General features: G+C 43.6%; 63 protein-coding genes. 37 read left to right on the top strand and 26 right to left on the bottom strand.

The genetic code is table 11. From position 1 onward, the window contains the following. Positions 1-402: 402 nt before the first annotated feature. Complete coding sequence (locus tag SJY39_RS08630; protein WP_390241778.1) at positions 403-1,227, bottom strand: hypothetical protein; 825 nt, start codon at positions 1,225-1,227, stop codon at positions 403-405. Between the two features lie 419 nt (positions 1,228-1,646). Next, entirely contained in the window at positions 1,647-2,270 is a 624-nt protein-coding gene (locus tag SJY39_RS08625; RefSeq protein ID WP_390241776.1) for a helix-turn-helix transcriptional regulator, read from the bottom strand. A gap of 173 nt (positions 2,271-2,443) precedes the next feature. On the opposite strand from SJY39_RS08625, the gene SJY39_RS08620 reads away from it, so the two are divergent. The 17 genes from SJY39_RS08620 to traN all read left to right on the top strand — a co-directional run bounded on the left by SJY39_RS08620 (position 2,444) and on the right by traN (position 16,572). Beyond that, positions 2,444-2,644, top strand: coding sequence for a TraY domain-containing protein (locus tag SJY39_RS08620; protein WP_390241774.1), 201 nt, complete (start codon positions 2,444-2,446; stop codon positions 2,642-2,644). A gap of 342 nt (positions 2,645-2,986) precedes the next feature. Then, on the top strand, positions 2,987-3,346 hold the full coding sequence (locus tag SJY39_RS08615) for a hypothetical protein (protein WP_390241772.1): 360 nt from the start codon (positions 2,987-2,989) through the stop codon (positions 3,344-3,346). A gap of 320 nt (positions 3,347-3,666) precedes the next feature. Beyond that, positions 3,667-3,954, top strand: a complete 288-nt coding sequence (locus SJY39_RS08610; RefSeq protein ID WP_390241770.1) for a type IV conjugative transfer system pilin TraA — start codon at positions 3,667-3,669, stop codon at positions 3,952-3,954. A gap of 39 nt (positions 3,955-3,993) precedes the next feature. Then, positions 3,994-4,302: a type IV conjugative transfer system protein TraL gene (traL, locus tag SJY39_RS08605; protein WP_390241768.1), complete on the top strand. Its 309-nt coding sequence runs from the start codon at positions 3,994-3,996 to the stop codon at positions 4,300-4,302. Beyond that, positions 4,302-4,862, top strand: a complete 561-nt coding sequence (traE, locus tag SJY39_RS08600) for a type IV conjugative transfer system protein TraE (protein ID WP_372263905.1) — start codon at positions 4,302-4,304, stop codon at positions 4,860-4,862. The genes traL and traE overlap by 1 nt, the downstream gene beginning before the upstream one ends. Then, complete coding sequence (gene traK / locus SJY39_RS08595; protein WP_390241765.1) at positions 4,859-5,584, top strand: type-F conjugative transfer system secretin TraK; 726 nt, start codon at positions 4,859-4,861, stop codon at positions 5,582-5,584. Before traE ends, traK begins: the two co-directional genes overlap by 4 nt. Then, a complete protein-coding gene (locus SJY39_RS08590) occupies positions 5,581-6,984 on the top strand; it encodes a TrbI/VirB10 family protein (protein WP_390241763.1) in 1,404 nt (467 codons plus the stop codon). Before traK ends, SJY39_RS08590 begins: the two co-directional genes overlap by 4 nt. A gap of 6 nt (positions 6,985-6,990) precedes the next feature. Further along, positions 6,991-7,371 carry a type IV conjugative transfer system lipoprotein TraV gene (traV, locus tag SJY39_RS08585; protein WP_390241761.1) on the top strand — a complete coding sequence of 127 codons (381 nt, stop codon included), beginning with the start codon at positions 6,991-6,993 and terminating at the stop codon, positions 7,369-7,371. A 4-nt stretch (positions 7,372-7,375) separates the two neighbouring features. Further along, positions 7,376-9,919 carry a type IV secretion system protein TraC gene (traC, locus tag SJY39_RS08580; protein WP_390241759.1) on the top strand — a complete coding sequence of 848 codons (2,544 nt, stop codon included), beginning with the start codon at positions 7,376-7,378 and terminating at the stop codon, positions 9,917-9,919. Then, entirely contained in the window at positions 9,916-10,278 is a 363-nt protein-coding gene (locus SJY39_RS08575; RefSeq protein ID WP_372263898.1) for a TrbI F-type domain-containing protein, read from the top strand. Before traC ends, SJY39_RS08575 begins: the two co-directional genes overlap by 4 nt. Before the next feature lie 22 nt (positions 10,279-10,300). Further along, entirely contained in the window at positions 10,301-10,561 is a 261-nt protein-coding gene (locus SJY39_RS08570; protein ID WP_390241757.1) for a hypothetical protein, read from the top strand. Positions 10,562-10,563: 2 nt separating this feature from the next. After that, a complete protein-coding gene (traW, locus tag SJY39_RS08565; RefSeq protein WP_372263896.1) occupies positions 10,564-11,262 on the top strand; it encodes a type-F conjugative transfer system protein TraW in 699 nt (232 codons plus the stop codon). An 11-nt stretch (positions 11,263-11,273) separates the two neighbouring features. After that, the gene (gene traU, locus SJY39_RS08560) at positions 11,274-12,275 is read left to right on the top strand and encodes a conjugal transfer pilus assembly protein TraU (RefSeq protein ID WP_372263895.1); all 1,002 of its coding nucleotides are present in this window, start codon (positions 11,274-11,276) and stop codon (positions 12,273-12,275) included. A 10-nt stretch (positions 12,276-12,285) separates the two neighbouring features. Next, positions 12,286-12,873: a hypothetical protein gene (locus SJY39_RS08555; RefSeq protein ID WP_390241754.1), complete on the top strand. Its 588-nt coding sequence runs from the start codon at positions 12,286-12,288 to the stop codon at positions 12,871-12,873. 504 nt (positions 12,874-13,377) lie between these two features. Continuing rightward, positions 13,378-13,953: a hypothetical protein gene (locus SJY39_RS08550; RefSeq protein WP_372263891.1), complete on the top strand. Its 576-nt coding sequence runs from the start codon at positions 13,378-13,380 to the stop codon at positions 13,951-13,953. Between the two features lie 136 nt (positions 13,954-14,089). After that, positions 14,090-14,776: a type-F conjugative transfer system pilin assembly protein TrbC gene (gene trbC, locus SJY39_RS08545; RefSeq protein ID WP_390241752.1), complete on the top strand. Its 687-nt coding sequence runs from the start codon at positions 14,090-14,092 to the stop codon at positions 14,774-14,776. Then, positions 14,773-16,572 carry a type-F conjugative transfer system mating-pair stabilization protein TraN gene (traN, locus tag SJY39_RS08540; RefSeq protein ID WP_372263889.1) on the top strand — a complete coding sequence of 600 codons (1,800 nt, stop codon included), beginning with the start codon at positions 14,773-14,775 and terminating at the stop codon, positions 16,570-16,572. The genes trbC and traN overlap by 4 nt, the downstream gene beginning before the upstream one ends. 1 nt (position 16,573) lies before the next feature. Here traN and SJY39_RS08535 read toward each other — a convergent pair whose 3' ends face one another. Beyond that, positions 16,574-17,242: a DUF6710 family protein gene (locus tag SJY39_RS08535; protein WP_390241750.1), complete on the bottom strand. Its 669-nt coding sequence runs from the start codon at positions 17,240-17,242 to the stop codon at positions 16,574-16,576. A gap of 22 nt (positions 17,243-17,264) precedes the next feature. On the opposite strand from SJY39_RS08535, the gene SJY39_RS08530 reads away from it, so the two are divergent. The 12 genes from SJY39_RS08530 (at position 17,265) to traI (ending at position 35,155) form a co-directional block, all read left to right on the top strand. After that, positions 17,265-17,591, top strand: coding sequence for a hypothetical protein (locus SJY39_RS08530; RefSeq protein WP_372263888.1), 327 nt, complete (start codon positions 17,265-17,267; stop codon positions 17,589-17,591). Between the two features lie 392 nt (positions 17,592-17,983). Further along, positions 17,984-18,772: a type-F conjugative transfer system pilin assembly protein TraF gene (gene traF / locus SJY39_RS08525; protein ID WP_372263925.1), complete on the top strand. Its 789-nt coding sequence runs from the start codon at positions 17,984-17,986 to the stop codon at positions 18,770-18,772. An 81-nt stretch (positions 18,773-18,853) separates the two neighbouring features. Beyond that, positions 18,854-19,291, top strand: coding sequence for a conjugal transfer protein TraF (traF, locus tag SJY39_RS08520; RefSeq protein ID WP_390241747.1), 438 nt, complete (start codon positions 18,854-18,856; stop codon positions 19,289-19,291). Continuing rightward, positions 19,288-20,661 (top strand): conjugal transfer protein TraH, encoded by a 1,374-nt coding sequence (locus SJY39_RS08515; protein ID WP_372263886.1) that lies wholly within the window; start codon positions 19,288-19,290, stop codon positions 20,659-20,661. The genes traF (SJY39_RS08520) and SJY39_RS08515 overlap by 4 nt, the downstream gene beginning before the upstream one ends. A gap of 12 nt (positions 20,662-20,673) precedes the next feature. Beyond that, positions 20,674-23,370, top strand: coding sequence for a conjugal transfer protein TraG N-terminal domain-containing protein (locus SJY39_RS08510; RefSeq protein ID WP_390241745.1), 2,697 nt, complete (start codon positions 20,674-20,676; stop codon positions 23,368-23,370). Between the two features lie 92 nt (positions 23,371-23,462). Continuing rightward, positions 23,463-23,909 (top strand): hypothetical protein, encoded by a 447-nt coding sequence (locus SJY39_RS08505; protein ID WP_390241743.1) that lies wholly within the window; start codon positions 23,463-23,465, stop codon positions 23,907-23,909. A gap of 121 nt (positions 23,910-24,030) precedes the next feature. After that, positions 24,031-24,798, top strand: coding sequence for a hypothetical protein (locus tag SJY39_RS08500; RefSeq protein ID WP_390241741.1), 768 nt, complete (start codon positions 24,031-24,033; stop codon positions 24,796-24,798). A 13-nt stretch (positions 24,799-24,811) separates the two neighbouring features. Continuing rightward, a complete protein-coding gene (locus tag SJY39_RS08495; protein ID WP_390241739.1) occupies positions 24,812-25,141 on the top strand; it encodes a hypothetical protein in 330 nt (109 codons plus the stop codon). 173 nt (positions 25,142-25,314) lie between these two features. After that, positions 25,315-27,354, top strand: coding sequence for a type IV conjugative transfer system coupling protein TraD (gene traD / locus SJY39_RS08490; protein ID WP_390241737.1), 2,040 nt, complete (start codon positions 25,315-25,317; stop codon positions 27,352-27,354). Between the two features lie 21 nt (positions 27,355-27,375). Continuing rightward, on the top strand, positions 27,376-28,878 hold the full coding sequence (locus SJY39_RS08485; RefSeq protein WP_390241736.1) for a hypothetical protein: 1,503 nt from the start codon (positions 27,376-27,378) through the stop codon (positions 28,876-28,878). Positions 28,879-29,109: 231 nt separating this feature from the next. Then, positions 29,110-29,259: a Hok/Gef family protein gene (locus SJY39_RS08480; RefSeq protein ID WP_390241735.1), complete on the top strand. Its 150-nt coding sequence runs from the start codon at positions 29,110-29,112 to the stop codon at positions 29,257-29,259. A 121-nt stretch (positions 29,260-29,380) separates the two neighbouring features. Then, the gene (traI, locus tag SJY39_RS08475; protein ID WP_372263882.1) at positions 29,381-35,155 is read left to right on the top strand and encodes a conjugative transfer relaxase/helicase TraI; all 5,775 of its coding nucleotides are present in this window, start codon (positions 29,381-29,383) and stop codon (positions 35,153-35,155) included. 27 nt (positions 35,156-35,182) lie between these two features. On the opposite strand, the gene SJY39_RS08470 is transcribed toward traI, so the two are convergent. From SJY39_RS08470 to SJY39_RS08435, 8 genes are all read right to left on the bottom strand, one after another. After that, positions 35,183-35,542: a hypothetical protein gene (locus SJY39_RS08470; RefSeq protein ID WP_372263880.1), complete on the bottom strand. Its 360-nt coding sequence runs from the start codon at positions 35,540-35,542 to the stop codon at positions 35,183-35,185. A gap of 558 nt (positions 35,543-36,100) precedes the next feature. Further along, positions 36,101-36,544 (bottom strand): lytic transglycosylase domain-containing protein, encoded by a 444-nt coding sequence (locus SJY39_RS08465; RefSeq protein ID WP_390241732.1) that lies wholly within the window; start codon positions 36,542-36,544, stop codon positions 36,101-36,103. A gap of 57 nt (positions 36,545-36,601) precedes the next feature. Beyond that, on the bottom strand, positions 36,602-36,937 hold the full coding sequence (locus SJY39_RS08460) for a type I restriction endonuclease subunit M (RefSeq protein WP_372263879.1): 336 nt from the start codon (positions 36,935-36,937) through the stop codon (positions 36,602-36,604). Positions 36,938-37,017: 80 nt separating this feature from the next. After that, positions 37,018-37,404 carry a hypothetical protein gene (locus SJY39_RS08455; RefSeq protein ID WP_372263878.1) on the bottom strand — a complete coding sequence of 129 codons (387 nt, stop codon included), beginning with the start codon at positions 37,402-37,404 and terminating at the stop codon, positions 37,018-37,020. Positions 37,405-37,407: 3 nt separating this feature from the next. Then, on the bottom strand, positions 37,408-37,788 hold the full coding sequence (locus SJY39_RS08450) for a hypothetical protein (protein WP_390241729.1): 381 nt from the start codon (positions 37,786-37,788) through the stop codon (positions 37,408-37,410). A 529-nt stretch (positions 37,789-38,317) separates the two neighbouring features. Then, positions 38,318-38,584 carry a hypothetical protein gene (locus tag SJY39_RS08445; RefSeq protein WP_372263875.1) on the bottom strand — a complete coding sequence of 89 codons (267 nt, stop codon included), beginning with the start codon at positions 38,582-38,584 and terminating at the stop codon, positions 38,318-38,320. A 398-nt stretch (positions 38,585-38,982) separates the two neighbouring features. Further along, positions 38,983-39,258 (bottom strand): hypothetical protein, encoded by a 276-nt coding sequence (locus tag SJY39_RS08440; protein WP_372263874.1) that lies wholly within the window; start codon positions 39,256-39,258, stop codon positions 38,983-38,985. Between the two features lie 161 nt (positions 39,259-39,419). After that, positions 39,420-41,246 carry a ParB/RepB/Spo0J family partition protein gene (locus SJY39_RS08435; protein WP_390241727.1) on the bottom strand — a complete coding sequence of 609 codons (1,827 nt, stop codon included), beginning with the start codon at positions 41,244-41,246 and terminating at the stop codon, positions 39,420-39,422. 577 nt (positions 41,247-41,823) lie between these two features. Here SJY39_RS08435 and SJY39_RS08430 point away from each other — a divergent pair. After that, on the top strand, positions 41,824-42,426 hold the full coding sequence (locus SJY39_RS08430; protein WP_372263872.1) for a DUF2913 family protein: 603 nt from the start codon (positions 41,824-41,826) through the stop codon (positions 42,424-42,426). 35 nt (positions 42,427-42,461) lie between these two features. On the opposite strand, the gene radC is transcribed toward SJY39_RS08430, so the two are convergent. Then, positions 42,462-42,947, bottom strand: a complete 486-nt coding sequence (gene radC / locus SJY39_RS08425) for a DNA repair protein RadC (protein WP_372263871.1) — start codon at positions 42,945-42,947, stop codon at positions 42,462-42,464. 1,109 nt (positions 42,948-44,056) lie between these two features. Between radC and ltrA the strand changes: the two genes are divergently transcribed. The 4 genes from ltrA (at position 44,057) to SJY39_RS08405 (ending at position 47,699) form a co-directional block, all read left to right on the top strand. After that, on the top strand, positions 44,057-45,529 hold the full coding sequence (gene ltrA / locus SJY39_RS08420; RefSeq protein WP_108168127.1) for a group II intron reverse transcriptase/maturase: 1,473 nt from the start codon (positions 44,057-44,059) through the stop codon (positions 45,527-45,529). A 248-nt stretch (positions 45,530-45,777) separates the two neighbouring features. Then, positions 45,778-45,990 carry a hypothetical protein gene (locus tag SJY39_RS08415; protein ID WP_390241724.1) on the top strand — a complete coding sequence of 71 codons (213 nt, stop codon included), beginning with the start codon at positions 45,778-45,780 and terminating at the stop codon, positions 45,988-45,990. A gap of 48 nt (positions 45,991-46,038) precedes the next feature. Next, a complete protein-coding gene (locus SJY39_RS08410; protein WP_390241722.1) occupies positions 46,039-47,004 on the top strand; it encodes a hypothetical protein in 966 nt (321 codons plus the stop codon). Positions 47,005-47,132: 128 nt separating this feature from the next. Then, the gene (locus tag SJY39_RS08405; RefSeq protein ID WP_372155772.1) at positions 47,133-47,699 is read left to right on the top strand and encodes a hypothetical protein; all 567 of its coding nucleotides are present in this window, start codon (positions 47,133-47,135) and stop codon (positions 47,697-47,699) included. Positions 47,700-47,836: 137 nt separating this feature from the next. Here SJY39_RS08405 and SJY39_RS08400 read toward each other — a convergent pair whose 3' ends face one another. Then, positions 47,837-48,235, bottom strand: coding sequence for a hypothetical protein (locus tag SJY39_RS08400; RefSeq protein WP_390241720.1), 399 nt, complete (start codon positions 48,233-48,235; stop codon positions 47,837-47,839). 194 nt (positions 48,236-48,429) lie between these two features. Between SJY39_RS08400 and SJY39_RS08395 the strand changes: the two genes are divergently transcribed. Beyond that, the gene (locus tag SJY39_RS08395; RefSeq protein ID WP_390241718.1) at positions 48,430-49,323 is read left to right on the top strand and encodes a hypothetical protein; all 894 of its coding nucleotides are present in this window, start codon (positions 48,430-48,432) and stop codon (positions 49,321-49,323) included. Between the two features lie 345 nt (positions 49,324-49,668). Here SJY39_RS08395 and SJY39_RS08390 read toward each other — a convergent pair whose 3' ends face one another. The 13 genes from SJY39_RS08390 to SJY39_RS08330 form a co-directional block, all read right to left on the bottom strand. Next, positions 49,669-51,033 (bottom strand): DNA sulfur modification protein DndB, encoded by a 1,365-nt coding sequence (locus tag SJY39_RS08390; RefSeq protein WP_372263865.1) that lies wholly within the window; start codon positions 51,031-51,033, stop codon positions 49,669-49,671. 37 nt (positions 51,034-51,070) lie between these two features. Beyond that, complete coding sequence (locus tag SJY39_RS08385; RefSeq protein ID WP_372263864.1) at positions 51,071-51,367, bottom strand: hypothetical protein; 297 nt, start codon at positions 51,365-51,367, stop codon at positions 51,071-51,073. Positions 51,368-51,378: 11 nt separating this feature from the next. Continuing rightward, positions 51,379-51,831: a hypothetical protein gene (locus tag SJY39_RS08380; protein ID WP_372263863.1), complete on the bottom strand. Its 453-nt coding sequence runs from the start codon at positions 51,829-51,831 to the stop codon at positions 51,379-51,381. A gap of 14 nt (positions 51,832-51,845) precedes the next feature. After that, positions 51,846-52,322, bottom strand: a complete 477-nt coding sequence (locus tag SJY39_RS08375) for a hypothetical protein (protein ID WP_372263862.1) — start codon at positions 52,320-52,322, stop codon at positions 51,846-51,848. 567 nt (positions 52,323-52,889) lie between these two features. Next, a complete protein-coding gene (locus SJY39_RS08370; RefSeq protein ID WP_132715137.1) occupies positions 52,890-53,330 on the bottom strand; it encodes a hypothetical protein in 441 nt (146 codons plus the stop codon). Continuing rightward, complete coding sequence (locus SJY39_RS08365; protein WP_017108533.1) at positions 53,320-54,102, bottom strand: ParA family protein; 783 nt, start codon at positions 54,100-54,102, stop codon at positions 53,320-53,322. Before SJY39_RS08365 ends, SJY39_RS08370 begins: the two co-directional genes overlap by 11 nt. Before the next feature lie 214 nt (positions 54,103-54,316). Next, positions 54,317-54,595 carry a hypothetical protein gene (locus SJY39_RS08360; RefSeq protein WP_372263923.1) on the bottom strand — a complete coding sequence of 93 codons (279 nt, stop codon included), beginning with the start codon at positions 54,593-54,595 and terminating at the stop codon, positions 54,317-54,319. 342 nt (positions 54,596-54,937) lie between these two features. Continuing rightward, positions 54,938-55,129, bottom strand: a complete 192-nt coding sequence (locus SJY39_RS08355) for a hypothetical protein (RefSeq protein WP_372263922.1) — start codon at positions 55,127-55,129, stop codon at positions 54,938-54,940. 11 nt (positions 55,130-55,140) lie between these two features. After that, positions 55,141-55,551, bottom strand: coding sequence for a hypothetical protein (locus tag SJY39_RS08350; RefSeq protein WP_372263921.1), 411 nt, complete (start codon positions 55,549-55,551; stop codon positions 55,141-55,143). A gap of 160 nt (positions 55,552-55,711) precedes the next feature. Then, a complete protein-coding gene (locus SJY39_RS08345) occupies positions 55,712-55,903 on the bottom strand; it encodes a hypothetical protein (protein ID WP_371997793.1) in 192 nt (63 codons plus the stop codon). Between the two features lie 174 nt (positions 55,904-56,077). Next, positions 56,078-56,242 carry a hypothetical protein gene (locus tag SJY39_RS08340; RefSeq protein WP_165974232.1) on the bottom strand — a complete coding sequence of 55 codons (165 nt, stop codon included), beginning with the start codon at positions 56,240-56,242 and terminating at the stop codon, positions 56,078-56,080. 11 nt (positions 56,243-56,253) lie between these two features. Beyond that, positions 56,254-56,460 carry a hypothetical protein gene (locus SJY39_RS08335; protein ID WP_132980971.1) on the bottom strand — a complete coding sequence of 69 codons (207 nt, stop codon included), beginning with the start codon at positions 56,458-56,460 and terminating at the stop codon, positions 56,254-56,256. Between the two features lie 22 nt (positions 56,461-56,482). Further along, positions 56,483-56,758, bottom strand: coding sequence for a hypothetical protein (locus tag SJY39_RS08330; RefSeq protein ID WP_372263920.1), 276 nt, complete (start codon positions 56,756-56,758; stop codon positions 56,483-56,485). A 263-nt stretch (positions 56,759-57,021) separates the two neighbouring features. Here SJY39_RS08330 and SJY39_RS08325 point away from each other — a divergent pair, with 263 nt between their 5' ends. Both SJY39_RS08325 and SJY39_RS08320 read left to right on the top strand, forming a co-directional pair. After that, complete coding sequence (locus SJY39_RS08325) at positions 57,022-57,288, top strand: type II toxin-antitoxin system RelB/DinJ family antitoxin (protein ID WP_102530561.1); 267 nt, start codon at positions 57,022-57,024, stop codon at positions 57,286-57,288. Then, positions 57,275-57,556 carry a type II toxin-antitoxin system YafQ family toxin gene (locus SJY39_RS08320; RefSeq protein ID WP_102558891.1) on the top strand — a complete coding sequence of 94 codons (282 nt, stop codon included), beginning with the start codon at positions 57,275-57,277 and terminating at the stop codon, positions 57,554-57,556. The genes SJY39_RS08325 and SJY39_RS08320 overlap by 14 nt, the downstream gene beginning before the upstream one ends. Positions 57,557-57,671: the final 115 nt, after the last annotated feature.

The raw sequence follows: 57,671 nt of genomic DNA, 5'->3' as shown, positions 1-57,671 counted from the left end.
AGCTTTAAGTTGGATCGATCAATTTGACGTGGGTGATAAGCTGACGTCGCTTCGCTTTGTCGGCTTCATACTGACTCTACATGCAAGCATATAGCAGCCAGTATGAACCTTAATTTCTAATATTCATTTATATATTAATTTATATATTTATATAACTACGAAGTACTCATAAGCGCAGTAGTGTTTACACCCGCATTTTTGGCCTATCTTCTATCAGTAACTTATTGCACTACCTTTTACAAAAGAACGAAATTTATCGACTAAACCCACTTTTCCTTGGTTAAGAACAACAGAATAGGACTGTAAAATCGTAGATTGTCATTGATTTTGCTGTTAATTTGATGGATATCTATAGAGCAGACGTGAGTAAGCCTCCGCCGTTAAGCGGATACATTCAGTTGTTTAATGAGGGGAAAGCTGTACGGCTTTTGGGGGAGCCGTAAATAAGCTTGAAACAAAAGAAGCTGTTTTGTTGAGTTTCGTCGCATTAAAGATTTCTTGGATACCAGAAGCAATGGTTCGAAAGTTCAGCCATTCAAAGCGTAAACCTTTTTGCTCCATACGTTTACGGGAAGCAATAATAAGCTCAGAAATATTACCGAAACTCACAACCTTTAAGTCTTTAAAGAACGTTGCAGAGAATTGCTTATAAGAGGCGGCACTTCTCACTGTACCTTCTTCGGCATCCACACACACATTAATACGTTCAGTTGCAAGGTAAGAAGCTCTTTGTAAATACCGAATAACTTTAGCAAAGGATTTAGGAGAAATGAACTCACCGAAACGTAATGCGTAGTCTTCTTGCAACTGATCATAACTAATCGGTTTCAAACCAGCTTCAGTTGGCTGGCCAACACGACCACCAATGAGATCAGTATTGGTAAGAATACACGCTAATACCTTTGCCACCAAAGTTCGACACTGAATATTATTGATAGCAGCACCTCCCCAAGCAAAAAGCCCAGGAAAACGTTGAGGGTTAGTGATGAACTCTTCACAACCTTTTAGGATAAAGGCATATTCGTGAGGAAGTTCTACCCACTCACCTGAACGTAGCAAACGACGTTTAGAAAAACCAAAACAAAAGTTAGAATTCGTTTCCAGCTCACGGTTGACAACATCATGATTCAACGCAATCAACTCATGCTTACGAGCTTTGCGGTTGGCACGATATTCTTTGTCGTATTGCGATTTAGTTCGAAGAGTATTTTGCTCAGAGAATGACATGACACGCACCTTCTACATCCGACCACAAATGTGTTTGAACACTGGTTGAATGTGAATGCTGACTGTGTCTGTTTTGAGTGAGTTGCAGAATGCAACTAGGTTGATTTTTCATGGCTTTGATTCCGAAAGATTTTTAGGGTTGTTTGGTTTCTCACGTCAAACAATGAAACTATAATCTATAGAAGATCTCTTTAAAGATCAAATGGTAAATTTCAGATACAAAAAAGCCGTCTACTTTCGGGAAGACGGCTCTATGCGAATGCTATGTGGTTAGATTGAGAGTCTAACACATTCTAATTCTCGAAAAATACACTACATAGAAAACTATGTAGTAGCGTGCTATGTAATGCACTTTTTTACTCCAAGAACGTAGGCACAGTATAAGCTTTTCCTGCTTATTCATCAAATAAAGTTTTACTTTAAAATTTATTAATACTGTATAACACTCGCCCAATGATACAACATTGACTAAATGCTTTATATGTCACTTTTTCATCTGCATATACTGGGTTTAAGCTTTTTATTATTAAGCCATTAACGCTATGTTCAAAACGTTTAACTCTTAGAACATCGTCTTTTTTATAGACATATATTTTACCGTCTATGACTTTTGTATCAGAGGTGTCTATAAATACTACACCATTATCAGATATTGCGGGCTCCATTGAATCACCATGTACTCGAAGTGCGATTGTATGTTTGGTTATGTCTTCTGGTGGTATAGGGATTAAATGGCTGCTTATCATTAAAACATCAGAATGCCCATTATAGTAGCCCACTCCCGCACTGCAGTGAATTTCTTCATAAAATGGAACTTCAAACAAGTCATTGTTATTTGTATGTTGTATGCCATTAATTAGCCAGTCATAACTCTCATTAAATATCCCACATAGCTCTATCAATCTTTTTTGAGAGGGTAAATTTACATCATTTTCCCATTGATTGACCGCTGATTGACTAACACCTAAAAGCTGAGCTAATTCTTTCTTGGAGATACCTAGATTGTTCTCTCTAGCTTTTTTGATTCTATGCCCTAGTGACATCCGTCTTTACCTGAAGGTTAAATTATACACCTCCAATTCTCCTATCTATTGAGAACAGTAACGCTTTAAAGATTCATTTATTGCTTTAATTTTAAAGCCAAACTTTACATTGTTTTTTTGTTGATTTATTATTCATCGTGCTGATCAAAAGATCAGGTATGGATAGAGTTTTTATGAAACAAGAAATTGGCAAAAGTACCCAACTGACCGTAGCGCTCGATCATGAGACCAATATTCGCTTGGAAGGGTCTGCATCGGCATATGGTCGAAGCAAACGAATTGAGGCTCTGTTTGTGTTGCGTGCGTTTTATCGCTTACCAGCCGACAAGCAGAACGACATTTTGTCTCCCGACAATGGGCTCGACAAAATCTAGATTTATCTCGCTCCGTGTGTAAGTTCAGATTAGGAGTGAAGACTCGAAGGTGGGCTGCCTTCAACTGCAAAAAGCGCCGCAGAGGGGCGCAGGCTGCGTAATATGCCTAACAAATTCAGGAGCCTGTCTGGGGCGACGTCCAAGGCTGTATTTCTACTCAATTAAGCACGCTGGTTGAGTGGTTAAACAGAGTTACTTGGGAATACTAGACAAACACATCCTTTGGATGTGTGCATTCTACTACAAGAACGCTCAAGCCAGTTTGTAGCACGGCTCTTGAAAGAGAGCCCATTGTTTTGTTCTTTTCAAAGAGCAAAACAATGTCCTAAAAGGAGTGTAAACATGCAGATTGTGTACGGATATTGTAGTGAAGACGATGCGGCTAATTTGTTAGGTCACTTTGTTGAACAAGGTGATTTTATCGGCGTAAAAAGGCTGGGGACAATTGGGCGTGAACACATTGCGTTTGCTGCCTTGTTGCCTTCCCCGCAAGTTGTTCCTTTCTATAGGGAGGGCATTCATGTCGTTGCTGTTCAAGAAAAAACGCAATCAATCCATCGTCTCACTCTCCCGACCTCAAGTAACGCACGCAAAAAACGTTTCCGCAAACTCAATAATACCACCCTGACTCCTCAAAATTGGAAGCAACACATGAGCCGCAATCGTGGTTTGAAGTATGTGAGCGATTCATTCGCGTCATAAAGAGAAAGAAATGCCCCTCATTCAAGAGCGCAAGTTTAACTTTCATTAATCAAGGTTTGTGCTGACTGCTACATGTTTGCATGTAGAGACAGTGCAAGCCCGACAGAGCGAAGCGGCGTCAGTCCATACTTTGCACTTTTCTTAACACCTCTTTTGCACCTTTTTATACGGTGCATCCACTCTCGAACATCTGCTTTATCGCAAGTGTTTGGAGCAACGTCAGAAAACCTTTTTTCTGAAAACCTTTAGCGCTTAAACGACGAGTTTAAGCGCTTTTTTGTTGTGCATCTGACATTCAGATGATTACCAAGGAAAAATTAATGAATACTAAAACTTCTATACCTTTCGGGATTTATGCCTTCGTTTTTTTTGCGGCATGTTTGGCAAGCATTTCCCCTGCTTTTGCGACTGACCTTTTTGCTGGAGGGAAAGATACAGTCACTAACACTATCGGTGATGGCTCCTCTGGGGAGTTTTACATGCTGGCTGCTGGCCTTATCGGGGGCATTCTTGTCGGTATCATGCAAAAAAACTGGGTTGGCGGCATCATCGGCTTCTTCGTAGGCGTCGTGTTCTGGGAAATAGGCAAAGGGATCGTCGGCCTATAAACATTAAAGGAGGGGGCAGAGTACTTTCTGCCCTATTTCATGATGGATTATCAAGATAAACAATCACTCTTTGTTTTCCCAAACTATCTCCAATCTGGCACCAAAGTGGTGGGGTTTCCTATTGATGAAGTACTCCCTTCCGTCTTGCTCTTTTTAATGCTGTTTAACCTCAATAAAATTGTTGCTGTCGCGGCATGCATCGGTTTGTTCTTGAGTATTCGCAGCTTAAAAATCCGGTTTGGCGCTCGCTTCATCATCCACTTCATCCATTGGTACGGCGACGACAACGCCAATAAAACCATCTTTAAACGCACACCTGCTGCCACAAAAAAATACTGGATTTATTAATGCTCAATGAAAATAACGGCGAGGCACTTAAAGCGTCTCGCCTACTCAATCATGTGCTGATTGTTGTGATCCTCATTATTTCTGTCGCGGTCACCGGATTGGCACTAGGACTGTTAAATCAAAACCAAGCAGAAAAACGCACCCTCGTCCCCCCACAAATAGATCGAGCCTTTACTGTGTCCGATGAAGGGGTCGATAGCGCTTACCTTGCACTCATGACCGAGTGGTGGGTACACCTTAAGTTCAATGTCACGCCATCCAACGTCAAGCGTCAGTTTAACTTACTCATTACCTATGTCCCCCCTCAATACTGGAGCAACTTACAAGACAAGCTGATGCGCGAAGCGGAGTTTGTCATCGAAAATGACGTCACCAGCTTTTTCGAAATCGAAAAAGTATCTCCGAGTATTGAACAAATGAAAATTCGTGTGCAAGGCACACTCAATAAAACAGTCGGTGGCCGCAAACTGCCACCGGAGTCTGTCACCTATCTCATTCAAACCGATTACCCCAATGGTTTGATTGAGCTTCATTCCATCGCCCAAGAGGTGCCATTATGAAGTCCTATATTACTTTTGCTCTTTTGGGCCTGCTCGCTGTCCCGTTAACAGGTCAAACCAAGAGCATCGCTGCAAAAACCTACCACTTTGCACAAAATGACACCATTGTATTGCCCTTGTCGTCCGTCAATACCAATCGCCTCGTAGTTAAGGGAGATAAAATCCTTAACGTGCAGTGTCCCAAAGGCTTTTGTCTTGCCAATGGCAGTCAACGCGACAAGTCTGGTTCGATTAACTTAAAAATCAACATCGCATTGCCTTTCACCGCGCATGTATTCACTGAAAAAGGGCAAAACTTCTCGTTGTTTATCAACCCAAAAGCGGTGCCTGCTATTGTGAATGAATTCATCCCGTCATATTCCCCCTCAGAGCAAAGCGTGTTTGAAAAAGACATGGATTATCCACTGGCGCTCGGGGCATTTACAAAACAGATGATTGAATTTAAACGCAGCGGCGCTGCCGTCCCAGGGTTTAACCTCCATCCGATTGACCCGAAGACGTTACCCAAAGACAACAGCCCACTTGCGGTCATTCCTCAAACTCTTTTCTCTGGCCGCCCTTTCTCAGGGATCATCTATCAAGTCAAAAACCAGTCCAGCGAATCGATGACGTTAACGGAATCTCAATTTTACAGTTATGCCAGCCGAAGCGCGTCATTAGACAATTATAACCTTGCGCCTGGCGAATCGACGACGCTCTACATCGTCACAGGAGGACAATGATGAATGCCTTCAAAAAATGGCTCTCAAGAGAAGGGAGTTTAGATGATGGACTGGTGTCCAACGAGCAAAGTAAAAAACGCAACCAAGTTATCAGCGTGATGGTTTTAGCGTTGCTTGCTACGCTCTTTCTTACGTTCAAACATTTTAAAAAACCACGTGCTCAATTTGGCGATACGCAAACCACACAAGCCCCTGCACCTGACTTTGGAGAAATCATTACCGATGATTTCACCGATAAAGATAACCGCTCTGCATTAAACATCCAGCGCCAAGTCATTGAAGATGTGCAAAAAGAGTTCGAGTCCCTGAATACAGATGTGCAACGATTAATCACAAGTAACGAAAGTACCGTCGCCCAATTGAAAAAAGACAACGATGAATTACGTAATGAGTTACGCAAAAATCAAGAGGCGCTACGAGCAAAGCCATCCACACCATCAGATAATGAAACCACACCGAATCACGCCTCAACGTCCGGTGAAAACGACACCTTTGGTGCACGACCTCTTCCCCCTAAGCCTCTTCCTTCGTATGCAACGAAAGACCTTCAAAAAGAAAGCTTTCAATACAGCGCATCCGATAAGGTCTCTTTCGACAATCAAGGAGAAGCGTTTGATAACTTCGACTTTTATTGGGAGTCCACTGTCACGCAGCCTTATCAAAGAACCACGGAAAACTACGTACCATCAGGGACGTTTGTTACGGCAAAAATCACCGGTGGTGCCGATGCTAACGCGGGAGCATTTGGTCAAAGCGATACGGCGCCGATTGTATTTCAAACCGTTCATGAGGGGGTATTGCCCAATGGTGAGAAAACGCACCTAAAAGATTGCACCATCATCGGTAGTGTTTATGGCGACCTATCATCAAGCCGCGGAGTGGTGCGAACCAATACGCTCAGTTGCATTAAAGACGGACGCATTCTTGATATCCCTGTGCAAGGCACCGTCTTCAACTTTGGTCGTAATGGCATTCGTGGAACGTCGGTTTTACGTAACGGAAAAATCGTCCAGATGGCCGGTATATCTGGCATCTTAACCGGATTGGGTGAGACCGGAGCCGGACTTGCTAGTACCACCTCCACGTCAGCTCTAGGCTCCACATCAAGCATCAACAGTGAGGATGTCGGGTTAAGTTTACTCGGCAATGCCACTTCTGAAATTGGCAGTAAACTTTCTGATTACTACATTGCTCTTGCCGAGCTCTACCACCCGTTTATCGAAATCAATCCTGGCGGACTCGTCAACATCGTTTTCACTCAGGGCTTCCCACTCGATGACGAAGGCATTGAACGTTATGAAGAAAAGCTCGCCAAAGAAGAGCAAACGCAGCCTAGTACGGTGTTTGAAGCCATTACGCTGAACCCGCTTGCTGACGAAGTTAACCAACAACTTAAGTAGTGATTTATGTCTATCAAACCCTTTATGGTGCTGCTGGTCAGCACATTGGCTGGCTGCTCTGCTGGCTTTCAAGATGAATTCAGTTGCCAAAAAATCGGTGGCACACCTGGGTGTCAAAGCATGGATGAAATCCGCAATGCGCCGATAACTTCAACTTCACAACAGACCGTAGACGCAAACGCTTTGGCGAACCACCCTTTTGCTTTACTGCCAAGACGTTCTCGTGATGGCCACCCAACGCGTACCCAAGACACGGTGCGCAAAGTAGTGATCTTCCCTTTTACCTCTGACGACACCAAAACCTACCTCGACACGATGGATATTTACATCCTGCTTGACGAATCCACATGGACAGGACGACCCGTTCAATTAATAAAGAAGGATTAACTCAATGGGCGTATCAAAAGATTTAAAAAGCTTCTATCAAGACGCGAAACGTGAATACAACCATTTGCATTCCGAACTACCTTACCGTACTTACGATAACCAAACGGAGTTATTCCACAACAAGAAAGGGTGCGGGTTTGGATTTAAGTTAAGCGTGCTCGCGGGTGCTAATGATGACTTAGTGGATGCGTTTAACCGTCTCATCATGGACTTACCTTCTGGAAACAAATGGGATTACCACTTTTCATTGGTTGGTCACAACCATGTCAGTCATTTAATTGAACAAAATGCCGCTTTGAAGTCGGCTCGTCATGGTATTTGCTCTGAGCTCGCCAAGCAAGAAGCCGATTACGCCAAGTTCGCCGCTCAAAATGGCTTCTTTCATCGTCAAAAGCATTACTTTGATATCAAAGATTACAGCGCATGGTTATTTGTATCGAGCACTGACGATCTTGACAACGTGATTGATTGTAAAGAGACGCTCAGCACGTCGTTGTCACAAACAGGGTTAGAGCTCACCACCCTAACACCAGAGAGCTTGATTAATTATGTCGAAGGCATTCTCAACTTTGACTCAACCAAAACCGCGCCAAGTGAGTCTGACTACGCACCAGAAGAATTACTCTATAAGCAGATAATTTCGCCCGATACAGAGTTTTTAACAAGACGGACTTATAACGATGTTCGTTTTAGTAACCGCAAGCACCAAACGGTGAGTTCAAGGGTCATTTCATTAGGACTGCGCAGCACTCCTCGGTCATTTCGCCTTTACTCGTTACCAGACTGTTTTGCGTCCCTTAAAAACGTGGCGAAGAACGTCCAATGTCCTCATATCATGACGCTCAATTTCCGCAATCAAGATACGGGGAACTTTGCCAATAAAAATGGCACCCGCATTAGTGAACTCGAAAAAACGCTCAAATCACCCATGGCTATGATCTTCCCTCAAGCGAAGAAAGAGCTGGCCGAGCGAGAGCAGATCCGAGATGAAATCTCCGATGGCATCAACAATATGTCCAACATGCACTTAACGCTCACGCTGTTCAGTAACAAAAAGGACGAACGTTTACATCGCACCACAGCAATCAACGCCTTTCGGGCGGGGGGACTTGATATGCAAGCGGTTTCGATGTTGCAAAGCCAAGCCCTAATGACGACCTTGCCTTTTATGATGACCGATGGTTTTTGGGGTGATTGCGATCGTGCTGGCCGTATTCAGACAGTCAAAACCTCGAACATCGCCAACTTGCTGCCTTTGGTGCTGGATGTCAAAAACTTCAGCGGCGGCATGATGCTCCCAACCATGCGTCAACAAGCGTTTTGGTTTAACCCCTTTAACTGTGGCAGTGATAACTACAACATTGCGCTAACAGGCGGCTCTGGGGCGGGTAAATCCTTCTTTGTCCAAAAGCTCGCTGAAACCTTGTTCGCGATGAACGGGAAAATTTGGGCGCTGGATAAAGGCAAGAGCTTTAAAAAGTTAACGCTCATGCTCGGTGGCAGTTATATGACGTCTGAGAAAATTTACCTCAATCCGTTTACGCACCTTGAGCGCATTGCGATAGGGGATGAATACACGGATGAAAAAGGCGAAAAGGTTAACCCGCTCAAAGAAACGCTGCACACTATCACCGGTCTTTTCGCGACCATGGCGTGCCCCTCTCGTGAGATGGGCGATTTTGAAAAGGCCATTCTCGCCGACTGCATCATCACCGCTTGGCAAGCCAATAAAAGCAACACACTGGTTGACCATGTGCAAGATGCGCTGTTTGCTGCGGCCAAAGAGAATAACCATGACCGTCGAATTTCAGATATTGCGATGCAACTGAACAAATATCGCTCCGACGGTATTTATGGTGACACCTTTAACAAACCCTCTATGCTCGACCCTAACGTGCACTTCACCACGATTGAGTTGGATGGTTTTCCGTCTGACATCATGCGACCGGTAATTTTTGCCTTAATGTCGAGCATTACCCAACAAATGTACCTCTCTGGCAGTCGCTCGACGCCTAAGATGTGCATCATTGAAGAAGCGTGGTCTTTGATGGCAGGGTCGAATGCACAAGCGCAAGAGTTCATCAATACCGGCTATCGCACCGCACGAAAGTTTGGCGGCTCCTTTTGCACCGTCACGCAAGGTATCGAGGATTTTTACAGTACACCGGAAGCGATTGCCGCTTATAACAACTCGGATATCCACATTACGTTAAGGCAAGGCAGTGGACTGGCAAAATTCATCAAAGATAATCCTGAACACTTCTCCCCTTACGAGCAGTTTGTCATCAAGAGTTTCGAAAAATCCTCTGTCGCAGGGTACAGCTCGGTCATGCTTAAAACGGGGGGCGTAACGACCTTCCATCGCCTGTTTGCCGATCCATTTACTCGCGCTTGCCTTTCCACTGAGCCGCACGAATTTGAGTATTGTGAAAACTTGACGAACCAAGGCATACCTTTAATGGAGGCCGTCAATCAAACCGCAGAGCATTTTTACGGCGAAGAAATCGACACCTTCAATCGCCTTATCTATAAAAAGGAGGTGGCATGAAAAACATCAGTTCGACGTTAACTAAAGTAAAGAAAGCCTTGGCGTTCACGGCAATAGTGGCGTTCTTGTTTACCTTTACTGTGATGCTTTGGGACACGCCCCCACCTCAAACGGTGGTGTTTGATATCGAGAAAACCCTCGACAGCTATCAAGATAAACTCATTGAGGCAGGATTAAACAATGACGACCATCGTAAGCAACTCGCGGCGTTTGATAAGGCATTAAGACAAATCTTAAATGATTATGCCAAGCGCCATCATCTCATCATTGTCGTGCCAGGTGCGGTCATATCGGGCGCGCCCGACATGACGGAAACCATCCAACATTATGTCATCGAAGAACTCAAACATTCCTCATAGTTAAGCTAAGGAGAACATTTTAATGTTGCCGAACACGATCACGTTTATCACTGACACACCCTCTCTGAACGCCAAACAACTCCTTTCAGAGCAAAAGAATGAAACGCTGCTGTTTAAAACCTTACAAGACCAACAACTCGCTCGCTTTATTGCTCCCAAGCAAGGTTGGACAACGTGGGACTTGTGGCAAGTTCGCCAGCAATTACCGCCTCATTGGTTCAACCAAGGGGCGAACGCTTATTTAGGCGATGTATTAATTGGAAGCACCAACACTGAGGATTAATTATGACTCGCTCTTTCATGTATTTGTTGAGCACATTGTTACTGCTTCAGACGCCAAGCGTGTTAAGCAAAAACTTCAATCGACAAGGAGAACTGTTTCCAATCGCAGAAGTCGATATGTTGGAATGGATTGATGCCAGACTTAGGCTGTTGGAAGCCTCTGGACAAACGGCAAAGATGCAGCAAGATTTTGTCGAACGAGTCGAAAACAGCACTCGAAGACCGCCACCGGTTGAGGGTCTGACCACCACTCAATCCCCTCGCGTATTTTATATCGACCCTTCACTCAAACTGGGGACGGACATTAAAGACGCCAATGGCAACCTTCTTTATGCCAAAGGCTTAGTGTTAAACCCTTTTGATACGGACACTTGGCCTATCGACATTCCCAAAAAGACAATGACTTACTCGCATGTCATTGTCTTTCTTGATGGGGATGATCCAAGACAACGCGCTTGGGCGAAGCAATATCGCGCGGATAAACCCATAAAATGGACACTGACTAACGGCAATCTAGAAACCGTCGCGACCGAGTTTGACGCTCGAATTTATTTCGACCAACAAGGTCATTACAGCCGTCAATTCCAATTGACTCACGTTCCCGCCATCATTGAGCAAGAAGGCCATCAATGGAAAGTCAGTGAAGTTGATGTGACGCCTTTCGTCAATAGCATGGACTCTCGCGATAGGAACACAAAATAGGGAGAAATACCTTGAAACATCATTGGTTATTAGCGATTGCTTTGTTCATGTTCCCTTGGCAAGCCAACGCTAAATCCGCCGCTTGCACAGGGCATTTTTTAAACCCCATTTCCGATATTTGTTGGGATTGTCTGTTTCCGATGACCCTTGGGAGTGTGCCGCTCATCACCTCGAAATATCCAGACACATCCAACCCAACCATGCCTATCTCCTACTGCCCCAAACCGCCCCCTGTCTATATGCAGATTGGCCTCAACATTGGGTATTGGGAGCCATATTCACTGGTTGATGTCACGCGCGTACCGTATTGCATGGTCAATATGGGGATGCAATTGAGTAGCAGCAACAGCCAACAGATTGGAGGCTCGCAGCACGATCCCAGCAGTAAAACCAGCGGCAACGCTTTTTATCATGTGCATTGGTACAAATATCCGGTGATTTACTGGCTCCAACTGATGCAATCTGCAGCGTGTATGGCGACGGATAATTTTGATGTAGCTTACCTCACCGAGCTCGATCCTTTTTGGGATGATGATGAAATGTCCTTCATTCTCAACCCTGAAGCGATTTTGTTCGGCAACCCCATCACGCAACTCGCTTGCATCACCGAAGCCATGGCGACCACCACTGGCCGCGTTCTGCCTTTTGACGCGCTTTTTTGGTGCTTAGGCTCACAAGGCAGTGCTTACCCACTAACGGGTAACAGCGCTTATTCGCACACAGGACCTCAAGTTGGCACATTAATGTTGGAGCGTTTTAATTTTAAAATGCACAGACAAGGCATTGTATGGGAGACGCGAGGAGAGGATGGCGCAATATGTTACCAATGGCCGGAGCCTATCTTGCCGAAAAGTCGCTATCGCTATCAACTGGCCGCCCCCATTGGCGATGCGGGCAACTGCTACCCCTACGGCACGACTTCTTCACTTTGGGAGCAAGGCAAAGACAATCCAACGACGGGAGGTAACTTTGGTTTTGTGAACTGGCGTAAACGCAATTGCGTCTTCTTATAAGGAAAATGATATGAAAAAGCGTCTCGGTTTTTTGGCGGCCATAAAAAAATACGTAACCAAACCACCTGAAACCTTTGGCAACAAACTCATTGAGTTTTTAATACAGTGCGAGGCTCAAGGGGTTCACTTCCGATTTCCACCTAACATGAATGAACATCGACTTAAGGCGCTCATTCAGCCACTTAACTTATCGCGCAAAGACACCAAGGTGCTTTTAAAAGAACACATACTTCCCCTCTCTACCTTTAAGTTGGGGCCTGCTGAGTTTTTTACCGCCATGAACCATCCAGACCAACAGGCCTTTCCTTGCCAAGTATGTGACAACTGCGCACCAGGGTTATTTGAATATTATGGCTACAATATCACTGACACCAGTTGGTGCAGCCAATGTCACGAAAGAGGTGAATGCTTAGATGTCGCCCTCATTGAGTACTATCGAAAACACGGCATCGATGATGAAACGATATACCGCCATTTACCAAGAAAACGATGGAGTTCAGGATGTGTTCCGGTTACGTACCAGTCGCTTGAAGGTATCGAGAAAGCGTATCAATCGGTGTTTGAGTCGGCGAGGAAAAATACGGATACGGTGAAGTGATCCACCTGTGTAATAAGTGACCAAGACATTTTTCATAACAGGTTCAAATCCATTAGCGGTTAAAAACACACGGCCAATCACGGTTCGATGATGTCCATCATCAACATAAAGCTCACCATCGATATTACGAAAACTGTAATTCCGCTTCTCTTTTTCAGAAAAATAATAATGGGGATTTATTTGAAGATCTTGGATGCGCTCAAAACAATGGTTAAGGTCATAAGGGGCATCCGTACAAGGAAATAAGTCCAACCACGTTTTACCCGCATATAGAGAGTCTAGACTCCCCACAACGTCTGAAAGATGAACATCAGTGATATGCCAATGATTCCCTTCAGCATCTATCGCTTTTTCCTTGTGGGTCGAAATCCCTTGATAAAGCACATGGTGAGCAAAAGGAAGCGTCGCGACTTCCGCATGAGTAAATATTGTTTTCACCTCTGACTCCCATAGATAACGGCATCATTTATCGATACCTTCCACGCTCAAAGTTTGGAGTAAAATATGAACAGATTTTTGCGTTTTTTGTCATTCAAGCCAACCCCACATGCTGGCTCACTTTTGACCTTCTTGCAACAATGTCAAATCAACAACGGACACATTATTTTCGACACCATAGAGGCGAATGACTTTAACAGAAGAAGTAAACTCAATAGACTCATCAAACCGTTGAATCTATCGTGGCGTGAGAGAAAAACACTCATTCACGATCATTTAACCCCCCAGTCTAAGTTTACCATCACCCCTAATGATATTTACGTCGCATTGAACCATCCAGACCAACAGGCCTTTCCTTGCCAAGTATGTGATAACTGCGCACCAGGCTTATTTTATGTTTATTGCAGGAATGCACGACTTTCAGATAACAATTGGTGCAGTCAGTGTCACGAAAGAGGTGAATGCTTAGATGTCGCCCTCATTGAGCACTATCGAAAGCACGGTATAGATGATGAAACAATAAGCCGCCTGTTACCAAGAAAACGTTGGACATCAAGAGGGTTAGGCTGTCCTCAATTATATCAATCCATTGAAGATATCGAAAAAACACATCAATCCGTATTTAAAGCTATGGAGTCCTAAGAAATGGGTTTATCCACTTTGAATCTTAATCCCACCCAAGCTCGCTTTTGGCTGCAATAATGCGCGTAGCGCTTGTTGAGACAAAAGGAGTACCACGCTCTGCGTGGACAAACACCATCATTCAATGAGGTTCACCATGACATACCTTCGACTGTCCTTATTCGGACTGTTGCCAATGCTCTTTAGTCACTTAACATCCGCAAATGTCGGTTACACACAAGAAGAACTCAAAGTCCTGTCTGCTCGCGAGCAAGCCGTCACCGCGCCGACCAACCAAAATGAACTAGCTACCCTCATTAAACGCAGTCAACAACACAAACCAGAAGCGCTGTCGATGAACCAGCATATTGATAACGCCCTGAAAGGCTCACCACTGTCTAGCGTTTTAGATGTGCCGCAGGTTAACCCAAACAAGCAGGCGCAAGGTGTCATGGTATTTGTGTCACTCTCCATGCCCGATACCGCGCTCAAACAGTTACTTAAACAAAGCCAACAATATCAAGTACCTCTCGTCATACGAGGCGTATTGCCCGAGGGTATAGTACCAACGGCCTCTCGAATCATGCACTTGTTAGAGGGGCCTGACGAAGACATGGCCATAGATAGCGGTTTTGCCATCAGTCCACAATGGTTTCGTCAATTCAACATCACTCACGTACCGGCTTTTGTTGCTATTGGTGAAGCGTGCGATGAAACGCATTGTCCGCAAGGCGACTACGACATCGTTTACGGCAACCTCTCACTTCCCTATGCATTAACCATTTTAAGCCAAGGCGACGTAGGGCACATCGCCAAACAAGTGATAGACAGGAGTTCCCCTTGAATCATTCATATTATCGACTTTTTGCCTTATTCATTTTCACCACTACCCTCTCATTTCATACCGTTGCCGACCGTCAAGAAGCCACGTTTTACGATAACGTAGACTGGGCGAAAAGCGCCCCGACAGAAGCGCATAACGACCCGAACATGACACTTAACTTGTCTGATTTTTGCAGCGACGACAATCCAGGGTGTGAGAGCCAAATAAGACACCCTGATGAAGCCGGAATGAGTGACGCGCAAATCACTAACCAATCCACCACGGAGTTCTACAACAATGAGCAAGCGGGGGCGATACAGGAGGGGTTCAACAATAATAGCGTCACCATCGACCCAAACGATGAAACGTATCGATTCTCAACCCTTGGCATTGAAAACGCCTATGAAATCAGTCATGGGCAATCCAACCAATACGCCGATTGTGACAGTGGCGGTCAATGTATCATCGAAAATAGGCCAAGAAGTTGTAAAGCTCCTACGAACAACATCATTGCTTGTTATGAGACTCCTTATGTATCAAAACAAAACATAAAAACCGGAAGTGTTTCATTTCATTATAGTGGCTTCACACCTATTCGTTATTCACTCCCTCAAGGCGTCACAGAGGTGACAGGGATTAATTTCCCAGGCGTGTTAACGTGTCAAGGGTTTAGGTGTATTCCCAATAATGGGGTGCGATTTCGCTTAAACGGTATCGTCATTCATACCAAATTTTTCAGCAACAATTTCAACGCCACCGCCGCCGAGCGGAAAAGATGTTTATCCGGAGGTTTAGGGTTTTACTGCTTGCAGAAATACGGCTCTTTCTATCAAGCAACAGGGATAGGCACCTCAAATAACATCACGATTGATGTCCTCAATGATTATGCTTTGTTTAACGGTACATTCACTATTCATTACAAAAAAAGAGAAAACGTCATTAAATGGCAGTCTAGTTGCTCAACATTACTGCCTGAATGTCGACAAACTCGCCGCACTTGTGTGGAAGGGGCGGGAACTCGAGTCCTTAATGGTGTTAGCACTTATTTAAGCTGTTGGAAATATCAAATAGACCACCAATGCGACTTGTCAAACACCTGCTCTTCCTTATCGACCGATTGCACCACCACGTCGAACGCTTGCAGCTTAGAACTTCAAGGGGTATGCGTAGAAGAGACTTTTCAAAAAAGCTGCCCAGAGAAAACATGCAGTAGCACTAGCCTCATTTGTGGTGATACTTCCTTCTGCCTTGATGGAGGCTGCTTTGAAGAGTTGCCAACCACCTCAGACAGTTTTAACGAAAACGCCTCCGCTCTGGCTGCGCTCGCCGAAGCAGCCGATGGTATTGGCGATCCTCCATTGATATTTACAGGTAAAGCAATGAAGTGTACGGATAAAGCCTTTGGGTTTTCAGATTGTTGTAAAGATGGCGGTTGGGGTACAGGTATTGGACTTGATCAGTGCAACGAAGAAGAGGAAGCGTTAGGTCAAGCGAAAGAGCAAGGCATAACCATCTCTTTAGGCAGTTATTGCGCCAGTTCATTTTTAGGCGCTTGCACGCGTAAAAAGAAAACCTATTGTGTGTTCGACAGTAAGCTCGCACGCATCATCCAAGAGCAAGGGGCAAAGGGCCAACTTGGCATCGGTCTAGGCTCCGCAAAAAATCCAATTTGCGGCGCTATCACGCCAGAGCAGCTTCAAGAGATTGATTTTGAAATGCTGGATTTTTCAGACTTCTATAACGACATGCACGACAGTACCAACCTGCCAAGCGCTGATGAAATTCAAGATCGTCTACAAAGCGCCTATGGCGATTAACTTAAGAAGAAAGTAAGCGGCCAATTTCAAACACCGCGGCCCCTCGATAATTTTTCACTTTATCAACTTTTTTATTGGTTTCTGAGTCAAACCAATATTTTCCATTTGTATGAAACTTTGAAAATAACCAGGAGAAGTCCTCTACTTCTTGAGGTGAAACCTCACCTTGGCCGGTCGCAATTCCCGCCATTATCGAATGGTTTCCCGTTCCAACCAAAAAGAACCGCCAAGGAAGAATAAGTGTCACAGAGTGATTGCTATCTTCCTTCCAAATAACGAGGTCTCCCTCTGGAATACGGGACGATAAATAACAAAGGTTATCAATGTAGCGCTGTCTATTCCAAGGACGAGTAAATGCAATATCACAATTTATTTTTAATTTATGATCATTTGAATGTGGACTTACAGAGGTTCTGTTCAGTTCGTACAAATAGGGTTCCATTTTTACTGTAAACAAATCTTTAACGCCAATTTGCTTTACAACACCAGTACCAAGTTCGGCAGTAATCAAGTTTAACTCCGATTGCATAGGTTTCAGGATCAAATTAATAAAGTCATACAACGCAAGTGGGTTTATAGCATTGATTTCATGCGCAACCTTAAGCAAGTTTTCAAACTTCACCAACGATTCAGATTTCAATATCAACTTTAGCTGTCTGTAAAGACTCATATATCACCTACCGGAGCATTTCATGTCATTGTTTATCATTCAGGCAAAGCTATTAAAACTTTGTCAAAAAATAAAACTTATCCCTGATGATCTCATTTCACTCTCTCATATTGAGCATCACATCCCAATCGAAAGGCAACTTGATGAGTATCGAGAGCTTATTGAAGAGATAGAAAAACACACCCAGTTTTTCAGTACTGGCAGAGCGCCTTGGTCAAAGAACCATGCTTACACTCTTGATGAATACTTACAGGCATTATGTCTGTGTAAAAGCCACAATAGAAGAAGGGTTGGTGTTAGCAAAATAAGACCACGTCCTGCTGTACTTAGCAACCAGCGCAGAAAATAAAATTATGAACACACCGTGGCACCGCTTACAGCAATGGCTAAAAACAGCATTTCAATTCATCATACTACCGTTAATCATTACGGCCACGATACAAGTCCTCTGTTTTGTTGGGGTAATGTATCTCGCTTTTACCTACCATCCAAACCCAGAATTGTATTCAACGTTTTCACCCTCTGATTGGCAAAAAACCATTAAATGCTTGTGGCAACTGTCTTTGGAGTACACAGCCTTAGTGCATTTAATCATGGGTATAAGCATATTGACTTACGCCTTCATTAAAAGCAAAGAGCTTAACCAAAATAGAATAATGACCCCCACACAAAGCCGCACACAGCAACACTGGACAATCGAATCATGAGGTATCCACCTTGAAAAATTTATCCACAAAAACGGTGAACAACTCAATTAACCGCTTAACAATCAAAGTCTTCATTTTAATATGGCTCCCTTTACTTGCCTTTCAGTGTATTGCGAATGAACCCCCAAGAGGGTGGCGCTGGTACAATGAAACTAAAGTTAGAAAGGAGCCCCCGAAGGAAGAAAAGGAAGCCCTCCCTCCCAACAGTGCAACGACCGTCATGAACGCCACAGAGCAAATGCAGTGGTTTCATCAAGAATTTAATGAAGCGTTAAACGATGCCACCATTAACCCTACCGATGAAGAGAAAAACCTGAAACTGATGAAGTTAAAAAAATTCATCGATGGCAAAACCACTCAGACAGGCATGACGTTTAAAAAGCTCATCAACGAGCATCCTGAATACTCGTACACCAAAGACCACCCGACCGAGCAAGCCGCCAGAGCAACCTACTATCAAAACATCCAAATCAAAAGCGAAGCCAGTGTGCGCCAACTCGTTCAAGAGGGATGGGGGATTTACTTTGTCTACGAAGGGCAAGATGCCATTGCACAAGCTTTAGCGCCGTCCGTTCAAGACTTTGCGAATCGTTACCACATCGAATTGGTGGGAATAAGTAAGGACGGCCACACCTTTGATGTGATTAATGAAAACCGGATTGATAAGACCAGCAAGGTCAATGTGCGTTACACGCCTGCGTTAATGCTCGCCAATATTCACACCAAAGCACTCAAGCCATTGGCTTACGGCTTCATCTCACAAAACGACCTGCTTTCGCGCTTTCACAACATCGCCACTGACTATCAAGATAGCGACTTTTAACGGGATCCTTTTCGCTATCCACAAAACAAGAGCATCACCACCGCTAACCAAGACAACAATTTCTGATTTAAGGACAATCCGATGACTTCTCTGCTTCGCACTTTACTATTGAGTGTGCTACTCACGCTCGCCTCAACATCACTAACACACGCACAAACAACCAATGCAATGAACGGTCAATATGCGGTTGTGTTCTTTCATTTCAGTCAATGTTCTGAGTGCCATAGATTTGCGCCAACCATGACGCAATTTGAAAAAACGGTCGGATTGCCTGTGTATGACTTCTCTTTTGACAGGCAACCAATTCCCGGTTACGCCACCCCAATTCCGACCACGCCAGACATCACCACCGCGTTTTTTGGTGACATCAAAAACGCCATTACACCCGCCACGTTTTTAATCAACGTCAACAACGGTAAATATGTGCGCTTAAGTGAAGGGAATGTCCAATACTCTGCGCTACTCAATAGTTATCAAGCCATACGCGCCGACAGCGCTACGATGGAGAGCCTGCAATGACCAAAATCAGCGTAAACTTTGTCGTTCTTACTCTATCAGTCGGGCTTGCTTTTCACGCTCACGCGGGGAGCCTTGGCGATTCCATGGACAGTTTCTTTAACGGCAGTAGCTTTAATAGCAACGTCACCAACCCAAGCGCCTACCAAGGGCAATCCGCCACTTATTACAATGCGGGCAGCTTGTTTGCTCGCACCAACATTCAAAACATTCAACTGGCGTCTATCACCATGCCTTCGGTCAGCGCAGGGTGTGGTGGCATCGATGCGTTCATGGGAGGATTTTCACACATTAACTCTGACCAACTGGTCTCTTTTGGTAAAGCGGTCATTGCCAATGCCGTGCCTTTTGCCGTGGATTTAGCGCTGCAAACTTGGGCGCCAAGCATCAAAGAAAACCGAGACAAACTGCAAGCCATTGCCGACCAATTCCTGACCACATCGATGAACTCTTGCCAGGTGGCGCAATCGGCGGTGTCGGGTTTAGCCGCCTTTGCCGATGGAGAAGCCAAGCGTCATGCTTGTGCCACATTAGGTACGCAAAGCAATGCCTTTTCAGATTGGCTAGAGGCGCAGCATGAGTGTAGTCAAGTCGGCACCAACCAGAGCACACTGGCAGGCAACACCGACGAGGCGACCGCTCATGCGGTGAAGATAAACCTCAATGTGGTCTGGGATGCACTGATGAAAAGCAGTTACTTGGAAAGTAACAAAGAAGTGGCGGAATTTATTATGAATCTCACAGGTACCGTCATCTATAACGCGCAAGGAACACCGAGTTACATTCCATCGATGATAGTAGGCAATGATACGGCGATTCATACCATGCTCACTGGCGGTGAGCTTGATTTGTATCGATGCCAAAGCACCGACACTTGCCTCTCGATAAGCCTAAGTACCCTTACTGTAAGTGAAGACCAGGCCTTTAATGCCAAAGTGCGTAAAACCATTGATACCTTATATGCAAACTTACAATCTGACCAACCCATTACTGACGCAGAGAAAAGTTTTGTAGAGTTAAGTGACATCCCCATCCTTGCCATACTCATTGATGACGCGCACTTAAACATCCCACCCGAGAGTCAACTCTATGCTCAGAGCATTGCTGCCGACATTTTGTATGCGTATTTAAACAACATGTTGTTGATGGTCAATCAATCGATTGCAAACCTCTCTTCAGTCAACCCAACGGACGTCCAACGCACCTTTTCTGCCATTGATGACGCTAGGGATTACTTGCAAACTATTCGAGACCACAACAAAGCCAAATTAAATCAACACCTTGCACTGACAGAGCGATTAAGACGCAAGCGCGACCTTATCACTCAATCGGCCAGTGATGCCACGGTCTCTAATCTCGCCTTCGGGCATTAAAGGACACTCATTATGGCTTTAGATTTCTACGTCTATGGCGCTGGCACACAAATGCAAAAAGCATTGAACGCCGTTGCCACTTTTTTTACCACCAATACGTTCGGCTCTCTGGTCGAAATTGCACTGCAATTGGCGTTTGTGATTTCGGCGACGCTGTTCTTACTTTATCGAGACGCGAAACATGTGATGCGCTTCGCGGTCATATACCTCGCCATTCCAACGTTTCTCATCAGCATGAAAGCTACGGTACAAATCAACGACGCCCAAAACCCCATGACCACCTATTCCGTCGACAATGTTCCTTACATTGTGGCGATACCAGGATGGGCGGCAACCACCTTTATGCACGGTCTCACTGATGGCATTGAAACGGTTTTTAGTAGCACGGAGGACAAAAAGTACAGCACATCAGGGATGACTTTTGGCTCCAGTCTTTACACCTTATTGCGCAGTACCAACGCAGAGACCGTCCAGCTGCAAAAGTATTGGAAAGACTTCTTTCACAGTTGCATTTTAGGTGACATCCACATTAACCGTAAATACAGTATGCAAGACATTGTGCAAGCACCGAACTTACTCGACTTTCTCGCCGGTCAATCAATGTCCCCTATCCGCGGACTCTACGCCCCCGATGGCACTTACCAAACGTGCAGAGACGCGCTTCCTGACATCAATCAACATTTTGACAATGAAGCGAACGCCGCCTTTAGTAAATTGGGTTCGTACATCTTCGGTCGAGAAGCTGGACTTCCTACGGCGTTTCTCATCAATGCGGTGGAAAACAGTCACAGCGATTTGATTGGGGTCAGCAACAACGCCGTTGATATCCTCAAACAAAATATGGCCATCAACATGACTCGCTGGAATATTGAAAATAACCAGCGTGGGCTCGCTTCGAATTACGCTTACACCTCGAATCAAATGCAAACCACGACGATGTGGGCCAACATTGGTTTGCAAGCAAAAGAGTTCGTTCCCATGATGCACTCGATAGGGGTGATTTTGTTTGTTTGCTTTGGGGCGATTATTGTCATCATTGCACTGCTGCCTCACATGGCACTGCCTGTTCTTAAAAACTACATCGGCAGCTTTTTCTATCTGGCCACTTGGCCAATGATATTCACCATCCTCAATGCGATTATGATGTGGTTCTTAGAAGGGGCAACCAATGGAGCGACTCAAGGGTTACACGGCATCACCCTTTCGAACATGAATGGCATTGATTATGTCAACACACGTTACGCCTCCATTACCGGCTACTTAATGATGTCAACGCCTGCGATTGCCCTTGCCCTAACCAAAGGCGCAGCAGCGATGATGAGCAGCCTCAACTATCAATTGGCTGGCATGATAAACCAGACCAATGCGCGTACTTCGACCGCTGCCTCAACGGGTGACATTAGCCATGGCAACACTCAGATGCAGACCCATGCGTTTAACAACGTCAATGGCAATAAGTTTGATACGTCGACCTTACTCAAACAGCATGGTACGACCACACAAGGCTCTGACGGGATGCTCACCACTCAATACGGCGATAAAACCGTGTATGACACCTCCCCAACCGCCTCCAATTTCCAATGGAACGTCGCCACAAGCAGTCAATACAGTGAAGCGGTGCAAGACTTACACACGGGTGCTCAATCCAACCTCTCGACCCAACAAGCCGCATTAACACAAAGCGTACAAAGTGGCTCGCAACTGATGGCGGATTGGAAAGACACCGCATCGAGCAGCCAAAGTTACGGCTTAACCCACGGCCACGGGGCAACGGCCGCTGCGACGAAAGGTTTAGAGCAAGTGAGTCAAGCGACAGAGCAAGTAATGAGCGCAACAGGTTGGAGTCAGGATAAGGCGAGCGCGTATCTGCACTCTACTTACAATGGGTTTGATGGCAACTTTGGTGTGGGTACTGGCACGGCCCTTCCGGTTAATGCCGGTTTGAATGCCTCAACGGGTCAACGATGGACACAGGAAGACCGTGATACATTAAACAACACAACCAGCGAGCAACAAAGCCAAATCCAAACCGCTATCGAGTCCTACCGCTCTGGTGCCAACCAAACGATTGATGCAAGCAACCGCCTCACGGCTGACGAACGTAACTCAGACGTGGGCACCTATGCGACTGGCTTTACGGCAAACTTTGGTGAGACGCAAGGTTTGATGACCTCAACCACGAAGTCGCAACAGGAGGTCGATACGCTGAGTCAGGTCAACAGCCAAGAGCAGCGCCAAATGGCCAGTAAGACGGAAAAACTGGACAAGGAGTTTCAGGCATACGTTGAAGGACAATACGAAGATAGTGAGGGAGAGGCAACACGGATCCTTACGGGCGATGGAAATGATGCTCGTCAAGAACGTGCCAACTTATGGGAAAAATTTAAACAAACTGACAATTTCAAAGATTTTGTGTTGGCCAGCGTGCCTTCGCAAGAAACTCACCAAAGCAGCTTCAATGGCGTACCTACGCAAGCCGAGTGGCAAACGATGGTGGGTGAGCAATTCAAGGGCAAAGCATTAAGCAGCACCAGTGATACGATTTTAAATCAGCATGAACAACGCGGCGGGGTGGATGATTACTACAACGCTGACACACACACGACAATTGTGGGTGATGCACGTGACAGGTTTAACCAAACTGCGGATCACATTACGCCACCGAGCACACTGCAAGAGTCCGAAAGGCCTAAAAAAACCGACACTTAACAGCTTAAAATGTGGTTAACATTCACACAATCCAAATGACTTTTATAATTAATACTGGTAATATATACAGTTAAAAGATAAGGAGATAAACCATGAAAAAATGGATCGTATTGGGGTTAACCACATTGTGCTCATTTTCAAGCTTGGCGACAAACCCTTTCAGTGAGCTTTCAAGCAGTAAAGACAACCCCGCATCAATGAGCTACTACGTAGAGCATTATCAAAATACCGATAGCCAAGAATATAAATATTTATTAGCCACAGTACGCACCGCGGCAGATAGCATTAACTTCTACACTACTCGCTTAGATGCTCGTAACCAACGCATTGACTATTGTTTACCAATGTTAAATCCAGCAAATAGAGATACACTTCGGAGTTGGAAAACCAAAGACCTAATGGCACTGATGAACAATCGCATCGCGCACGATCCACGTATGAAAAAATACGGTAAATTCGGGATAGGTGGCAGTATCGCAAGCTATCTTGCGGCCGCTTTGAAGGAACAATACCCATGTCCGGTGCAAAAGCAGCTATAGCGCATTCGCTTTCAGCTTAACGATTTTCCATCCAATACGATGAAGTAAAGCGCTCCCTTCTCGCGCTCAATGCGCAGCTTGCTTCATCCCATTAACAACTAGCTGTGATCTAAGGTTACTTATGAGAAATTTAAAAGTCGCGTTCGGCATTATATCGCTTTTTTGGTGGTGGGGTTCATTTGAAGGGTTATCTACCATGAGTAATATAAAGTTCCTTAATTATGAGGCGGAATCTCTAACTATTGTTTTTATACTTTTGTCTCTTATATTAACATTTGTAATTTTAAGCGCTCTCGAACTTGAAGAGTTAAGTACCGTAAATGCTGGAATATTCTCTTCCCTTTCTGTTTTTTTATTGCTCTCATCTCAACTTCCATTAAGAGAATCGATTGAGCATGCAGGATTTACGTTCATCAGTTTTTCGTGCCTCTTACTTTCCGTTGCAGATCAAGAAGGTAATATTATTAACAGTCCCGTTTACGGATTAATCAACTTAAGTAATCTAGAAAGAGTTCGGCGTGTTTCAAGTGATGATTTTCATTACTTACACAATCATCACTTAAACCTAACTTCAAGTCACTCTATCTATGACGCTGTTAGTGGTCTTAATGAGCGCCTAGATCGATTTGATAATGATACACTTTTCCAAAACGTTAACTCACGTAATGCCTTTGATGAACTAGAATTACATGCGACAGATATGCATGAGGTAAATCCAGCAACCGGTCTTCCTTCATTTGAAGGTGTTGATGTCCTTGGTAATTCCTACGGCTCTGATTTCCTTAGTAATCATTCTGATGTTCATTCATCGACTTCTTTTAATAACCATATGTCAGCCTGTGGTGAAATAGATAACTCTAATATTTTATGTGGTACAGATCACTATTAAAAATGGAGATTAAATGACTACTTCTATAAATATTAATGGCATTAGCCACATCGTTTCCAGTATTGGTGTTCGCGTGGCAGCAGATAGTATTAACTTCTACACAACTCGCTTAGACGCTCGCAATCAACGGATTGATTATTGCTTACCAATGAAAGATCCCGCCAATCGCGAAACATTATGGGAATGGAAAACCAAAGAGCTAATGGCACTGATGAACAATCGCATCGAGCACGATCCACGTATAAAAAAATACGGTAAATTCGGGATAGGTGGCAGTATCGCAAGCTATCTTGCGGCCGCTTTGAAGGAACAATACCCATGTCCGGTACAAAAGCAGCTATAGCGCATTCGCTTTCAGCTTAATAACTTTCCATCCAATACGATGAAGTAAAGCGCTCCCTTCTCGCGCTCAATGCGCAGCTTGCTTCATCCCTTATCGCAATTTCAATTTATCTTCATTTTAAGCCTTGTCTCTGACAAGGCTTTTCTTGTTGGTTTCTACAAGGATATATATTTATGTCTACCACTCGTGGTGGTCAAATCACCTTCCATAACATTCGCATGTGGTGGCAGGTGAACGTGACCACAATTAAATACGTCAATATCGTGTCAGGGTTACTCGGCATTCTAACCACCTACTTAATCACCTCTTCCAACACCTTAACCGGTGCTTATTACTACACCCTGTTCTGGCTATTTAATAAACTCGGCTTCAGTTTAAAGCGCAACGTCGTGATTGAATGGGAAGGGCATCGTTACAGCAGCACCTTAGCTCAACAACTGCAAAACCCGACCCTCGCACAATCTCATCAAGAGTTCTTGCAAGCGCTGTTCGTTGGCCTATTGGTCTACGTCATTGCCTCCACAGTGTTGTTCATGTTTGTTAACCACTGGTTTAAAAAGAAAGGCGAAGAGCAGAGCGAAGATAATCACATTCGAGGCTTTAAACTGGCGGCACCCAAAGAGGTCACAGCAGAGCTAAAAAAGAAGAAAAAACTCTCCTCTTTTGCACTCGACGGCCACAAGCTTTTTGTTGATATGTTTGAGGTGAAACACCTCATGATTGACGGCACCACAGGCGCAGGTAAATCCGTAGCGATTCGTAAACTATTACGCTGGATACGTGCGCGCGGCGATAAAGCCATTATCTACGATAAAGGCTGTGATTTTGTCAGTAAGTTCTACGACCCACATAAGGACGTTATTTTAAACCCCTTCGATGAGCGCTGCGCTGCGTGGGATATTTGGAGTGACGCCAAAGAAGGCCCTGACTTTGAATCACTCGCGGCAGCTCTTATTCCGCAACACGGTGAAGGCGACCCGTTTTGGGTCGACTCGGCGCGAACCATTTTATCAGCCACGACTTATCAAATGATGCTCGATGACAAACACGAATGCACCATTGAAAACTTACTGCATATCATCTTAACTTCTGAGCTTGCCACGCTAGGCGAACACTTAAAAGGCACCGAAGCCAGTTCACTGGTCTCGAAAAGTATCGAGAAGACGGCGATATCCATTAAATCGGTACTGGCGACTTACATAAAGTCTCTGCGTTACTTACATGGTTTGGATGAAAAAGACGCGCAAGGCAATCGCAAACGTGCGCCATTTTCAATAACAGATTGGGTACAAGATGAATCACAGCAAGGATTCTTGTTCCTATCAAGCAACGCAAGGCAACACACAGCACTGAGACCACTTATCTCCATGTGGCTTGCGATTGCCTCCAATGCCATTTTAGGGATGGAGCCCGATGATGACCGCCGAATCTGGGTCATCATCGATGAGATGCCTACCTTACACAAACTGCCAGAGCTAACACATATCATTTCAGAGGTACGTAAATTTGGCGGGTGTTATTTACTGGGTTTGCAGTCCTACGCTCAATTAGAAACCACTTACGGACGTAACGCGGCTAGAGTGATTTTTGACTTACTCAATACGCGCTTTTTCTTTCGCGCTCCATCGAAAGCCATGGCGACTGTTTCATCCGACGACTTGGGTGAGCAAGAGATTGATATCTCAAGAGAGAACATTTCATACGGTGCAAACGCATTACGTGACGGTGTTTCACTCGGCCACCAAAACAAGACCCGTCCAGTGGTTTCTCCAGCAGAAATCCAAGGTTTAGATGATCTGGAATGCTACCTACGCACCCCAAACTCCATGCTCATCACAAAGCTGCAACTGAAATACGACCGCATGAGCAACATCCAACCCTCCTTCATCAAGCGCAGCATGCCTGGAGGGGAAGCAATGGAGAGTATCGACCAAGCCTTAATTTTTCATGAGCTTATTGCGTTGCATGAACTCGATGAAACCCAAAGAAACCGGATACTGGCTATTCAGCAAAGCACTTATGAAAACGAAGAGGAGCAACAACAGACCAGAGCAAGCCAAAAACAGACCGTTGCGAACACACCGAAAAAAGAAGCGCCGACTAACCACTCAACGCAAAACCGCCAACTCGCCGAAAATACGCAAAATGAACTACAGCGAGAAACCGAAGAGGCGTCCATAACACAAGCAGAAGCGGGTGAAATGTACGATTAGCCACACAAAAAGGAAATGTCGATGAACACCATCAAAAGCTATCTATCACTCTACCTATCCGCTCAATCACTAAAAAAAGCAGCTCAACTTTGGTGGACGTTATTCATAACACGCGCCTCTGTTGGTTGTTTGCTCCTCGCTGTCTTTTTTGTTCTCAATGGGAACATATTACAATACATCGAGATCATACTGCACATCATGGCCGATACCGCCAAGCTAGGCCCTGCTCCAGAAGGTATGATAAATATATCTCAGTGCATCAATGCCCCTACAACACCGATTTGCCCTCAATACATCGTACAAACCTTTCCTATTGAAGAAGCGGCGCAAATGACAATGCAGCATTCCGTGACTTTCATTTTGACGTTCTATTACTTAGCTGGAGCCTTACTTGGAAATGGCTTGTCACTCGCACGAGATTCATATCAAAATCTCGCGCCAAAGATCCGCTCTTTCATCAACAAACGAAAATACGTTCAGTTCGAGGAAGACGTAAATTGGTGCATCGCTCAAATGAACCACCGCTTTATTGATAGGCCTTATTGGGAAGAAACTACTACCGCGTATTTCACTCGCGGTAATAACATTGATGAGCAGTACTGGAAAAGCGTTAATCAAACCGCAACAAAACGACTCACCGATACGCCTGCAACGCTACCGTATGAAGAGGCGTATCGAGAGATCAATCGAATCGCCCTATTATCAATCAATATCATGGCAGGGGCTTTGCTTGATTGCCGTTATAACAAGGATATAAACAAAAAAGAGCTAGAAGATATATTGGAAATAACGCATGACCAACTCTCTGTCCGAGCGCCAAGTTCATTGTCAGAACATGATGCTATGTTAGAAGAAGTGCAGTCTTGTATTGACCATTTTTGCGAGTCCATTGGAGAGCCTTCTGCTGAATTTATCGATTACTCGGATAAATTAAATCAAATCCGACTTACTGACACAGAACAAGACTTCCCCAATAGCACGACAGTGAATGCGCTCATATCCAAGTTAGCCCCCCTACAAGACGCTCTGAATGCCAATATTATTCCCCATACAGCTTACCTTTCGATGATTCTAGGAAGGACTGGATGTGGAAATAACAACGTCGTTTACTTTGGTCATGCAATCAACGCGTTCTGTGCTGCCAGCAATTATTGCATGAAGAACCAAGTTCCCCTTCATGTTGTCGATATGATGCGCCCTAGCCTCATCAATGAAGAGCAAAAAGAACAAATCCTCTCTCGAACTCAGCGCCATGATCGCTACAGCCTGTTGTTTGAGCACGATGAATTAGACCAAATCAATAAAAGTATGGACACCCAAGAACCCGATACCTATGCCCTGCTCAACATTCTTGACCTAATCACTCAATATTCGATGGTCGATGAAAAGCAAAACATCCTCATCATCCAAAACTTCCATAAGAGCCAATACCCTAAGTGGTTCAATAACATCATTGTAGACATCACATGCTTTAATCGAGTTTGCTGGAGCAATATCATATTCACCGATTCGGGCTTTAAGTAACGTAAATAAGTCCTTTTTTTGACCTGACAACATAACCCAACATTCACTTCTCCACCAAAGTAGCCACCACTCTTCTTTCTGATACAATACCAGAGGGCGCTTAGACATATCTGTGTTTAAGCGTTTGCCAAACCGCAGATATGAAAAAGCCCCGTTAATCTTTAACAATCAACGAGGCCTTACCATGTTCGACAACTTGATAATAGCCTCTTACTTCATAGGAGGCAAGTTATGCCTAAGAAAACGGCCCTTGCGGCCTTGGTCGTGGTTTGTATCACGGCCGTCATTTTAACTGCGCTGTATAAAGGCTCGCTGTGCGACGTCCGATACAAAAGTGAGTTGAATGATCTCAGCATCAAACTTGCCTACGAAGTAAGATAAGGTTAAGCGGCAAGGGGCTTATCCCCCTTGTCGCCTCCTTTCTTGTTTGCCTGCTGGTTTCTAAGCGCCCCCATTAACACGCTCTCTACTTTGGTGATTTCCAACACAAGGAAAACACCCAATGATGTCCATCAGCCCGCTTAAATCTGCCTCAAACGCCTCCCAATACTACCTTGCCGAAGAAAATACCAAAGACCTCCCCGATACCGCCCTCGAAAAAGACACCAACGACAATTACTACCTCAAAGAGCAAACTCAAGGTGAAAACACCTTTTGGCATGGCAAGCTGGCAGAAGAAGCCGGATTGCTTGGCAAACCTGTTGACCAAAAAACGCTAGAATCCGTTTTGTCTGGCCACCTTGGCGACGAGACAATCAAAGGTAAGCGTGAGAATAGCCACCGTTCGGGTATTGATTTAACTTTTTCAGCGCCAAAATCTATCAGTACCTTAGCCTTAGTTGGTGGAGATACTAGACTTATCAAGGCGCATGATAAGGCGGTCAAACTTACCCTATCCCAAATAGAAAAAGACGTCGCTCAAGTCAAAGTCACTCACGAAAAAGGCGTTCAAGAATTTGAAAACACAGAGTCTATGGCTTTTGCAGTCGTGCGCCATAAAACCAGCCGCGAAAACGATCCACAACTCCACTCTCACGCCCTAGCGGCTAATATGACACGCGACAAAGAAGGGGAATTGCGAGCTTTAGCTTCAGCCATCAAACAAAAAGGCGGGGTCATCAATGGTAGTGGTGATCGCATTTACAACTTCCAAAAATACTACACCGCTCTTTATCAAAGTCAGCTTGCCAAAGCCAGTGAAGACATTGGTTATCAAATGCGAGGCATTGGTAATGGTCAATTTGATGTTGAAGGTGTGCCTCAAGTATTAAATGACGCCTTCTCTACCCGCAAACAGCAAATCGACCAACAAGCTTTAGATTTTGGTGACTCTCAAGCAGCAAGGGATACCGCAGCCCTTGATACACGCAAAACCAAAACCCATGAAAGTGATGCATCGCTCAATACTCGTTGGCAACAAACCGTGATAGATAAGGGCTTTAAACCCGAAGCGTTGGTTCAAAATGCGTTAAGCGTCGCCAAACGGGAGCACCAACCTGAACTTGTGGCAAAAGAAGCATTTCATCGCGCCGTCGAGCACCTTGGACAAACCAACACCGCTTTGAAGTTGGAAAAAGTGATTGAACTGGCGGCATCTGACTTTACTAAAGGTGGCGTACAAGCCAATGCGATTGACCTCAAAGTGGTGGCCGACCTTTGGGTAAAAGAAGGTACGCTCATCCCACTGGCAGAAAAAGGCCAATACACAACCAAAACGATGCTTGATAACGAAAAAGCTTTAATGGCTGTCACCAAAGGGCGCACCCATAACATGCGAACGCCCGTGGATGACAAGACGCTCGATAGATTAAACTTAAACCAAGGCAATCGTGAAAAGGTCGCGGGTATCTTTGAATCCACCAAACAGTTCCATGTGGTTAATGTGTTTGGCAGCAGTGAGCAAATCGCACAAAACCTACTGAACGTTGGCAACCATGCCGGTAAACGTGTTCATCTTATCTCGCAAAGCGCCAAAGATAAGCAGCTCCACAGCCAAACCATAGAGCGACAAAGCCACACCGTCGCTACATGGATAAAGCACCTATTTACCCCTGAGCAACGTCATTCCGTCCATAGCTTGCTTCACTCCGACGCACCCATGACCAACAAAGATGTGTTACTTGTTGATAGCGCCAACAAAATGAGCGCCAGTGAACTGCTTACATTAAGCGACAAAGCCAATGCGTCCGGCAGTAAACTGATATTGCTCAACAACACATCCAGTCGCCAAGGCTTCAAAGCTTATAACGCCATTGACCTATACAGTAAAGGTAATGTGATGTCTCACTCGTGGGTCAACAGTAAGCACAGTGACAGCAAAGTAACACTCCATGACGCCGACACAAACACATTAGCGAGAGCTTACACCGACTTATCCAATAAGGATGAGGCGCAAGTGTTGGCCACCTCTAACGTAGAGCAACGTCGATTGACTGATGCTATTCGCACCTCTCTGCAGAACGATGGACAACTCGCTCGAACGGGCATCACCGTGTTTACTCAGCAACCTCACTATTTATCGAAACCACAGCAAGAATTAGCACAGCATTACAAGCCAGGCATGACACTTCGCCATTGGGAAGATGGCAAACCACAAGAGTTGGTCGTATCGAAATCGGATAAGGCAGAAAACCGCGTCCATGTACTCGGTAAAGCCGACGGACAGGAATACACGCTCAATCCATCGTCACCAGAGTTTAAAGCGCTCAACATGCAAGTCTTTAAACCCGAAGCGCTGCAAGTCAATCAAGGTGAACGCATCACCACCACTGGCAAGCACTTCCCTTCGGGTTTAAATGCCAATGAGCGTTACATTGTCACGGATGTATCCAAAGAAGCTCTAACCATGATGGACACCCAAGGCGAATCAAAAACCTTACCAGTAGAAGCCCTTAAAGATGCGCCACTCAAATACGACTACGTGCAATCGGCCAGTCATATTGAACCAAGAGCGCACACTCTAATTTCAGGTAAAGCGTTTACGCTCTCTAAAGAGCTCTTTCACGACCTGACCGAAAAAAGCGCGCGCATCGATGTGTTTACCGATAACCCCGACAAGGCTCAGTCCACCCTTGAGAAAAGCGAAGTGAAACTCTCCGCCATTGAACAGGTCATGCATACGCAGCCCATCAATGACCGTTATCTATCAAGCGCCACTGAAACCACCCTCAAGAGCGACATCGAGCAAGCGCTCTCGATATTAAGCAAAGAGCAAAACACGCCTCTGCAAGAAAGAGCGGTCAACTTTGCACTGAGTCACCTCTCAGAGCGCGAAGCCGCCTTTACGCAAAAAGAACTGGTGGTCGAAGCCATTCGCTACGCCTTTGAAGACGCGAATCAACCTATCGTCAAAGAGCAAATCGAAACCGAACTTGCAAGTCGCAGTGATGCCCTGTCTGCCGAATACAGCGACGGCACACGTTGGACAACCCAAGCCGCTATCGATACCGAAAAACACATTTTACGGAACATTGATCAAGGCAAAAACCAACACACGCCCTTCGCCACTGAGCATCAGGTGTCACAATATCTGAATGCGCACCCTCGCTTAACCCAAGGGCAAGGAGACAGCATTAGCCTTATCTCAACCACCAAAGACAGCTTTGTGGCCGTGCAAGGTCTCGCTGGCACCGGTAAGTCCACCATGCTTGAATCCAACATTGAGTTGATTAAGCACACAGCTCAAGTAGGTAATAACCAACCTGATAGAGTGATTGGACTTGCACCGACTCACGCCGCCGTAGGTGAACTCGAAAGCAAAGGCGTACAAGCGCAAACCCTAGAAAGCTTACTGACCGACCTTAGACGTGGCATGACCTCACCAGAGGACTACAAGAATACCCTATTCTTCCTCGATGAGAGTTCCATGGTCAGCAACAGGCAAGCCAAAGAGCTAAGTGACCTTGTGTTGCAAAGCGGCTCCAAAGCCACACTCCTTGGTGATAAAGAGCAGCTTCTCTCACTCAGTGCTGGTAAACCGTTCGAGCTTGCCATGAGCCAAGGTCGCATCGATACCGCGTACATGACCGACATCATCCGTCAGCAAAACGAAACACTGCTTGGCGCCGTGCATAACATCGTTGATAAACAGCCAGACAGCGCCATCGATAAACTGACGAAACAAGGTCCCGACATACAAAATACCCAACATGTGGTCTCGACGCTCGATGAAAGCGCCAAGGACAAAGCCAAAGCGCAGCTTATTGCCACGGAAAAACTCCCCTACGCTGTGGCGCAAGACTACCTAACCCGTACCCCTGAAACGCGAGAGAACACCCTTATCATTGCTTACACCAACAATGAACGCGACCAAATCACCGAACACATTCGCGTTGGTTTGATGAAGGAAAATACCATCGGTAAGGAGAACGTCATTGCCACACGCCTTCGCTCAACCGGTAACAGCAAAGAGGAACTGTCTACCATGATGCCCTATCAAAAAGGACTCATCATCAGCACTAAGCCAGGGGAATACGGCACAATAACCAAAGTGGATTCTGAGCATGGCGTGGTCATGGTCGAAGACCAAGAAACTGGCATCGAGAAAGCGTTCTTGCCACGCAACAAAGACCACAAGTTCACCTCTTTGTTTGCGAAGTCAGAAAAACCGCTCTCTACTGGCGATAAAGTTATCACGCGCTTCACCGACAAAGCGCGTGGCATCAAAGCCAATATCGAGTACGAGATAACCAATGCCACACAGGAAAAAATCGCCGCCGAATCAAAAGATGGCCAAACACTCAATATCAACCCTGCACAGCTTAAAGATGGGCATTGGGACTATGCGTACACCAGAACCGCCGATATGGCGCAAGGGGCAACCTATCAAAACGTCATTACCGCCATCAAAGGGAAAGGCGCACTGACCAATCTAAGGCGTGCTTATATCGATTTAAGTCGAGCTAGCACACACGTCAAGCTCTTCACCGATAACCCAAAACAGATGATGAAAAGCTGGTTATCAAAAGAGGTCAATAAACACAGCGCTATTGAAACCCTCGACAATATTCCACAACAAAACACGACCTACTTTAATGATAAAGCCTTGCCTCATGAAGACGTGCGTTATCAAGATAAAAATGGAGACTTTAACTACAACCAATTTAAAGAGCACATCAACAAAGAGCTGCCGAAATACACCGAAAGCTTAGCCACTCATTTATTAGGAAAACCCAACCAATCAAAATCTGACCGCGACTATTTAACTTTTGGCATTGGCAATTCAGCCATTAAGGTATCTTTAACCGGTGAGCATCGTGGGTATTTTAAAGACTACACCACAGGTGAAAAAGGCTCACTGATTAACCTCGTGATGAGTCACAAGGAATTAACCTATAAAGAGGCCATGAAAGAAGCACACAATATGCTTAATGAGCCTGATAAATATCAACTAGAGGAAAACAACAAACACGATAAATTATTGCAGACCACACCACGGCATATTGCGAAATTTGAAGAAAGAGCCAAAGAATACGTGCAAACCAGTCAACCACTCACTGGAACCTTGGCAGAAACCTATCTCAACAAACAAGGGATTAAACACCCCCAAAGCGAACACGTTCTTTTTCATCAAGAGGTGTATTCATCGGAAGACAAAAGCTTTCACCCTGCGATGATAACCAACATCCACAATAAAGAAGGAGAAACCAAAGCGGTTGAAGTGACCTATTTAGATTTTGAAGGTAATAAAGACAGCACGCTCGACATAAACCCGAGAACATTAGGCACAAAATCCAAGCAAATGACCAACTTCCATCAAGGCAGTGATTTACACACGACCATTATTAGTACCTCAATCGAAAACTCATTTGCTATTAATCAAGCGCAGCAAGGGCAATATGATATTATTAACGTCAACCACAAGAATGACATTCAAAACATTTCAACCGATGAACTTCGCCAGCATGTGGTTATTGCATTAAGCCAAGGCAATACCGATTTAAACCCCAACAACATTGAAAAAATCATGGAGAACTTTGGTGGTCGAGATATTCAGTTTGTCGCACCAGAGAACTTACTGAATGAAATTCAATCGTGCATTGATAAATACCACCATCAAGGTCTCGATGAAAAACATGAATCACTTCAAGCCGAACCATCGATCGACAAATTCACCCAACCGAAAGAGGACGTCATTTCACAATATGGCAAAGAAAATGACAGTAAAGCATTGGAGCAGTTCGAACCAAAAGAAGCCTCGAAACAAAATGAGCTCGACTTTGATAATAAACAATACGACTCAATGGAACGAGAAATAGAGCGCGAACTAGAAAGATAGTAAAACAAAAAGGGTAGCCCTAACAGGCTATCCTTTTTTTTCGCCCTCAAGAAATGCATCCACTTGATTATCGATATCAGATTTAACCTGTTGCCTAAATGGCTTAGATTCTTTTTGATCTCGGAATAATTTCTCCCCATCAAATGTTTGTCCATGAACTACATCAGTGATCGCCGATGAGCTGCGAACCACACGATATATCTCTTCCATTAACTCACGATTTGACGGCCTATCATCGTCACTGTCGTTGAGCTTTATACGCAGTGCCAATATTAAAAGGTCGCGGATTGCATCCGCATCATTCATCTTAAAACGACGCTGATATTCGGAGAAATCTTGCTCTAGTTTCCCTTTGATCGCTGCTTGTAGTACCCGACTTCTCGCCAAAATGCCCCCCTTGCATCAAATGCATTTAAAATAACTATCAACTACAATCACAATACACTTCTTTTATAAATCCGTCCACAGACACTCTTCTTAAAGGGATAAATTGAAATGCAATACAAATACACTACAAACCACATCAAACACCCTTTAACCCCTTACTCATAAAGGGTTAAATTGAAATTAAATACACTTAGATAATATTCAACTACGATTGGAGCGGCTAATTAGTTGAGATTTTGAAATTTTTTGATGTTGTTTTTTACGCCCCCTCAACTCTTTAAGTTGTTGTTTTTACTAGTTTTGCATTTCCTACAGACAACCATTTAAATCGATTTTCGATTTAGCGAGGGGTGTGGGATAATCCAAAAGAGCAACGATAAGCCAATGAAACACTGATCCCATTTCGAGTTTTAAACTTGGCGATGTCGTTTTTAGGCGAGTGGCGTGAGCAAAACTCACGACTGGATCAAGTCACTTAGTGAAATCAGGGAAGGAATGAAAAACGGAAAAGGAAGAACAACAGGAAACCAGTATTGCACCACCTTAGTGCAGCGCTGGTTATTTAAGATTTGAGGAATAATAAACGGTTTGCACTTTTTGGATGTATATTTTTCTGGCGTTCTCTGTGCGATTTGAAAATCCGGCATTATATGCACCGACACTATTCCAGTTGTACCCGTGACTGGCAAAGTTAGAAGCTAATACCCATGCACCCAATGAAACATTAAAGCAAGGTTCATATATATTGTACTCGGTCACGTTAAATTCACTGAGCTTGCCAAACCAAGTCGAATTGATTTGCATTAGACCAAAATCACGGCTTACTGTTTTACCGTGTTGATTTTTGTTTTCATTATAAGCGTCAGGATCAAGGCTACTTTCAACCTGTGCAATCGATCGCAACAATTTAGGATCGACATTATAATGCTCTCCTGCTTCATCAAAGCAAAAGGAATGAGCAACATTTGGAAAAAGAAACAATAACAAAGATAATTTTTTCATAAGCAAAAAAATGGAGTCCTCTTAGAGAACTCCATTATATCGGGTTAGATACGTTTATCAATATTCACTAGGTAGTAGAATAGTGGTGCAACTTCGATCACGTTCAGTAATAATCCAAATGACCTCACCACAAAATTTATAACAGGATAAAACACGCTCCCCCGTTTTTGTAGCTTCATCGTTAGTCATTTTATCTTCAATGCAATTGTTACCCCAATCCCCATTTTTATGACGCATTAAATAAATCTGTAAACTTGCCCCAATATTTTCATCCAGTAATTCAGCAATACCTTGTGTCATTACTATGTCGCCCAAATCAAAAGGTATAGCCGTGCAAACATAACATGGTGCTTTCTTTTCTTCTTGATTTGGAGTAGTATCTAATACGTTCATTTTATGTTACCTCATATTACTTAATTTGAATGCGCCTCAATATTTACTACTAATAAATATTGAGGTTTTTTATTTTGTGGTTAATACACATCTTCGGTGTTACGTATGTGATTAAACACTTGGTAAATATCATCGTAGCTGTAACCGTATTCTTCGAGCTTTTCAACACAATCACAAATGTCATTAGTGTAAAAACATTCATGATTGAATAATTCACGTCGAATAATGGCGGGCTTGCCGTTCTCTTCAATATCTTTTTTGATCCCCTCTTTTTGGATTTGACCTAAACGAACCACTAAACTTTTCGCGTGCTTTTCTGGCACAATCATTCCCATTCCAAGAGAGACGTATTCAATGCCTTTTTTCTTGGCTTCATCGAACTGTTTATTAGAGAAAGCGAAAAATGCGCCTAGCTCGTTAAATAAATCGGTTTGAGCTTGTTGGGTGTAATGAGATAGATATTTCATGGTTTAAGCCTCTACATTAAAATTAATGGTTGTATCAATCAGTGTTGCGGAAAGTGCTTTAGCAATTGCGCCACACTCTTGTTTTATTGCTGAGATAGAAAGTTGTGAAAGTAGAAAATTCTTAACGTGTTTCTCATTACCCTTTGAATCTGCTGCCATGAGTTGAAATCCGGCTTTTCTCTGGTTAAGTGGTGTTTCCCATGTTCCAAAATATTCACCACGCAGCACCACATTCACCACCTTTGACGAGTCAAGATAAGACGGCAATTGTTGAAGCAAACGACAAGAGCTATCATTTTTTGGTGAGCTTTCGTGCCCAGCGGCGAAACGCTGGTCGCTGACATTCGATTTAGAGAGAGTTAGGGTTGGGTTTTGTCGCGTCATAAGATGTTCCTTTCTGTTTGAGTATCACTTTTCGGAGCCGCTTAGCTGTCCGGCCTCTCTCCATCGTTCTGCTTTGCAAGGGCGATAACCCTTAGCAACTTGTTGCTTAGGGATATCGCGTGTACTTCCCTTGCAAATCAGGTTGTGATGAGAGACGGTTAAACAGCTTGCGAGCCAGAAAATTGATGCGAGTCGAAAGGTCATCGACGCAGACAAAATCAGCCCTTACTCGAACTTAATTGAAGGCAGTGAAAGGTTTTTAGAGAGGAGGCACGACGAACGGCAACGAGGAAGAATGACGAGGCGCAGCGCGTCGCTTCAGACGCATAGCGTAGGCGTTGGGTGATTGTTCGCAGGAACTTAATGCCACATCGAGCTGGCTCGATATGGGTGGCATAAGTTATCGCGGGAGGAGTGAAACGACGGAATGAGCCGACCGAAGGGAGAACGCCCAAAGGTTTAAAGGTTTAAAGGTTTAAAGGTTTAACAATAAAAGATCCCCACCTCTTTCGAAGATGGGGATATTGATTTATTTAAGAACTTGGATAGCAAGACTAGCAATAACTCCCACAAGAGTGGTGACAAGCAACCAGTTCATACGGTCGAACTTTTTGTCGAACTTAGCTTCTAGCTTTTCAAAGCGCTCATCGACTTTATCAAAGCGTTGATTAGTACGATTCTCTAACGCCATGAGTTCTTCACGCGTGGCGTTATGCTGAGCTTGGTCAAACAACAGTTTGAGCAAGTCTTTTTGAGTGATGTCGCTGTTGTTATCTTGGTTCATATGATTCTTCATTATCGTTTCCTTATTGAATAATACCTTAAAGCGGTGTTTTTTTCATCATGTTTACACGTAAGCTCAAGGTTGAAAATCAGGGTCCTACCACTTGCCTAGCGAGCTTGCGAGTGGTGAGTTGTAGGATTCTTATTTTTGACCTAGCTTGAAAAGTGTGAACAAGAAGAAAACAGAGCGAGGGCATTGGGCGAAAGGGATTGGTGAAGACGTTGAATTAAGGTGACGAAGCGTTTCACCAAAGCTGAAGATGTCAGACAAGCGTATCACGCCACGCGTTGGGTGATTGTTCGCAGGAACTTAATGCCACATCGAGCTAGCTCGATGTGGCATAAGTTATCGCGGGAGGAGTGAAACGACGGAATGAGCCGACCGAAGGGAGAACGCCCAAAGGTTCCAATTCATAGAGAACCGGTTGAGGCTTCCAAATAATTAACTAACGCACAATGCTCTTTAAGCGTTAATAGTTCAACAGAATCTAATACACTTTTAATGACGACCTGTTTTGTTAGAGGCAAAGGCAAGTTTAGATATTGCTGCGTCACAAATACGATTTCAGTAAAAGTGGGGGCATTCAAAACGAGTGGTTTTTTACCTTTAATCCGAATTTCAAAACGTTCGACAACATAATCTTCCTCGTCGCCTTTTTCACACATCCATTCATTCACATTCAGCACAGACTTTTCCCTTTTCCCAATCCTTTATAATTAAGGGCATTGTAATAAAAGAAAACGTCGATTTATTGAGCTTTGATAAGTTATTGATATATTTCCCAAGAGATACCATTCGCGACACAGGGAAATCATCATGCAGCAACACTGCATGATGACAATGGGCATTAAAACCCAACAGGCATCCACTTAGCAAAATGCGCCCTCTGCGGCTCTGTGAGCGATTTATCAGCTCCATCTAGCCAAACATCCATCTGCTTAACCAAATCGCCTTTCTTAAGCGAGTCTGAGCTTTTAATCCATTCATCTGACATAACAGGACGCGCAATATCAACCAGTGACTCTTTATCAATACGCTTAAGGAAACTGTCAGTGTTTGGTCGCCAGTAGTCAGCGGCTTCAAAATTCAACGCCTGATACAAGAATTCGAAATCAAATCGACCATCCTCTTGCGCCATTGATGGTCTTAACATCAACGCGGTCGCATAAGCGACTTGCTTTTGTTTTTCGTCTGCATCGAGCTTAACGAATGCCTCAAAGCGCTCCTGAATAGCGTTCACTTCTAACCACGATAGATCAAAGGTTTCTTTGTGAGCTTCGATTCGAACTAATGCTTGGTTCTCTGCGAAGTCACCTTGCTTAGGTTCGATATCGGTACGATTGATCGATACATCGAGCGGCGTACTCCCAAACGGATTGAATGCTCTGATACATAACGAGTAATGCAAGGCATCAACGGCTAGGTTGCTGTTAAGCATTAAGGCATGTTTAGCCATGACAAGACGGTGCGCTTTTAAGTCCTCTGACAGTGCATTCGAATATTCAGTAACGGGTACTGACGAAATTGCAGCATTACTCACCGTTTCACTTTTACCGTCTGTGGCTTGTTTAGCTTTCTCAGTTTGCAAGACTTTCAGTGCTTTACGCTCAGATTTCGCCACTAAGCCTTTAAACACATTGATTTCGCCTTTGTAATCTAAGACAAGAACACACCCTGCTAAGGCTTTCTCAGCTTTCTTGAACTTACCTTTGTTACCTTGTAACTCCAAGTAGCCTTTAGTTTCGTCATAGGTGCGCTGCAAGATAATTTCTGTCCACTTCCACCCTTGCTCTATCAACTTATCCGCTTCAAGCTGCATTTTTTGCGTCGCGAGAGATTCAATCAAAGCTTTGTCTTCAATGTAGACCTTTTCAGAAAACAGATCGGAAGTAACCAAGCCTCCTGCCTTTTCATATTCTCCACGGCCGACGAACTTCACCAAATAATGATCTTCTTCGATTGCGCCCTCTTTAAGCATGTTGCGAATTTGATTGTCGTTGTACCACTTATTCTCTTTAATTTGCTCCCAAACATCGGTTTGGCGCTCTGGTGTCGCCGCCGTAAACAGCATGACTCTTTCAAGCGCAATATTGCCCTCTTTGTACGCTTCAAGCACAGCAGGAACGACCGCAGCAAGCTTCATACGCTGATGAATATAAAGCTTGGTTTTACCAAAACGCTGCGCCACCGCTTCAACGGTTGCGCCCTCCCTTACCATCTTAGAAAACGCCTCAAACTCATCGGCAGGATGCATGGCCGCACGAGTGAAGTTTTCTGTCAGAGAGATTTCAGTCGCATAAGTTTTCGCTTCTTGTTCATTAAGAACTTTAACTGGCACAACATCTTCTGGAGTGAGTTTTTTCAACTCAACCAACGCATTTAATTGTTCTAATCTTCGGCCACCACTGACGATAGGATATAAACCGTCTTGATCAATCGGTAACGCCACAAGATTTTGAATTAGGCCATGTTCAAAAATAGACGCTTGTAATGACTGGTCGTCCTCTTTTGACGCTTTGCTTTTACGCACGTTCAGCTCTGACACCACTAGTGATGAAATAGAGAGCATTCGAATAGAGTTATCATTTTGTGCAGTTGCCTGAGAGTCCAACGTCGATACGTTGGTCGTTGATTGCTGCATAGAGTGAGTTTGGTTTTGGGTAAGAGCGTTCATAAGTGTTCTCCTTTCATTGTTTAGTATCACTTCGCTTGTCGCCTGCTTTCTCCAGCTCGACTCAAAACCGCGTTTTGCAAGGGCGCGTAGCGGCTCTGCCCTACCTTGCAAACAAGGGAGTGAGTTGAGATTTTCAGAAAGCAGCGTCGATAAGCCGTAGTGATACAAGAAAGAAGGAAGTCACGAATGGGAACGCTTTAAGCAAGCCAATTACTCACTCTTAGCAGGAAGCAGCGAAACCTCACTGAGCGCGTCGCTTCAGACGCATAGCGAAGGCGTTGGGTGATTGTTCGCAGGAACTTAATGCCACATCGAGCTTGCTCGATATGAGTGGCATAAGTTATCGCAGGAGGAGTGAAACGACGGAATGAGCCGACCGCAGGGAGAACGCCATAGAAAAGAACTCAAACAAAAAGCGTTGTTATCAAATAAAACAGACTTCAAAAATTCAAAAGTTGCAGCGCTGCAACTTTCTAAGAAAAGTAAAACAAATACAAACCACCTAAAGGCAAACGATTGAAAAACAACCAACCACCCCCATATAACGTATAAATACACACACATTAATTGAAGCTCGATGTCAGACATTAAAGACTCCCATTACTACCACACCTTTCACACGTTGGTTTTAAATGCCCTACTCCACCTTCTTCTCACCGTATCGATGAGCAATCGATTTGTCCCCGTACCTAAACGTAACGAAATTCTCACTAAATATTTGAAGCCAAAACTGAAAGAAAAATACTTTTCGGGCCTCAAGAAAGACATTCGTTTAATGCTTGGTATTGCCAAGTCGAAACAAGGTAATTTGGAGAAAAGGCTTTATGAACTCCATTCTCTGGCTGACGAATGCAAACCAACAGATCTAAGCAAACTTTTAGAGTTACTTGTCTACTTGAATGACGAAGCGAACATCGACTCTAAGGTTTACGAAGAAGGCCAAGAAACATTACCTAATGTTCTCTACATGGTGGAATCACACATTGAGCATTGCTTTGATGAAAACGAAATGCAGATAGCGCCCATTTCTATGCTCATTCACACTCCCTTCCCTGATGAGATCATCGAAACTGTTCATAAATTCAATCGATTCTCTTGCGAAATGAAACAATGGGATAAAGAAACCAACCACGTTCACTTACTTCTTCATCCTCTCGGGGTGAAAACAAGTTTAGCCTGAACATCGTGTTCAGGCATTTAAACGGCCGAAGCCGTTTAAATCCAACCGCGTTCTGCAAAAGAAACAACGCCTTCAAGTCCGATAACAAAGTGGTCAAGAACCTTAATATCGACAAGTGCAAGTGCATCGGCCAATCGTCGCGTAATACGACGGTCAGCTTGGCTCGGCTCTGCAACACCCGAAGGATGGTTGTGATAAAGGATGATGGCAGCGGCGTTTTCAGCTAATGCTTTCTTAACCACCTCACGAGGGTAAACCGATGCGGCATCTATCGTGCCAGTAAAAAGTTCTGCGGTAGAGCGTACTCGATGTTGGTTATCCAGAAAGATAACACCGAATACTTCATGCTCCTTAGTCACTAGTGAGTGTTGGCAAAAGGTTTTCACCATGTCTGGTGAAGTCAGTGCCGGTTGCTCACTGATAAAAAGTTTGGATTTTAGGATGTCTGCGGCATATGCCAAGGTTGCTTGTTCCTCGGCAGTAAAAAGAGCGTTGTTGGTGTAGGTAATCGATGCAGTCATTTGGCTTACTCCCTGTTCGTTTCGTTATCGCCTGACTGCCCGACCTCTCTCCATCGCTGCGCTTTGACAAGGGGCGATAGCCCTTAGCAACTTGTTGCTCTAGGGATATCGCGTGTACTTCCCTTGCAAACAAAGTGTGGTTAGAGACGGTTTAAAGGAAGGTGCGATGGACGAAAGAACATGGAAGCCCAAACATGCCTGGTTATCTACGGCGACGATTCGGACCTTGTGTCGTCACCCCCCTACGCATCGATACGTCATAACCAAACTCTTCAGCAATCCTCAATGCCTCCGCAGACTTTCTCCTAAAACTGCGCTCAAAGTAGAGAGTAAAAAGGCGAATGTATTCTTCGTAAGACGTCCCGCTCTCGATGCTGGCCTGCTCCGAGAGGTCTTGGATTTTCAGAAAGAGTGAACGAACATTTATCGGCGGACAATAACTTTGCTCAGTTCCAAAGTTTGATCTGTTTTGAATAATGTCGGGTCTGGAGGAGTGAATTAAGAATAGAGCGTAAACTCTAAGCGGTTTATGCCCGTGCGACCTGAAGTCGTATGAAGCGTTGTTCACCACTAAAAGAGTGAACCGTCTGTATCACCAGATGACCCTAGGATCCTGAATAAAGCAGCGGATCTGACAATGTAACGAAATTTGGCCGTTAGGCTGAGTGGGAGCAGAATCGTAAGAGGATGCTCCTCCTGAAAACCACAATTTGGGTAAGTGCTAGGGAGTCAATATGATGAACGTATGTGAATCCATTAAAGGTGCGTTAATCGTGAGCAGCGGAAGTGGTTAATACGCTGTAGCCAAAAGGCGCGAGAGTCGGAAAGGAGTTGGGCATTGGCCTTTCGTGATCAGAGTACTCTCCGCACCAGAGTGGGCATCTAAGTTGACATTTTACGCAACATACGGAACAGGGTAAGCCTGTATCACTCCCTATGGGAAAGCGTCTGTGGCCTATAGTGATGCAGGTAGAGGAGGTTGGAAAAAGCGAAGGCTGCATTGTAACGATGCAGATACAGACCTGTGTCTGATCACGAAAGTGAGCCCACTTCCGACTGGTCTCCCGTTGCGAGAGAATTTGAAGAACTTTATTAAGGAAGAAAAGCAATTGATGATTTCGAATGAGATTAGTGCATCTTCTGACAGTGCACAGTGGCAATCCATTAACTGGAAGGCCGTAGAGGCGAACGTCTTAAAGCTTCAAATGCGTATCGCAAAGGCAACTAGAGACGGTAAATACGGCAAAGCAAAAGCATTGCAGTGGATACTGACTCACTCTCGCTCAGCAAAACTTCTTGCTGTTAAGCGAGTTTCTCAAAATAAAGGCAGTAAAACGCCTGGAATAGACGGCGTTATCTGGAACACAGACACGCGTCGTATGAAAGCAGTAAATCAACTGAGTCGGAAAGCTTATCAAGCGAAACCACTCAAGCGTATCTATATTCCCAAAAAGAACGGTAAGCTCAGGCCACTGGGTATTCCATGCATGATTGATAGAGCCCAACAAGCTCTCCATCTTCTAGCATTAGAACCTGTGTCCGAAACGCTTGCCGACCCTAATAGTTATGGTTTTAGACCAAATCGCAGCACGGCTGACGCTGTCAGTCAGTGTTTCAAATGTTTGGCTCTAAAGCGATCAGCTAAATGGGTTCTTGAAGGAGATATCAAAGCTTGCTTCGATAAAATCGGGCATCAGTGGCTGATGGATAACATCGTCATCGATAAACGGATGTTGGAGCAATGGCTAAAGTCAGGCTTTGTAGACAAAGGGCTGTTTTACGACACCGACGAAGGTACTCCTCAAGGCGGGATTATATCCCCAACCTTGATGTTGATGACGTTATCGGGTCTCGAACAGCGCATTAAGTCTACCGCGCTTAAGAAAGGAGCAAGAGCTAACTTTATTGGGTATGCCGACGATTTCGTCGTCACCTGCGCTTCAAAGGAAGTGTTGGAGAACGATATCAAACCATTGATTGCCGACTTCTTAGCGGTACGAGGCTTAACGTTATCCAAAGAGAAAACGCACATTACTCACATCAACGACGGTTTTGACTTCCTTGGGTTCAACCATAGGAAGTATAAAGGAAAACTGCTCATCAAACCGAGCAAGGCCAACACGTTGACGTTCCTAAGTAACTTGCGCGGACTCATCAAAAAGCACGCTACCCTACCGGTGAACGACCTTATCAAACTGATTAACCCAAAGCTTAGAGGGTGGTCGAACTATTATCGCCACTGCGTAGCTAAACAGGTATTCAGTTATGTCGGTCACAAACTATTTCAAGCGTTATGGCATTGGGCTAAAAGGCGACATCCAACAAAATCTAGAACTTGGATCGCCTTGAAATACTTCATCAACCGAAAAGGCCAATGGCAGTTTCACGGTTGGCAGAAGATAAAGGATATGGATTGCCAGTTTAATCTTTTCCAAATAGCTAAAGTGCCGATAGAAAGACATGTGAAGATCCGAAGCGGAGCGACACTTTTCGACCCTCAATACCAAGAATACTTGGGAAAGAGGAAACACAAAAGGCTAGCTCGTAATTCTTGGATTGAACCTGCTCTCACTGCTTTATAAGTTGCTGGGTATCTAGCGATGCCTTCGAAGAGGCTTGAGCCGTATGCAGTGAAAGTTGCACGTACGGTTCTTAGGGAGACGGCACTTGGTAACAAGTGTCGTCCACCCGACCAAACCGCGTTAGAGTAGATACTCGTAACATTCCCACAGCTTCCTCTTTGACTTAATTCATCTAATGCATTTAATATGAAACAACGTGGCTATTGGCATAATGGCGATTCGTACCATGACTTGGGATCGCATTGAATGTGACAATCATAGATAAAGGAGATTACCTTGGGAGCAAAATTATTGTAGAAATTGTGGAAAATCCAGAGAAAGAGCATGGTTGCTGGGGAATTCAGATAAGTAACGAAGGTGGAGATTTGTTTTTTGATACTGGTTACATTTATGAAGGGCAAGGTGCAGCGGATAGAGCATTTTGTAAGTTGTTAGATAATTTACCGAAGAAAAAATCTTAATTTGGCTTTAGTTGAATATGTGTGAGTGAACATAGGATGAGGAAAGAAATGCAGCTTCCAAAAGAATTTAGAGATGCTCACGCTGCATGCATGTTCATGCACGATGTAATGGTAGAGTTCCTCCGTTCAGGCGAAAAAAATAGCGCTTTTCGCCATGAATTTTCATTTGGAGAGCATGAGATTAAATCGCTTGAAGGTGAGATAAACATTCTCGACTGGTTAGAAAAAAAACAAAAGCATGATGAACGTAGTTTGGTTATCAGAACCGTCGTATTACCAGCCGTGTTATCTGATATGTTGCACTGTATTTATGAAGCTTTGACTGCTGCCGAAAAAGGGAAAATGTCAGTGGCTTTTATGCTACTAAGAAAACCTATTCAAGAAAGTCTTTATCTCCTCGAAGCTATGGTCATAGATGAAAATGATTTTGTCGAAAAGTTATCCCTAGATCCTATGTTTCTAAGGCCCAAAAATGGCGGAGGGCCTGAAGGGCATGCGAAACGTATCAATACTGTTTTGAATCGGATTGGCTTAGAAGGAGTTATGAGCCCAGAGTATCTCGGTGAGCTGCGTTATAACAAGTCTAGTTTTGACAGTTTTGATCGTGTTTGCAATCAAGCCACTCACTTATTTACTGAGCATAAGGCCATAAAAACAGAGCTACTTAACATAAACTTTATTTTCTCTGGGCCTGAGCAGGTCTATACGCAACAGCGTTATTTGTACACGCGACTCCCTTATGTTCTTTATTATACATACTTCCTTTTTGAGTATATTGCGTCAATTGTAACCCCAACCGAGCCAGAGTATTTGACAAATATTAGTAGGCGTATCGTTGCTCTTTTTCTAATTGCATACATGCAAATAGAAGATGATTTCATGACCGACTACATGGAGCATTTAGCAGTAGTCTTTTGCGGGTATTTAGGTCTTGAAGTTGAAGATTCAGTAGACATCGATAGCTTACTAAATGAACTTGTAAGAATATCAGAAACTGGCGAACTATCATCGTAGACAAATGGTATATAAGCATTTAAGAGTGATTCCTTACGCTTGCTGGTTTCGCTTCGCTCACAGTTTAGCAAGCGTGCGTCGCATCTTAATGCTGCTACATGGCCCTATGCAAGATCTAGAGGTATACAGTGTCCAATAAAGAAAAAGAAGTAGAGTTTTATGCCGCTACGGTTGGAGCTTGGCTAAATACGAAATTTGAGCTGGATAAAAGTTTGCTAACGTTAAGTACTGGAGCAATAGGTTTACTCGTTACGCTATTAACAACCGTCGGTGCTAGTTCAGTTGAAGGGTTGGTACTGTATTTTGTGGCGCTACTATCTTTTCTTGTTTGTGTTGTCTCAATTCTTTTTGTTTTTAAACGCAATGCTAAGCATCTTGAGGGGATCGTTACTGAAACACAAACAAATGATCCTTTATTGAAGTCATTAGACACATCGGCAGCAATTTCATTTGTGTTTGGAGTTATTCTAACTCTGATCATTGGAGGTACTACTGCCATTAATCAATTTATAGAAAAGGAAATGAAAATGACAAAAGAAGTAAATAAAACTATTCATAATGTCGCTGTTGGTGATTCAATCAATGGTCTTGAGGCTCTTCGTCCTGCGAGAAAAGAAGAAGCTAGCGTTGAAGGGATTATAAACATGAAGCCTCAACAGAAACCCGAACCTACTAAAAGTAAGTCTGAAAATTAAGCCATACAAGGCAATTAAGTCGGCTTCATGAACGCGTGCTGAACTCGTTACGCTCAAACATGGCACACGTTCATTTGCCGCTTATTGCTGCGTTAAATTGAAATCTGTGCCCTGCATCCCAAAGAACCATATGAAGTCTAAATAATATACAGGTCGTCTTCATTGAAATCTGCATTTAAAGATCTAGCTTCACTTGGGTGCTTCATTTTAGTGAGAAGTGCATCCCATAATCTTTCATCGAAGCGTCCGTCTAAATATGCGTAACGACAAATATTCAAAAGTTCGCATCGATTACTTTTTCCACCGAATCTATCTTCTAACTCGTAGAAAGTAGGGCTATTGTCTTCTAGCCAAAGATCATCTAAATACTTTATTACTTCCATCGTAAATTCTGCGGAAACCACAAAGTGCTCTGAGAAACTTTCGTGTGGTCTGTCTGGTACGCTGTTATCTCCGTCTTGAAATACGGGGTATACACCATGCATCCAAGCGTAAACATATGCGTTAGACATAAGGTCTGCATTCATAGACTTCATAAAAATAATTTGGGCTCTTTGCTGAGCAAAGAGTGCTTTCATAAGAATTTCGTTAGACATACAATAACTCCATGTAACTACTTGTTGTTAAATAGCTTTACATGCCCAATCTACAACTTTTTGGCTGTATGTCTATGCGCAATATCACGAATATAAAGCAATTTAGTAACGCGTTAAATTTCAGGAGGGTATGAATGCAACACGATACAGAGAAGTACAGAGAAATATTTGAAAAAATGTCCTCTGAAGAAATCGAAGAAATGAACCGACTGAATGACGATGAGCATCAACGACAAGCCGAAGGGTTTAAAGCTGGCTATGAACGAGGCGTTTGTTATTTATGTAACAAACCTTTCAAGACAATCAGTAAAGACGTACCTTGCCTTCATTGGCTCTTACGCCAGTGCAAATTCAAAAAGAAAGATTTTCCTAAAATTTACGCGAAATATGGATATGGAAATATCGCAGCATTCATTCGATGGTGCGCGAATCAGGAGCGTATGCTTTCCAACATCAATGACTTAGAAGAAGAGAAAGCAGATAGGAAAATATTGTCATATACCATTAAGTGGAAAAATATCGAATGGACATTTGACTGCTCCAAGAACGATTTTGAGGGGCATTATGGTACATCTATTGATTATCCTCATTTTCATTTTCAAATGAGAATTGATGGGCGGCAGTTCATCAATTTTAATGATTTTCATGTTCCGTTTAACGACCATGACTTGTTCGTGCTAAAAAATAGTGTGGAGCAAGGTGATTGGTTCAAACAAAATTTCGGCTCTATAGGTTCAGGTATGCAGGAAGCAGTAAGTGTTGAGCCAAAAGACATTATCGAGCATGCAACTCGTTCGGAAAATGAGGATGAAGCTACGTATCATTTTTCGACAATGATCGATGCGAGAGATAACCCTATTTCTGGAGAGGAAATTTATGAAATACAAAAAGAGGCAGAGCGAACTGGGAAATCTTTTGCTTATGTTGCTCAGAAGAGGTTAAAAGATCGAGCTAAAGTTCAAACTTCAGTTAGCCCTGCTGACTCTATACCTGACATAGCCTCAAGAACTGAGCACAAGCGGCGATAAGAGATTTAACAATAAATTTAATCAGATTCGCAACGCTTGATATTCTGAGTTCAAGGTTGGTTTTGTGTGGGCTGACCCATCAATACTGGACACTAAGCTAAGTGACTATCCATACTTATTGTTATTCATGAATTACTAATTTAGTAAAGACGCTAGCAAGCTTTTGTCCATAAACGTTTTAGATATTAAACAATCTTTCTTGTCACTCTTACTGTCTGGTTGGTAGTAATGCGCCTCAAAAACGATCAAAATTTATTGGACTCCGACAACATTCATGATGTGAACTCCCTAATCACCTGGCTTAGCCGGTGCAAACTGACTTGGCAGCCAATCCGCACAACGCCTTTACTCTGCAATGACTTTTTTGTAATTGGCTCGGATAGTACCTAACACTGTGGAAGATTTGCGCATCTTATTGATCATGCATTGCACGCTCCCTTTTGCACTTTCTAACGTCTCACCATAACCAGTGACTACGGTTTCGTATTGGTCACACAAATTGTCAATTTGTGCTTCGGTCAAATCTGACCACTTCGTTCGAACCATATCAGCATAGAGATGTACGCTCCGATTATCGGCTTCATCAAACACTTCATTCAATGGTGCATCTTCACTTGATGTTTCACATTCAGATACCGAAGGGAACTCAGTATCAGGGAAGTATTGGCGCTCTAGTGATTGCAACTCTGGATCAACAGGGCAACCCACATGACAAAGCATCTTAATAGCCGTCAGTTTAATGGCCGTCGCATCGGTCAGCATGTTTCCGGTGACGGCATCGATACAACGCCCCACAAACACATCACTGTCACGGCGAATATTCAATGTTGATAAATCGGCCAGCTTGTCCGTGTTGCCATACTGCGCTAACAAACATTTACCTACCACGCCAAGCGCATTGAGGAACACACCATGAGAAGAGATATAACCGGCACGAAAATCCTCGGCAGACTCTTCCCAACAACGGAAGGCTTGCCACAATAGCGGTTTAGCACATGCATTCCAAAAGTCTCGCGCAACGTCTCGTTGCTCTTCGGTTAACGTAGCTTTAGCTTTGACACCAAGCAATCGAGCCGTTGCGTCTTTGAGGATTTTGACAGGGAACAGGTAGTCACTGTTCTTGCCAATCACGTTACGCTCAAAGTCCACTAAGTTCGCGAACGCGGCCAAGTCCTTGGACATTTCAACTACGAACTTCGGCAAGTCGTCACGTTGGTTGTAGGTGTCGCTAATACTGGTACTTGGTTTCACAGTATGACCGTTAATGTCTGAAAACGCTTGCTGGCGCTCTTCTAGAGTCATTTCTAAAAACAACATCAGCGGCACATTGTGAGCACGTAAATCAACATTACTTTTGATGGCATCAATGATACCTGTGGAGCGATGCTGCCCATCAAACAGTAAGATTTCGCTGTCCATGCTGACTTTTAAGATCCCAACGTTCGCATGTTCAGATTCGACAAACTCAGGGCGCTCATTGATCACACCAGTGAGCGACGTTAAAACAAACGACTCTGGATTATCTTGAATGTACTGTGAGATTTTCTTCGCTCGATTCGGATTCACCTCACGTTGGGAGCGAGACAACACATTACCCGTATCAAACGCCACTAGGCGTTGCAGCACACCAAACGGCGCATTAATGGTAAAGAACTCGCGGCCTGCTTGGATGCCACGTACAGCAGGGATTTCAAAACAAAATTCAGACATAGTAATTTCCTTTTAGAGCGTAAAATGATGGAGTTAGTTAAAGTTGGCCATGCCAAGCTTGTTTCACTTTTTTGATGGTTCGGTACGACTCGTTGCACAACCACTTCCCCCACATGGAATAGGTTTCCACGAAGTACAACGGCTTGCCGTCTACATTGGAATAGTTCAGGCAGTGGTAGACATGCTCTTGATGCTCGCTTGACCAATTGATCACGTTGCACTTCTCGCCATCGTCATAAAAATCAAACCGACGCTTAGGGGTGATCACGGCTTGCTTCTTAAAGTCACGACCCGTTAGCTCCGACAGCGCTGCAAAATAAGTAGGTGCTTTCATGCTTATTCTCCTTATGACGCTAAACGAATATCGAAGTTGAAACCTGCGCAGTACAAAGCCTCACCACTCTTTTGAAAGCGCAAGCCAGGAAACACTGAGCCGTAAGAGGCATACACAATCATCTCTTTTGCACTCTCGTGTAAGCGCCACTTACCAAGCGCAACGGCGCTACCTAGCTCTAACAGCACTTCATAGATGTCATGACGCTGAAATACTCGCTGACCGATATCAGGGAACTGAGCCTTAATAGCCTCACGTAGACCTTGCTCCTTCAGCTCTGCCACATCACTCAACTGCTCAGGGCTCTTGCCACGACTGAACATCTTCAAGTGCTCCAAACGCTTCGTCATTTCTAGACGCTGTAGCGATACGGTTGGCACACTCTGCGCCCCTTCAGACTGGCGCATCACGTTGAGTTGCTTACGAAGCTTCACGAAGCCTGCTGTATGGTTTAACTGTGTCATGTGAAATCCCTTGCTTAACATTCCGATGTACCAATCCAGTCACCTTGAGAATCAAAGGCATCCCACTGATCACAATCGATAAGTGCATGACTGTCTTCGATTTGCGCAGCAAGTCCTTCCCAACACGGCTTCACGTTTGTTGGTTCACTGCTTGTTAATTGGTTGTGGTAAACCTTCACCTTCATGGTTTTAGGCAGGGCGTGGAAAAACTTCATTGGATGAACATGATGGGTTTGCGCCACAAACTGCATGACTAAATTCTCACTGACGCACCATACGTTCGCTTTTAAATACTCAAACGTCGCTTCGTTATTTGAACCCTGACGCTGTGCAAGGATCTGCTTAGTATCAGAATCAATAAGTTGAATGAAGCCAATATGAACTTCGGACAAAGAGACATCATTTTTTGGTGAGCTTTCGCCCCCCAACGGCGAGACGTTGGTCGCTGACTGAAATTTAGAGAGAGTTGGGGTTGAGTGTCGTTGTGCCATAAGGAGTTTCCTTCTGTTTGAGTATCATTTTTATGGAGCCGCTTGGCTGTCCATATCTCAAACATGGTTCTTCTATGCAAGGGCGCGAAGCGTTCATTTACCCTTGCAGATAAGGTTCTGATTGAGGAGGGTTAACAGCCTGCGAGCGCCATCAAATGATGCGAATTGAAAGGAAAATCGGCACATAAGACATCAAGTCCTTACTCGAACTTAATTGAAGGCAGTGAAATTCTTTTTAGAGAGGAGGTACGACGAACGGCAACGAGGAAGAGTGACGAGGCGCAGCACGTCGCTTCAGACGCATAGCGGAGGCGTTTAGGATTGTAGCGATATCCTTTTAGATAGGGACTGTAGAAAGGCACAGTCTGGGGCGGCACGGAGTGACTCATCAGAGTGATGCCACTCTTAGGCCATAGATGAAAGATATAAGCGGAAAGCCTTGCCCGAAGGGTAACGCCCAAACGGCCTTTACCTAATAGAAAAATGATACTAGTTCAGGCCATCAGAAAGATGTTAACGTTACTTTTCTAGTAAATGTATATCATTAAATATATACCAGATAAATACTTATGATTTATTGCCACTTCCAATCATGTTTAATTGGGTTTGTTTTATGTATTCAATCAAGGTGTTATCATCCATATCGACCAACGCCAGAACCGCAGCTCGAATAAGACTTGTATCGTTAACCGCTTTTAAGCTCCCTAAACGCTCTACCACCGCATGTGGATTTTGGGTATTTAATGAATTAGTTCGTTCGGTTAAGAGATCTCGTTCTTTTTGTAAAAATCTAACCGCTTTAGGATTAACAGCAGAAGTCGAAACCTTACCAAATAAGTTTGTTTTAACTTCACTTTTATCCGGCATCGATGTGCTAGGTTGAAGCTCTTTTTCTAAACGGCTCTTCAAAGCTCTTTGTTTAGGTTTTAATCTATCCCCTTTTTCTTCAAGATTAATTAAATATTTCAATTGTTCTTGTGAAGATAGTGATTCAAATTCAGCACTCATTATCGATAACCTCTTTAGCAAAATTTTTGTAATACATAGCAGTAGCACTACTCGACTTGTAGACCGAGACAGGAACGTGGTCCAGTTCTGCATTCTCAAAATCAGATTGACGATGCCAAACAGTTGTTTGAGCTATATTATGTGGAAAACGTTCAGCCAAATATTCACGCCCATATGCATATGTGGACTTAACTCGTTTATCGATACCAACCGGTAAAATTAGATAATCGATCTCATCTTCATCGATAAATTTAGCATCTTGTATATGTTCAATTAGAACATCGATCCCTTCAAAGCTGCGATCTGTAAACGTTGTTGGAAAAATAAACTCATCAGCAGCTATAACCGCATTCATAGATAAAATACTAGTTTCTGGACTCGTATCAATTAACACAAAATCAAATTTGTCTTTCACTAAATCTAAATGCCTTAGCAAACGCTCTTCACGTTTAGGTAAACTAACCATATCCATGTTCAACTTAGACATAACATCCCCCCCACGAGCGGGAATAATGAACAATTTATCTTGTTCTACTCCTTTAATGAGTGCGGGATAAATAGCTTTATTTATATCAAACTTACGATCTAACAAAACATCAGCTATGTAGAACTCCGTTTTATCTCTACGATAAAAACTCGTCGCGTCCCCTTGACCATCAAAATCAATAACCAGAACTCGCTTTCCTTTTTGCGATAGCTCATAAGCAGTATTGACTGTAGTAGTGGTTTTTTTTATACCACCTTTACGACCTGCGATTGTAATCACTCTCATAGAAACCTCGTATACTTAATCAATATCTCAATTGTTATACATTTAAAATGTATAACAATTGAGATATCTTGCAAAAATACAAACTGTATAGATGCATGATATACAACCACCTCAAACCAAGCAAGAAGTATCATTAAAACATACACCTAATGATATACATTTAAAATGTATATCATTAGGTGTATACAAAAAGAATACTATTTATAATGCTCGCTCAGTACTTCTGGCTTTCATCAATCCACTCCAAGGCTTTTTCAAAGCCATCGGGAGCGATGTTAATAAACCAATCAAATTCCTCTTTACGCCTTTGTATCAACTCTCGTTCCTCCAGAGTTTTGCAGGATGTACGGAAGTTATTTGGATGAATGTCTTTTTTGAGGTTCATATTTACCAGAGCATTTACATCTGTAGATTTTGCTTCTTTAACTCCACCAATAAAGGCTTTGGTCAAAATAGTTAAAATCTCTTTTTGAACAGCACTAAATCTAGTCATAATCTTATCCATTGTTGGAATGATTAAGATTACATTACCACTATCCATTGCAACAATGAATAAGACATAGTTATATGATCCGTTTTATCGGAGAACAACAGAGAAAACCGATCATATTGAGGAGTAGGAAATGATTACTAAGCTTAACCAATCTTGATCAATGTAGTATTGTTTATTTGAAAGCGTGAAACAGCTTGGTCTCTCTACTATTAAGCTGCGTAAGAACCCCATAGTTAAGAGAGTGATTATGTAGGGTGAGACCTTTCTCCAAGCCTCGGGTTACAGGGCTAGTATTATGAGAAAGCAGCTATAAAGGCTGCTTTTTTTGTATCTATGATTTAGTCATAAAAAACCCACTGTAAACATTACGGTAGATCTAATTTGTCCTGCAATAGCCATTGAAAGCGCACCAGTTCCCGTTCCAATCTGACCGACAATTACTAGCGGCCTTTCCGCGATGTGTCGTAATCCTGCTTTGAAAAGGTATGTTTTCTCTACGACTGAAAACATAGACTTACCTTTACCTGTAGCCATGGTTTTTCCCTCTAAAATTCGTCCAATCTATCTTCTGGAAGTTGAATCCTAAAATTCAGAGTCTGCCCGTTAAAGTTAAACTCCCAAACTTCTTGTGCTTCATCGTGTAAGTCCAAATCATCACAACCATAGTATGCCGTCCATTCAAAACTAGCTTGAAGGGAACCAGTTCCAACAGGGCGACCTTCTTCTAGATGAAATGGTTCATCAAAATCAACCTGATTAACAACAAAGCTATCAGTGGCATAATTAGCCCGATCATTTAGCTGTGAACAGATAGCACCAATGATAGGAAAAAAGTCAGACTCGTTATCAACAACTGTATCTGCTACGGCATTTTTCAAACCGTCTAAATCACTTTCAGGTTCAAGTTGTAATTCCAACTCAACCTCTAACCATTCCATTGAATTCTGGATATTCATTAGTATTACCTCTAGTCAATACAGTAGCGTCGTGCCACCTTCACAGATAGGCTACCACCTCACAAAATGATTGCAAGTGATTGTTTTTACTACAATATTACACGGAGTTATTACCCCTAACATTACACAAATACATTACTTAAAATAACATTCCCCCTAGTTAGCTTGTTTGAATTGAACGGCCAGTAAGCCCTTTATACACAACAGCAATAACTTGATAGCCCATTGATTCAAAACGCTTCTTAACGGTCGTGTTGTTAGCGCCAGTTGCTACGGTCTTTTTAGTTGTCATATCTCCAGAACGATTTCTGTACGATACTTCAAATTTTTTTTCTGGTGTCATTGTTGGCATGAATTTCCCCTTACTTTTAACAAAATTAGTAATATGTGTTAAAACAAAATCGAGGTTGGCGGTTTCTAGGTAGCCCATTTGCGCCAGCGGTTAGCAAGGCTTATCTTTGGTAAGTAATCTACCCACCAATAGACTGGTCTATTAACCCCATCCTCATGCACTGTTTTTCCATTCCTAGCCGAAAATTGCTGTAACTAGCCACGCAATGAACGCGCTAAAAACAACATTCGCAGTCAAAAAATATAGCTTTTTCGCACCTTCCGTTTTTTGAAAGGCTTCTGTTGATGCCTGTCTTGCTCCACCAAGGACAAAACAGATAGCAAATGTAATCCAAAACATCCATTTCCCCCTTACTTTCGATTATTAAGAAAAGATACAAGATTAGATAATCTTTCCTCCCAATGAATAAGCCTATCTTGAGCATCTTTGGCTCTACTTGGAGAGCTTGATTTAAGTTCTATTGAGAGTTGAGCAATCGTTCGATTTACTAAATTTTGATAGTCATTGAGCTCTTGACTCGATAGTTCATCGAGATTTTTTTCTTTATAAACTGACATGTATTTCCCCCCATGAAGTAGTTTAAATGGCGATGCTATTAACATCTTTCACACCAAATATAATGTTGGACAGATAAAAATCTCGATTCACATCGCCTTTAATGGCAAAGCATTTTGTTAGGTGTCCGTTCTTCTTAACAATGTCTCGAACTTGGATGCGACATACCTCTAGTGTTGTCATTCCACTACCCAAGAAAAATCCCATTAGACACGCATTAAGCTCTGGCTCTGGTGTCTGTGTAATGACTTTAAAGATCCAAGTTTTGTCTTTGTCCTCGATGAGCGTTGGTAGTGCCATGTGTGCATTTTCCTGTTTTACATGAATAAACACACACGCTAACAGTGACAAGTTTAGAAATCAGTGATCTAAGGATTGGAATTACTGGCTTTGGGGGAAAACGAGGCGCACCAAGGCGGTGCGCTAGAGAGGAAGGTCGTTAGAGTTCAAAGGTCACTTGTGATAACCCCTATTTAACGCAAATTCACTAAGTGCAGCAAAAAAGTCGCCATTAAGCTATTTTATTGCTAACATGAAATGATGTAGCACAAGTGAGTCACACTATGAAAACTGAAATGGTTAGAGCTAGAATATCTAGTGAATTAAAACATGAGTCTGAGGTAATTCTGTCTGAACTAGGAATGAGCATGTCTGATGCTATTCGCATCTTTCTTAGTCAGGTGAAACTTCGTCATGAGTTCCCTGTTGAGCTAAAAGTACCAAACCAAGATACTTTTAAAGCGATGCAAGAACCCGTTATTGATGATACTTATGACTCTGCTGATGATTTGTTTAATGATATTTTAGGTAGCAGAAGTGCTAAAAATTAGAATAAAGAGTTCTTTTAAAAAAGACCTGAAACGAGCATCTAAAAATACGCGCTACAACACCTCAATGTTGAAAGATCTTATCGATAACCACCTGGTGAAAACTGGCACTGTCCCAAATGAATATAAACCACACTTATTGCAAGGTAATTGGAAGCCGCACATGGAGTGTCATATTCAGCCAGATTTTTTACTTATCTGGGATGTGGATTGGGATAAACAAGAGTTGATATTAGTTCGTTGTGGTTCTCACTCAGAACTCTTTGGATAAAATTAATCAACTCCACGCAGATAAATTTTATACGAACTAATATTTACTCAGCTCTTCCAGTTGGTGCTAGCTCTTCAACCTAATACTTTATACACAGTTGTCCGACTACACCCTA

This window comes from Vibrio sp. R78045 (assembly GCF_042466085.1).
Lineage (GTDB): Bacteria > Pseudomonadota > Gammaproteobacteria > Enterobacterales > Vibrionaceae > Vibrio > Vibrio cyclitrophicus.
The sequence above is the reverse complement of the archived record's forward strand: the minus strand, read 5'-3'. Positions and strand labels throughout refer to the sequence as shown.

Excerpts from the sequence above, each read along its gene's own strand:
- traV (WP_390241761.1), top strand. The coding sequence starts at position 6,991 with ATGTCTATCAAACCCTTTATGGTGCTGCTGGTCAGCACATTGGCTGGC.
- SJY39_RS08345 (WP_371997793.1), bottom strand. The coding sequence starts at position 55,903 with ATGCCAACAATGACACCAGAAAAAAAATTTGAAGTATCGTACAGAAAT.
- SJY39_RS08630 (WP_390241778.1), bottom strand. The coding sequence starts at position 1,227 with ATGTCATTCTCTGAGCAAAATACTCTTCGAACTAAATCGCAATACGAC.
- SJY39_RS08400 (WP_390241720.1), bottom strand. The coding sequence starts at position 48,235 with ATGAAGTCTATGAATGCAGACCTTATGTCTAACGCATATGTTTACGCT.
- SJY39_RS08340 (WP_165974232.1), bottom strand. The coding sequence starts at position 56,242 with ATGTTTTGGATTACATTTGCTATCTGTTTTGTCCTTGGTGGAGCAAGA.
- SJY39_RS08360 (WP_372263923.1), bottom strand. The coding sequence starts at position 54,595 with ATGACTAGATTTAGTGCTGTTCAAAAAGAGATTTTAACTATTTTGACC.
- SJY39_RS08335 (WP_132980971.1), bottom strand. The coding sequence starts at position 56,460 with ATGTCAGTTTATAAAGAAAAAAATCTCGATGAACTATCGAGTCAAGAG.
- SJY39_RS08365 (WP_017108533.1), bottom strand. The coding sequence starts at position 54,102 with ATGAGAGTGATTACAATCGCAGGTCGTAAAGGTGGTATAAAAAAAACC.
- SJY39_RS08510 (WP_390241745.1), top strand. The coding sequence starts at position 20,674 with ATGGCTTTAGATTTCTACGTCTATGGCGCTGGCACACAAATGCAAAAA.
- SJY39_RS08590 (WP_390241763.1), top strand. The coding sequence starts at position 5,581 with ATGATGAATGCCTTCAAAAAATGGCTCTCAAGAGAAGGGAGTTTAGAT.
- SJY39_RS08380 (WP_372263863.1), bottom strand. The coding sequence starts at position 51,831 with ATGACACAGTTAAACCATACAGCAGGCTTCGTGAAGCTTCGTAAGCAA.
- SJY39_RS08495 (WP_390241739.1), top strand. The coding sequence starts at position 24,812 with ATGACTACTTCTATAAATATTAATGGCATTAGCCACATCGTTTCCAGT.
- traF (WP_390241747.1), top strand. The coding sequence starts at position 18,854 with ATGACTTCTCTGCTTCGCACTTTACTATTGAGTGTGCTACTCACGCTC.
- traE (WP_372263905.1), top strand. The coding sequence starts at position 4,302 with ATGCTCAATGAAAATAACGGCGAGGCACTTAAAGCGTCTCGCCTACTC.
- SJY39_RS08535 (WP_390241750.1), bottom strand. The coding sequence starts at position 17,242 with ATGAGTCTTTACAGACAGCTAAAGTTGATATTGAAATCTGAATCGTTG.
- SJY39_RS08435 (WP_390241727.1), bottom strand. The coding sequence starts at position 41,246 with ATGAACGCTCTTACCCAAAACCAAACTCACTCTATGCAGCAATCAACG.
- SJY39_RS08445 (WP_372263875.1), bottom strand. The coding sequence starts at position 38,584 with ATGAAGAATCATATGAACCAAGATAACAACAGCGACATCACTCAAAAA.
- SJY39_RS08350 (WP_372263921.1), bottom strand. The coding sequence starts at position 55,551 with ATGAATATCCAGAATTCAATGGAATGGTTAGAGGTTGAGTTGGAATTA.
- SJY39_RS08385 (WP_372263864.1), bottom strand. The coding sequence starts at position 51,367 with ATGAAAGCACCTACTTATTTTGCAGCGCTGTCGGAGCTAACGGGTCGT.
- SJY39_RS08455 (WP_372263878.1), bottom strand. The coding sequence starts at position 37,404 with ATGAAATATCTATCTCATTACACCCAACAAGCTCAAACCGATTTATTT.
- traK (WP_390241765.1), top strand. The coding sequence starts at position 4,859 with ATGAAGTCCTATATTACTTTTGCTCTTTTGGGCCTGCTCGCTGTCCCG.
- SJY39_RS08570 (WP_390241757.1), top strand. The coding sequence starts at position 10,301 with ATGTTGCCGAACACGATCACGTTTATCACTGACACACCCTCTCTGAAC.
- SJY39_RS08620 (WP_390241774.1), top strand. The coding sequence starts at position 2,444 with ATGAAACAAGAAATTGGCAAAAGTACCCAACTGACCGTAGCGCTCGAT.
- SJY39_RS08410 (WP_390241722.1), top strand. The coding sequence starts at position 46,039 with ATGCAGCTTCCAAAAGAATTTAGAGATGCTCACGCTGCATGCATGTTC.
- SJY39_RS08390 (WP_372263865.1), bottom strand. The coding sequence starts at position 51,033 with ATGTCTGAATTTTGTTTTGAAATCCCTGCTGTACGTGGCATCCAAGCA.
- traC (WP_390241759.1), top strand. The coding sequence starts at position 7,376 with ATGGGCGTATCAAAAGATTTAAAAAGCTTCTATCAAGACGCGAAACGT.
- SJY39_RS08370 (WP_132715137.1), bottom strand. The coding sequence starts at position 53,330 with ATGAGTGCTGAATTTGAATCACTATCTTCACAAGAACAATTGAAATAT.
- SJY39_RS08610 (WP_390241770.1), top strand. The coding sequence starts at position 3,667 with ATGAATACTAAAACTTCTATACCTTTCGGGATTTATGCCTTCGTTTTT.
- SJY39_RS08465 (WP_390241732.1), bottom strand. The coding sequence starts at position 36,544 with ATGAAAAAATTATCTTTGTTATTGTTTCTTTTTCCAAATGTTGCTCAT.
- SJY39_RS08530 (WP_372263888.1), top strand. The coding sequence starts at position 17,265 with ATGTCATTGTTTATCATTCAGGCAAAGCTATTAAAACTTTGTCAAAAA.
- SJY39_RS08575 (WP_372263898.1), top strand. The coding sequence starts at position 9,916 with ATGAAAAACATCAGTTCGACGTTAACTAAAGTAAAGAAAGCCTTGGCG.
- SJY39_RS08450 (WP_390241729.1), bottom strand. The coding sequence starts at position 37,788 with ATGACGCGACAAAACCCAACCCTAACTCTCTCTAAATCGAATGTCAGC.
- SJY39_RS08325 (WP_102530561.1), top strand. The coding sequence starts at position 57,022 with ATGAAAACTGAAATGGTTAGAGCTAGAATATCTAGTGAATTAAAACAT.
- SJY39_RS08355 (WP_372263922.1), bottom strand. The coding sequence starts at position 55,129 with ATGGCTACAGGTAAAGGTAAGTCTATGTTTTCAGTCGTAGAGAAAACA.
- SJY39_RS08550 (WP_372263891.1), top strand. The coding sequence starts at position 13,378 with ATGAACAGATTTTTGCGTTTTTTGTCATTCAAGCCAACCCCACATGCT.
- SJY39_RS08395 (WP_390241718.1), top strand. The coding sequence starts at position 48,430 with ATGCAACACGATACAGAGAAGTACAGAGAAATATTTGAAAAAATGTCC.
- SJY39_RS08555 (WP_390241754.1), top strand. The coding sequence starts at position 12,286 with ATGAAAAAGCGTCTCGGTTTTTTGGCGGCCATAAAAAAATACGTAACC.
- trbC (WP_390241752.1), top strand. The coding sequence starts at position 14,090 with ATGACATACCTTCGACTGTCCTTATTCGGACTGTTGCCAATGCTCTTT.
- traL (WP_390241768.1), top strand. The coding sequence starts at position 3,994 with ATGATGGATTATCAAGATAAACAATCACTCTTTGTTTTCCCAAACTAT.
- SJY39_RS08615 (WP_390241772.1), top strand. The coding sequence starts at position 2,987 with ATGCAGATTGTGTACGGATATTGTAGTGAAGACGATGCGGCTAATTTG.
- traD (WP_390241737.1), top strand. The coding sequence starts at position 25,315 with ATGTCTACCACTCGTGGTGGTCAAATCACCTTCCATAACATTCGCATG.
- SJY39_RS08500 (WP_390241741.1), top strand. The coding sequence starts at position 24,031 with ATGAGAAATTTAAAAGTCGCGTTCGGCATTATATCGCTTTTTTGGTGG.
- SJY39_RS08485 (WP_390241736.1), top strand. The coding sequence starts at position 27,376 with ATGAACACCATCAAAAGCTATCTATCACTCTACCTATCCGCTCAATCA.
- traI (WP_372263882.1), top strand. The coding sequence starts at position 29,381 with ATGATGTCCATCAGCCCGCTTAAATCTGCCTCAAACGCCTCCCAATAC.
- SJY39_RS08505 (WP_390241743.1), top strand. The coding sequence starts at position 23,463 with ATGAAAAAATGGATCGTATTGGGGTTAACCACATTGTGCTCATTTTCA.
- SJY39_RS08480 (WP_390241735.1), top strand. The coding sequence starts at position 29,110 with ATGCCTAAGAAAACGGCCCTTGCGGCCTTGGTCGTGGTTTGTATCACG.
- SJY39_RS08330 (WP_372263920.1), bottom strand. The coding sequence starts at position 56,758 with ATGGCACTACCAACGCTCATCGAGGACAAAGACAAAACTTGGATCTTT.
- SJY39_RS08430 (WP_372263872.1), top strand. The coding sequence starts at position 41,824 with ATGTCAGACATTAAAGACTCCCATTACTACCACACCTTTCACACGTTG.
- traW (WP_372263896.1), top strand. The coding sequence starts at position 10,564 with ATGACTCGCTCTTTCATGTATTTGTTGAGCACATTGTTACTGCTTCAG.
- radC (WP_372263871.1), bottom strand. The coding sequence starts at position 42,947 with ATGACTGCATCGATTACCTACACCAACAACGCTCTTTTTACTGCCGAG.
- SJY39_RS08460 (WP_372263879.1), bottom strand. The coding sequence starts at position 36,937 with ATGAACGTATTAGATACTACTCCAAATCAAGAAGAAAAGAAAGCACCA.
- SJY39_RS08375 (WP_372263862.1), bottom strand. The coding sequence starts at position 52,322 with ATGGCACAACGACACTCAACCCCAACTCTCTCTAAATTTCAGTCAGCG.
- SJY39_RS08515 (WP_372263886.1), top strand. The coding sequence starts at position 19,288 with ATGACCAAAATCAGCGTAAACTTTGTCGTTCTTACTCTATCAGTCGGG.
- SJY39_RS08625 (WP_390241776.1), bottom strand. The coding sequence starts at position 2,270 with ATGTCACTAGGGCATAGAATCAAAAAAGCTAGAGAGAACAATCTAGGT.